This is a genomic window from Mycobacterium lentiflavum, from assembly GCF_022374895.2.
GTDB lineage: Bacteria > Actinomycetota > Actinomycetes > Mycobacteriales > Mycobacteriaceae > Mycobacterium > Mycobacterium lentiflavum.
Genome location: NZ_CP092423.2, coordinates 4,164,243 through 4,221,913 on the forward strand (window position 1 = coordinate 4,164,243; position 57,671 = coordinate 4,221,913).

At 65.7% G+C, this 57,671-nt stretch carries 44 protein-coding genes, 2 tRNA genes and 4 pseudogenes (2 of these 50 cut by a window edge); 24 read left to right on the forward strand and 26 right to left on the reverse strand.

Annotated features, from left to right (window positions below; all coding sequences use genetic code 11):
* Nucleotides 1-193, forward strand: partial view of a mycolate reductase gene (gene cmrA, locus MJO58_RS19345; RefSeq protein WP_090604724.1) — the 3' end only. It extends 614 nt beyond the left edge of the window; only the last 193 of its 807 coding nucleotides appear in the window; the start codon falls outside the window, past its left edge; its stop codon occupies nucleotides 191-193.
* Between the two features lie 14 nt (nucleotides 194-207).
* On the opposite strand, the gene MJO58_RS19350 is transcribed toward cmrA, so the two are convergent.
* Entirely contained in the window at nucleotides 208-1,770 is a 1,563-nt protein-coding gene (locus tag MJO58_RS19350) for a helicase HerA-like domain-containing protein (protein WP_239720586.1), read from the reverse strand.
* A 94-nt stretch (nucleotides 1,771-1,864) separates the two neighbouring features.
* Between MJO58_RS19350 and orn the strand changes: the two genes are divergently transcribed.
* The 3 genes from orn (at nucleotide 1,865) to MJO58_RS19365 (ending at nucleotide 4,760) form a co-directional block, all read left to right on the forward strand.
* Nucleotides 1,865-2,512: an oligoribonuclease gene (gene orn, locus MJO58_RS19355; protein ID WP_090604729.1), complete on the forward strand. Its 648-nt coding sequence runs from the start codon at nucleotides 1,865-1,867 to the stop codon at nucleotides 2,510-2,512.
* A gap of 34 nt (nucleotides 2,513-2,546) precedes the next feature.
* Nucleotides 2,547-2,622, forward strand: a tRNA-His gene (locus MJO58_RS19360).
* 476 nt (nucleotides 2,623-3,098) lie between these two features.
* Entirely contained in the window at nucleotides 3,099-4,760 is a 1,662-nt protein-coding gene (locus MJO58_RS19365; protein ID WP_239720587.1) for a cyclic nucleotide-binding domain-containing protein, read from the forward strand.
* A gap of 5 nt (nucleotides 4,761-4,765) precedes the next feature.
* Here MJO58_RS19365 and MJO58_RS19370 read toward each other — a convergent pair whose 3' ends face one another.
* Entirely contained in the window at nucleotides 4,766-5,962 is a 1,197-nt protein-coding gene (locus tag MJO58_RS19370) for a L,D-transpeptidase (RefSeq protein ID WP_239720588.1), read from the reverse strand.
* Between the two features lie 234 nt (nucleotides 5,963-6,196).
* On the opposite strand from MJO58_RS19370, the gene MJO58_RS19375 reads away from it, so the two are divergent.
* Nucleotides 6,197-6,269, forward strand: a tRNA-Lys gene (locus MJO58_RS19375).
* Nucleotides 6,270-6,484: 215 nt separating this feature from the next.
* Complete coding sequence (locus MJO58_RS19380; RefSeq protein ID WP_239720590.1) at nucleotides 6,485-6,805, forward strand: hypothetical protein; 321 nt, start codon at nucleotides 6,485-6,487, stop codon at nucleotides 6,803-6,805.
* Here the strand turns inward: MJO58_RS19380 and MJO58_RS19385 are convergent.
* Nucleotides 6,802-7,752: a metal-dependent hydrolase gene (locus tag MJO58_RS19385; protein WP_239720591.1), complete on the reverse strand. Its 951-nt coding sequence runs from the start codon at nucleotides 7,750-7,752 to the stop codon at nucleotides 6,802-6,804. The two genes, MJO58_RS19380 and MJO58_RS19385, sit on opposite strands and share 4 nt — an antisense overlap.
* A gap of 180 nt (nucleotides 7,753-7,932) precedes the next feature.
* On the opposite strand from MJO58_RS19385, the gene MJO58_RS19390 reads away from it, so the two are divergent.
* Complete coding sequence (locus MJO58_RS19390) at nucleotides 7,933-9,753, forward strand: N-acyl-D-amino-acid deacylase family protein (RefSeq protein ID WP_239723353.1); 1,821 nt, start codon at nucleotides 7,933-7,935, stop codon at nucleotides 9,751-9,753.
* A 7-nt stretch (nucleotides 9,754-9,760) separates the two neighbouring features.
* Here the strand turns inward: MJO58_RS19390 and MJO58_RS19395 are convergent.
* Nucleotides 9,761-9,924 (reverse strand): annotated as a pseudogene (locus MJO58_RS19395) ((2Fe-2S)-binding protein); the annotation flags it as partial.
* Nucleotides 9,925-9,990: 66 nt separating this feature from the next.
* Between MJO58_RS19395 and MJO58_RS19400 the strand changes: the two are divergent.
* Nucleotides 9,991-10,674, forward strand: a complete 684-nt coding sequence (locus MJO58_RS19400) for a TetR/AcrR family transcriptional regulator (RefSeq protein ID WP_239723354.1) — start codon at nucleotides 9,991-9,993, stop codon at nucleotides 10,672-10,674.
* Nucleotides 10,675-10,679: 5 nt separating this feature from the next.
* On the opposite strand, the gene MJO58_RS19405 is transcribed toward MJO58_RS19400, so the two are convergent.
* A complete protein-coding gene (locus tag MJO58_RS19405; protein WP_239720593.1) occupies nucleotides 10,680-11,828 on the reverse strand; it encodes an epoxide hydrolase family protein in 1,149 nt (382 codons plus the stop codon).
* Nucleotides 11,829-11,917: 89 nt separating this feature from the next.
* Between MJO58_RS19405 and MJO58_RS19410 the strand changes: the two genes are divergently transcribed.
* Nucleotides 11,918-13,900 carry a flavin-containing monooxygenase gene (locus MJO58_RS19410; protein ID WP_239720594.1) on the forward strand — a complete coding sequence of 661 codons (1,983 nt, stop codon included), beginning with the start codon at nucleotides 11,918-11,920 and terminating at the stop codon, nucleotides 13,898-13,900.
* 109 nt (nucleotides 13,901-14,009) lie between these two features.
* Here MJO58_RS19410 and MJO58_RS19415 read toward each other — a convergent pair whose 3' ends face one another.
* Nucleotides 14,010-16,418 (reverse strand): Nal1-like putative serine protease, encoded by a 2,409-nt coding sequence (locus MJO58_RS19415; RefSeq protein WP_239720596.1) that lies wholly within the window; start codon nucleotides 16,416-16,418, stop codon nucleotides 14,010-14,012.
* A 298-nt stretch (nucleotides 16,419-16,716) separates the two neighbouring features.
* On the opposite strand from MJO58_RS19415, the gene MJO58_RS19420 reads away from it, so the two are divergent.
* Entirely contained in the window at nucleotides 16,717-18,456 is a 1,740-nt protein-coding gene (locus MJO58_RS19420; RefSeq protein WP_239720597.1) for a DUF3556 domain-containing protein, read from the forward strand.
* Between the two features lie 157 nt (nucleotides 18,457-18,613).
* On the opposite strand, the gene MJO58_RS19425 is transcribed toward MJO58_RS19420, so the two are convergent.
* Nucleotides 18,614-18,841: a DUF3618 domain-containing protein gene (locus MJO58_RS19425; protein ID WP_090609456.1), complete on the reverse strand. Its 228-nt coding sequence runs from the start codon at nucleotides 18,839-18,841 to the stop codon at nucleotides 18,614-18,616.
* Between the two features lie 104 nt (nucleotides 18,842-18,945).
* On the opposite strand from MJO58_RS19425, the gene bcp reads away from it, so the two are divergent.
* A complete protein-coding gene (bcp, locus tag MJO58_RS19430; RefSeq protein WP_090604745.1) occupies nucleotides 18,946-19,419 on the forward strand; it encodes a thioredoxin-dependent thiol peroxidase in 474 nt (157 codons plus the stop codon).
* Nucleotides 19,420-19,443: 24 nt separating this feature from the next.
* Here bcp and MJO58_RS19435 read toward each other — a convergent pair whose 3' ends face one another.
* Both MJO58_RS19435 and MJO58_RS19440 read right to left on the reverse strand, forming a co-directional pair.
* Nucleotides 19,444-19,770: an MmpS family protein gene (locus MJO58_RS19435; protein ID WP_259608714.1), complete on the reverse strand. Its 327-nt coding sequence runs from the start codon at nucleotides 19,768-19,770 to the stop codon at nucleotides 19,444-19,446.
* 149 nt (nucleotides 19,771-19,919) lie between these two features.
* The gene (locus MJO58_RS19440; protein ID WP_239720601.1) at nucleotides 19,920-21,296 is read right to left on the reverse strand and encodes a cytochrome P450; all 1,377 of its coding nucleotides are present in this window, start codon (nucleotides 21,294-21,296) and stop codon (nucleotides 19,920-19,922) included.
* Between the two features lie 173 nt (nucleotides 21,297-21,469).
* Here MJO58_RS19440 and MJO58_RS19445 point away from each other — a divergent pair, with 173 nt between their 5' ends.
* Nucleotides 21,470-21,763, forward strand: coding sequence for a hypothetical protein (locus MJO58_RS19445; protein ID WP_239720603.1), 294 nt, complete (start codon nucleotides 21,470-21,472; stop codon nucleotides 21,761-21,763).
* A 96-nt stretch (nucleotides 21,764-21,859) separates the two neighbouring features.
* Here MJO58_RS19445 and dmpG read toward each other — a convergent pair whose 3' ends face one another.
* Genes dmpG through MJO58_RS19465 form a run of 4 tightly spaced genes read right to left on the reverse strand, consistent with a single transcriptional unit; the run spans nucleotide 21,860 to nucleotide 25,296 of the window.
* Nucleotides 21,860-22,888: a 4-hydroxy-2-oxovalerate aldolase gene (gene dmpG, locus MJO58_RS19450; RefSeq protein ID WP_239720605.1), complete on the reverse strand. Its 1,029-nt coding sequence runs from the start codon at nucleotides 22,886-22,888 to the stop codon at nucleotides 21,860-21,862.
* Nucleotides 22,889-22,890: 2 nt separating this feature from the next.
* Entirely contained in the window at nucleotides 22,891-23,838 is a 948-nt protein-coding gene (locus MJO58_RS19455; RefSeq protein ID WP_239720607.1) for an acetaldehyde dehydrogenase (acetylating), read from the reverse strand.
* A 16-nt stretch (nucleotides 23,839-23,854) separates the two neighbouring features.
* Nucleotides 23,855-24,643 (reverse strand): 2-keto-4-pentenoate hydratase, encoded by a 789-nt coding sequence (locus tag MJO58_RS19460; RefSeq protein ID WP_239723355.1) that lies wholly within the window; start codon nucleotides 24,641-24,643, stop codon nucleotides 23,855-23,857.
* Nucleotides 24,644-24,648: 5 nt separating this feature from the next.
* A complete protein-coding gene (locus MJO58_RS19465; RefSeq protein ID WP_090604759.1) occupies nucleotides 24,649-25,296 on the reverse strand; it encodes a TetR/AcrR family transcriptional regulator in 648 nt (215 codons plus the stop codon).
* An 84-nt stretch (nucleotides 25,297-25,380) separates the two neighbouring features.
* On the opposite strand from MJO58_RS19465, the gene MJO58_RS19470 reads away from it, so the two are divergent.
* The 3 genes from MJO58_RS19470 to MJO58_RS19480 are packed head-to-tail and all read left to right on the forward strand — an operon-like array spanning nucleotide 25,381 to nucleotide 28,805.
* The gene (locus MJO58_RS19470; protein WP_239720609.1) at nucleotides 25,381-26,928 is read left to right on the forward strand and encodes a bifunctional 3-(3-hydroxy-phenyl)propionate/3-hydroxycinnamic acid hydroxylase; all 1,548 of its coding nucleotides are present in this window, start codon (nucleotides 25,381-25,383) and stop codon (nucleotides 26,926-26,928) included.
* A gap of 9 nt (nucleotides 26,929-26,937) precedes the next feature.
* Nucleotides 26,938-27,783: an alpha/beta fold hydrolase gene (locus MJO58_RS19475; protein WP_090604762.1), complete on the forward strand. Its 846-nt coding sequence runs from the start codon at nucleotides 26,938-26,940 to the stop codon at nucleotides 27,781-27,783.
* An 8-nt stretch (nucleotides 27,784-27,791) separates the two neighbouring features.
* Nucleotides 27,792-28,805 (forward strand): VOC family protein, encoded by a 1,014-nt coding sequence (locus MJO58_RS19480; protein ID WP_239720611.1) that lies wholly within the window; start codon nucleotides 27,792-27,794, stop codon nucleotides 28,803-28,805.
* 21 nt (nucleotides 28,806-28,826) lie between these two features.
* Here MJO58_RS19480 and MJO58_RS19485 read toward each other — a convergent pair whose 3' ends face one another.
* The 4 genes from MJO58_RS19485 to MJO58_RS19500 all read right to left on the reverse strand — a co-directional run bounded on the left by MJO58_RS19485 (nucleotide 28,827) and on the right by MJO58_RS19500 (nucleotide 41,148).
* A complete protein-coding gene (locus tag MJO58_RS19485; protein WP_090604766.1) occupies nucleotides 28,827-30,152 on the reverse strand; it encodes a dipeptidase in 1,326 nt (441 codons plus the stop codon).
* A 36-nt stretch (nucleotides 30,153-30,188) separates the two neighbouring features.
* Complete coding sequence (gene acpS, locus MJO58_RS19490; protein ID WP_090604769.1) at nucleotides 30,189-30,581, reverse strand: holo-ACP synthase AcpS; 393 nt, start codon at nucleotides 30,579-30,581, stop codon at nucleotides 30,189-30,191.
* A 28-nt stretch (nucleotides 30,582-30,609) separates the two neighbouring features.
* Entirely contained in the window at nucleotides 30,610-39,867 is a 9,258-nt protein-coding gene (locus MJO58_RS19495; RefSeq protein ID WP_239720612.1) for a type I polyketide synthase, read from the reverse strand.
* A 561-nt stretch (nucleotides 39,868-40,428) separates the two neighbouring features.
* On the reverse strand, nucleotides 40,429-41,148 hold the full coding sequence (locus tag MJO58_RS19500) for a DUF1906 domain-containing protein (RefSeq protein WP_090604774.1): 720 nt from the start codon (nucleotides 41,146-41,148) through the stop codon (nucleotides 40,429-40,431).
* 195 nt (nucleotides 41,149-41,343) lie between these two features.
* Here MJO58_RS19500 and MJO58_RS19505 point away from each other — a divergent pair, with 195 nt between their 5' ends.
* Nucleotides 41,344-42,495, forward strand: a complete 1,152-nt coding sequence (locus MJO58_RS19505; RefSeq protein WP_239720614.1) for an aromatic ring-hydroxylating oxygenase subunit alpha — start codon at nucleotides 41,344-41,346, stop codon at nucleotides 42,493-42,495.
* Here the strand turns inward: MJO58_RS19505 and MJO58_RS19510 are convergent.
* Complete coding sequence (locus tag MJO58_RS19510; protein ID WP_239720616.1) at nucleotides 42,478-43,827, reverse strand: carotenoid 1,2-hydratase; 1,350 nt, start codon at nucleotides 43,825-43,827, stop codon at nucleotides 42,478-42,480. The genes MJO58_RS19505 and MJO58_RS19510 overlap by 18 nt on opposite strands.
* Before the next feature lie 101 nt (nucleotides 43,828-43,928).
* Here MJO58_RS19510 and MJO58_RS19515 point away from each other — a divergent pair, with 101 nt between their 5' ends.
* Nucleotides 43,929-45,407 carry an aldehyde dehydrogenase gene (locus MJO58_RS19515; RefSeq protein WP_239720619.1) on the forward strand — a complete coding sequence of 493 codons (1,479 nt, stop codon included), beginning with the start codon at nucleotides 43,929-43,931 and terminating at the stop codon, nucleotides 45,405-45,407.
* Nucleotides 45,408-45,571: 164 nt separating this feature from the next.
* Here MJO58_RS19515 and MJO58_RS19520 read toward each other — a convergent pair whose 3' ends face one another.
* The 5 genes from MJO58_RS19520 to MJO58_RS19540 all read right to left on the reverse strand — a co-directional run bounded on the left by MJO58_RS19520 (nucleotide 45,572) and on the right by MJO58_RS19540 (nucleotide 49,754).
* Nucleotides 45,572-46,018: a MaoC family dehydratase gene (locus tag MJO58_RS19520; protein WP_090604784.1), complete on the reverse strand. Its 447-nt coding sequence runs from the start codon at nucleotides 46,016-46,018 to the stop codon at nucleotides 45,572-45,574.
* Nucleotides 46,015-46,488: an FAS1-like dehydratase domain-containing protein gene (locus MJO58_RS19525; RefSeq protein ID WP_239723356.1), complete on the reverse strand. Its 474-nt coding sequence runs from the start codon at nucleotides 46,486-46,488 to the stop codon at nucleotides 46,015-46,017. Before MJO58_RS19525 ends, MJO58_RS19520 begins: the two co-directional genes overlap by 4 nt.
* A 70-nt stretch (nucleotides 46,489-46,558) precedes the next feature.
* Nucleotides 46,559-46,984, reverse strand: a complete 426-nt coding sequence (locus MJO58_RS19530) for a nuclear transport factor 2 family protein (RefSeq protein ID WP_239720622.1) — start codon at nucleotides 46,982-46,984, stop codon at nucleotides 46,559-46,561.
* Between the two features lie 61 nt (nucleotides 46,985-47,045).
* Entirely contained in the window at nucleotides 47,046-48,641 is a 1,596-nt protein-coding gene (locus MJO58_RS19535; RefSeq protein WP_239720624.1) for an AMP-binding protein, read from the reverse strand.
* Nucleotides 48,642-48,644: 3 nt separating this feature from the next.
* Nucleotides 48,645-49,754, reverse strand: coding sequence for a Rieske 2Fe-2S domain-containing protein (locus tag MJO58_RS19540; protein WP_090604793.1), 1,110 nt, complete (start codon nucleotides 49,752-49,754; stop codon nucleotides 48,645-48,647).
* A 154-nt stretch (nucleotides 49,755-49,908) separates the two neighbouring features.
* Between MJO58_RS19540 and MJO58_RS19545 the strand changes: the two are divergent.
* Nucleotides 49,909-50,144: pseudogene (locus tag MJO58_RS19545) on the forward strand (cytochrome P450); the annotation flags it as partial.
* A 10-nt stretch (nucleotides 50,145-50,154) separates the two neighbouring features.
* On the opposite strand, the gene MJO58_RS19550 reads toward MJO58_RS19545, so the two are convergent.
* Together MJO58_RS19550 and MJO58_RS19555 are read right to left on the reverse strand one after the other, a co-directional pair.
* Complete coding sequence (locus tag MJO58_RS19550; RefSeq protein ID WP_239720626.1) at nucleotides 50,155-50,346, reverse strand: ferredoxin; 192 nt, start codon at nucleotides 50,344-50,346, stop codon at nucleotides 50,155-50,157.
* 11 nt (nucleotides 50,347-50,357) lie between these two features.
* The gene (locus tag MJO58_RS19555) at nucleotides 50,358-52,748 is read right to left on the reverse strand and encodes a CaiB/BaiF CoA-transferase family protein (protein WP_239720629.1); all 2,391 of its coding nucleotides are present in this window, start codon (nucleotides 52,746-52,748) and stop codon (nucleotides 50,358-50,360) included.
* A gap of 114 nt (nucleotides 52,749-52,862) precedes the next feature.
* Here MJO58_RS19555 and MJO58_RS19560 point away from each other — a divergent pair, with 114 nt between their 5' ends.
* Nucleotides 52,863-53,696 carry a FadR/GntR family transcriptional regulator gene (locus MJO58_RS19560; protein ID WP_239720631.1) on the forward strand — a complete coding sequence of 278 codons (834 nt, stop codon included), beginning with the start codon at nucleotides 52,863-52,865 and terminating at the stop codon, nucleotides 53,694-53,696.
* Between the two features lie 17 nt (nucleotides 53,697-53,713).
* Nucleotides 53,714-54,433, forward strand: coding sequence for an SDR family oxidoreductase (locus tag MJO58_RS19565; RefSeq protein WP_239720634.1), 720 nt, complete (start codon nucleotides 53,714-53,716; stop codon nucleotides 54,431-54,433).
* Here MJO58_RS19565 and MJO58_RS19570 read toward each other — a convergent pair.
* Nucleotides 54,396-55,280: an LLM class flavin-dependent oxidoreductase gene (locus MJO58_RS19570; RefSeq protein WP_090604809.1), complete on the reverse strand. Its 885-nt coding sequence runs from the start codon at nucleotides 55,278-55,280 to the stop codon at nucleotides 54,396-54,398. The genes MJO58_RS19565 and MJO58_RS19570 overlap by 38 nt on opposite strands.
* 69 nt (nucleotides 55,281-55,349) lie before the next feature.
* Here MJO58_RS19570 and MJO58_RS19575 point away from each other — a divergent pair, with 69 nt between their 5' ends.
* The 4 genes and pseudogenes from MJO58_RS19575 to MJO58_RS19585 all read left to right on the forward strand — a co-directional run.
* On the forward strand, nucleotides 55,350-56,414 hold the full coding sequence (locus MJO58_RS19575; RefSeq protein ID WP_239720636.1) for an acyl-CoA dehydrogenase family protein: 1,065 nt from the start codon (nucleotides 55,350-55,352) through the stop codon (nucleotides 56,412-56,414).
* Nucleotides 56,411-57,043, forward strand: a pseudogene (locus MJO58_RS28970) (acyl-CoA dehydrogenase family protein); the annotation flags it as partial. The gene MJO58_RS19575 and the pseudogene MJO58_RS28970, both read left to right, overlap by 4 nt.
* A gap of 57 nt (nucleotides 57,044-57,100) precedes the next feature.
* A pseudogene (locus MJO58_RS28975) lies at nucleotides 57,101-57,535 on the forward strand (acyl-CoA dehydrogenase family protein); the annotation flags it as partial.
* Between the two features lie 2 nt (nucleotides 57,536-57,537).
* On the forward strand, nucleotides 57,538-57,671 hold the start of the coding sequence (locus tag MJO58_RS19585; RefSeq protein WP_090604818.1) for an acyl-CoA dehydrogenase family protein. 1,015 nt of this gene lie beyond the right edge of the window; 134 of the gene's 1,149 nt are visible here — the first part of the coding sequence; it begins with the start codon at nucleotides 57,538-57,540; its stop codon lies off the right edge, out of view.

Consider the following 57,671-nt stretch of genomic DNA (forward strand, 5'->3'; position numbering starts at 1 on the left):
GCTGGTGCCCGACTTCCTGTGGATCTCCACCGAGCACACCGCTCGGCTCTCGCTGGATGCGTTGGAGCGCAACAAAATGCGCGTCGTTCCCGGCCTGACCTCCAAGGCGATGTCGGTCGGAAGCGGGTATGCCCCCCGCGCGATCGTCGCGCCGATTGCCGGAGCGTTCTACAAGAAGCTCGGCGGCGGCTAACCCTATCTGCGGCCCTATCTGCGGCGCCGGCCCGTCCCGAAGATGCTCTTGACGGCTTCGCGAATCGCGGTGTTGATGCCGCTCTTCACAGTCGGATTCTGCAGCACTTCCTCCCACATGGCCGGACCCTTGGGCTCGGCCGGCGCGGGCATCGGCGGTATCTCGTAAGGGTCTGGATAAGAAGGCAGGTCTCGCGGCGCCGGGGCCTGCGGTGACGGTGGGCGAGGTTGGCGCACTTCAGGTTCCGACGGCTGCTGAATCGTCTGGCCGTATTTTGCTTGCAGCGGGCTGTCTTTCGCGGCCTTGGCGATCTCATCGGCGCCGATGGCGCCCATCAGCGACCGTGGAACCCGCATCCGCGTCCAGGCAACCGGCGTCGGTGCGCCCTTCTCGGACAGCACGGTCACGACCGCCTCACCGATGCCCAGCGAGGTCAACGCCGACTCCAGGTCGTAGACATCGGTTTTGGGATAGGTCCGGACGGTCTTGGACAGTGCCTTCTGGTCATCGGGGGTGAACGCGCGCAGGGCGTGCTGAATTCGCGCACCCAGCTGGGACAGCACGTCGTTGGGTAGATCGGTGGGCAACTGGGTGCAGAAGAAGACCCCGACGCCCTTGGAGCGGATCAGCTTGACGGTCTGCTCAACCTGGTCGAGGAACGCTTTCGACGCATCGGTGAACAACAGATGCGCCTCGTCGAAAAAGAACACCAACTTGGGTTTGTCGATGTCGCCGACCTCGGGCAGTTCGTTGAACAGGTCGGCGAGTAACCACATCAGGAACGTGGAGAAGATCACCGGACGCAATGACTGACCGCTGAACTCGAGCAGCGAGATCGTGCCGTGTTTCTGGTCGTCGACACGCAGCAGGTCACGCGGATCGAGCTTCGGCTCGCCGAAGAACGTGTCGCCGCCCTCGCCTTCCAGGTTCACCAGGGAGCGCAGGATGACGCCGGCCGTCGTGGACGACACGCCGCCCAGGGATTTCAGGTCAGCCTTGCCCTCGTCGCCGGTCAGGTGGCTGATGACGTTGCGAAGTTGGTCCAGGGTGACCAACGGGCGGTTGTTCTCCCTCGCCCAGTGGAAGATCAGACCCAGAGTCGACTCTTGAGTAGCATTGAGCCCCAACACTTTTGACAGCAAGACCGGCCCGAAACTGGCAACGGTCGCGCGGATCGGCACGCCGAGCCCGTCGGTGCCCAACGACAAGAACTCCACCGGAAAGCCGGTCGCCGCCCAATTGTCGCCGGTGTCTTTGGCGCGCGCCGCCGTTTTGTCGTTAGCCTGCCCCGGCCGCGATAGTCCTGATAGGTCGCCCTTCACATCGGCCATCAAAACCGGAACCCCGGCCGCGCTGAGCTGTTCGGCGATCAGCTGCAGCGTCTTGGTCTTGCCGGTACCGGTCGCCCCCGCCACCAGACCGTGCCTGTTGACGGTGGACAGCGGGATGCGAATCTGCGCGCTCGGGTCCGCGTTGCCGTCGATGACGACGGTGCCCAATTCCAACGCCTGGCCTTCGACGGCATAGCCGCTGGCGATGCGCCGGGCGGGTCCGTCGGCCGCTGATTCGGTGGTCATCGCTGCGGGGCCCTCCCAGGAGAAAGTTGCAACGCTCAACAGTACTGCCAGGGGCCGACGGTGGCAGGGCTCACGTGGGCTTACGCTGAGCGCTGTGCGCGATGAATTGGTGTGGATCGACTGCGAGATGACCGGGCTGGATCTGGGCTCGGACAAGTTGATCGAGATCGCGGCCCTGGTCACCGACGCCGATCTCAACATCCTCGGCGACGGCGTCGACGTGGTCATCCACGCCGATGACGCCGCCCTGTCGTCGATGATCGACGTGGTCACCGAAATGCACACCCGCTCGGGGCTGATCAACGAGGTGCGGGCGTCTACCGTCGACCTGGCTACGGCCGAGGCGATGGTGCTCGAATACGTCGGCAAGCACGTCAAGTCGCCCAAGACGGCACCGCTGGCCGGCAATTCGATAGCCACCGATCGTTCGTTCATCGCCCGCGATATGCCGGCCCTGGACTCGTTTCTGCATTACCGGATGATCGACGTCAGCTCGATCAAGGAACTCTGCCGCCGCTGGTACCCCCGTGTGTACTACGGCCAGCCGGCCAAGGGGCTGTCCCACCGGGCGCTCGCCGACATCCGCGAGTCGATCCGCGAGCTGCAGTTCTACCGCCGCACCGCCTTCGTGCCCCTTCCCGGGCCTTCTACCAGCGAGATCGCGGCGGTGGCCGCCGAACTACAGGGCCACGACGGCGCTGCGCAGACAATTGATTCGGCCGCCGAGCCCCCGAACCGCTAGTATCGACAGTCGCCGCTTCTAGCAGGCGGCCGTGGTGGGTGTAGTTCAGCTGGTAGAGCGTCAGGTTGTGATCCTGAATGTCGCGGGTTCGAGTCCCGTCACTCACCCCACAGGTCAGAGGGCATTTTGCCCTCTGACCTTTTTTGCTTCTCCGGGGCAATCGCAAGCACAGCGGCCAGCGAACCGCCGCTGATCGGCCGCCGATCTAGCTGTCGGCTCGCGACCTATTGCACTGTGGCGCAATGACCTTGCGACGCCGACCAGAATTGTTGGCTGCGCACGCCAAATCCCGACATCAACCCGGTACCGATATTTGCCAGCGCCCGCCCTTCCCCACGATCCATGGCGTACTATCACCCCATTGCATAAGTTCGGAGTGGTTATGTCTGTTCTGAAGTACAAGGTCGTCCTCGTCCTGGTTCTCGCGTTCACCGCCCCGGCAGCATCGGGGTGCACGGCCACCCTCGTATGCGACCCGTTCTTCACCTGCGCATAGCATTTTCGTTGTAATCCATTGCGCTGCAACTAATTCAAGCTGCAGAGCGAATCTCGAGCGGACATGTCAGCCGAAAGATATGCTGACCCGATGGCCGAGGCGCCGGCACGAGCGAGTCGGTGGGCTGCATTTCGCAATGCCCTTTCCAATGCCAATATCGCCAGAGCGGAATCATCGATCGCCGCCGGCGTCGTGGCCCATGTGGCCTGGGTCTCGACGATGTTGGTCGTCACCTTCGATCTGTTGGGCCCGGTAGGCCCCGGCTGGTTCCTGATCGTTCGCCAGATCACCGGGGCGATCAGCGCCCCCGTGTATGCCGCCCTGGCGGGCCGGTTCCGGCGCGAGCGCGTGCTGGCCGGCTCCATCGTCGCTCGCGGAATCGCGGTGGCGCTTGTGATTCCGCTGTTGGGACACCACACGGCGACCACGCTGCTGTTTGCGGTGATCGCACTGGAAGGATTCACCCAGTCCGCCCCGAAGGCACTGAACGACGCGCTCATGCCGTGGCTGGCCGACTCTCCGGCCCAGCTGGTCGCCGCGAACGCCGTTTCCGCCCTGCTCGAGACCTCCGGGGTGTTGGTGGGCGCGGGGGTGGCCGCCGCGGCATTGGGGTCCGCCGGACCCACCGCCGCTTTGGTGACCATCGTGGTGTTCTGCGCGCTGGGGGCATCGCCGCTTTTCACCATTCGCGGGATCGACACCCGGGTGCGCAACGAGGGCTCGCGAGTTGTCAACGAACTCGCCGGCGGCATCGGCGTACTGCGGCGGTCGACGAATGCCCGGGTAGTGGTCGCCGCCATGGCCATCACCGCGTCGCTGACCGGTACCGCGCAAAGCATCGTCGCCAGCATTGCGACCGAGCTGCTGCATATGGGCGAGTCGGGGACCCCGGTGCTGATCGGAGCGGTCGGAATCGGCGGACTGGTCGGCGGCATCGCGAGCCTCTCGCTGGGCCGTCATTCGATGTCGCTGCCGATGGTCGCCGGATTTCTGGCCTGCGCCCTGGTCTTGCTCGTCCTCGCGGTGACCTCGGCGCAGGCTTTGGCCATCCCGCTGCTGAGCGCGTTCGGCATCGGGATCGCCTACCAAATCGTGTGCGGGCGCACCCTGTTGCAACGCAGCGCGTCCGGACGGTCGCTGGACCTGCTCGCCGGAATCAACGCGGTAATCGCCGTCTCGGTCGTCGGCGTGGCCGGGTTCTGCGCCGCCGAGATCAACGCCGCGATCGGAGTGCGCGGAACGCTGCGCGTGGCAGCCGGTTTGGCGCTGCTCGGCGCGATCTACGGCCTGTGGCGCGTCCTGCGGGTGGAACGGCGCTCGCCGGTGCAGCGCGCGGAATTGGACGCCATCAGAAGCGTGGCGGCGTTTCGGCCGTTGTCTGTCGCGGCCGCCGACCAGCTTGCCTCGGCCTTGATCGCCGTCGCGGCCGCCGAAGGCGATGTCGTTGTCCGGCAAGGCGACTCCGCCGACGACATGTTCCTGATCGGCTCCGGCGTCTTCGAAACCGTCGTCGACGGCCGGCCGGTGCGAACGCTGCACAACGGTGACCACTTCGGCGAGATCGCCCTGCTGTTCGACGTGCCGCGCACCGCCACCGTGCGATGCCTGCAGGCGGGCGCCCTGTGGCGGCTGCGCCGGGAAGATTTCCTGAGCGCCGTCACCGGAAATTCGACCACTCAGGACGCGATGCAGGCGATCGTCGACCAGCGACTCGAGCACGCCGGCAGCCTCGGCCGCAAACCCGTGGACTAGCCGCGTCAGGTGTTGGCGTTGCCGGCTTTCCACTGCGGCCAGGGGATGTTCCAGTCGCCCAGGCCCTCGGTGCCGGGAAGCGTCGACCCGACCGTATTGACGACCTCGACGATGTCCCCGCTCTTGCTGTGGTCGTAGAACCACTCGGCATTGCTCGGGCTGACGTTCAGGCAGCCGTGGCTGGTGTTGGTGTGGCCCTGGGCACCGACCGACCACGGCGCGGAGTGGACGAAGACACCGCTGTAGGACATCTGGGTGGCCCAGTCGACTTCGGTGCGATATCCGTTGGGTGAGTTGACCGGAACCCCGTAAGTCGACGAGTCCATGATGATGTGCTTGTACCGGCCGCCGATGATGTAGAAGCCGTTGGCCGTCGGGGTGCTGTCCTTACCCATCGACGTCGGCATCGTCTTGACGACCTCACCGTTGACCCGGACGGTCACCATCTTGGTGGTGTCGTCGGCGGTCGAGATGACCTCGTCGCCAATCGTGAAGTGGGTCTTGACGTTGTCCTCGCCGAACATCCCGTCGCCCAAATCGACGCCGTAAGTGTTGACCGCGACGTCGACCGCGGTCCCCGACTTCCAGAAATGCTCTGGGCGCCAACGCACTTCGCGATTATTCAGCCAATAGAACGCGCCCTCGACCGGTGGGTTGGTGGTGATTTTGATCGCCCTCTGGGCGGCGGCGCGGTCGGCGATGTTCTCGTCGAACCGAATCGCCACCGGCTCGCCGATGCCGACGACCTCACCATCGCCCGGGGCGACATAGGGCATCGTCAGGTGTGCGGGTGAACTGGTCGCGAAGCTCATCTGGCGGCTCGCCGCGCCACCGAGCCCGGTCGCCTTGACGTTCAGCGTGTAGTGCCGGTTGTAGCCGAGCTGCTCGGTGGTCGACCAGCGCAGCCCATCCGGGCTGAGTTGACCGTTGATCGCCCGGCCGTTGTCGTTGACCATCGTGACCGACGCCAGCACACCGTCGGCAACGTTCACCGTGACCGGCGCATCGACCGTGACGCCGACGGCGCCGTCCGACACCGAGGAGGTCAGCTTGGGGACCAGCAGGTCGGCAAACGGTGTGCCCTTGTCGAAGATGATCTTCGGCGGCGCGGCAGCGTGGTTGCCGCTACAGGAGACGCCGACCACGGCAAACATCACTAACCCAGCAGCCAGCCACGATCGACGTCTACGCAAAGGCGCCATCAAGTGACCTTCCACAATATTGATGCTTATGTACGGTCACCGCTGACCGGAGAATACTTGCAAATATTCTAATGGGTTACGCCGTGTGCTCATGGCAACTCAGCCCGATGACCTTAAGGCAGCAGCGCAAGGCCCGCAAAACACACGCCGCGCAGGCTCTACACTGAAAGATCCAGCGATTTCGCGCTGCGACAGGATGCCTGTTAAAGTCGCAACGCAATCTCGGCTGACCAAGCGCCGTTAGCTCAGTTGGTAGAGCAGCTGACTCTTAATCAGCGGGTCCGGGGTTCGAAACCCTGACGGCGCACAACCGCAGTTCCGCTGCACCCGCCGCTTCGCGGGCGCAATCGCACCAACCCCGCCAGCCGAGCATGTCTCCGCGGGCCATTTCGGCGGCACGGCAGAGCCTGGGTGGCGCGCCCGACCTTCGTCGAAGAGTCGCACCGTCCTAAATCGTCAGCCGAAAGAGCAGACGCGGTCGACGCCGTATCTGCTCTAGACAAACCACATTGCCCTATGTGTATGGTCGACGGTCAGGACGCCCTCGCCAACCAGGCGCCGATCGACCGGAAGATACCTGCGGGCGTTGATCGCGGCCATTTCGCATTGGGTCTGGTGGGTGTGTATCTCGCCGTATCGGCGGTGTGCTGGGCTGCGACGCTGCCCGACTACTTCAGTGCGACAGACGGTTTCACCGCGACCGGCGCACGAACGGGATCGTTGCCGTTCGCCTTGACGATGGCCGGGATATCCGTTGCCCTGACCGTCGGTGCCTACTTACGAACAAGTCGTCCCGACCAGTTGGCGAAACCCACGCCCGGAGCGACGGCCGCACGACCCTAGTCGCGGTCAGGAGGCGCAGCGGCCTTGGCCGGCGCATCGAAGAATGTCGTCATGTCGACGCCACGCTCGTATTCCGCCATCCACACCGCGGCCCACTGCGGCAACGGCTGGTCTGCCGGATTGTGGTACGGAGCCTGCGACATGATGAGCCGCAATATCATTGCTACCAGTTCGCGCGATGGGACATCGTGAAACATGCTGGGGGGCAATACTTTGCGCGATGGTCCTACGAATCGGAGCCGCAGCCGGCGCTTCAGTTCGGTGACTACCACGCCGGACGTCATGGTCCGGTGGGCGGACAGCCCTCCTCGATCGGTGGCGGGCACGTGGCGATCGAAACCGTGCGCGATCGCCTCGACCACCGACATCACATGTTTGGCCGTCGCAAAGGTGTACCTCGACCGGCTCCATCGATGACGCGTCAGGTGATCGCAGATGATGAGGCCGGAACTGCGGTGCTCAATCTCCTCGACGAAGTGCCACAAGATCAACGATGCGATTCGCGGATCGCCGCCGCCGAAGATCGAATCACGGTGGTCCAGGAAGACCTTGAACAGCGGCGTGAAGGTGGCTTCGATGTTCGCCACGTAGGAGACGTGGAACTCAGTGGATCGGCTCGCGAGTAACGAATCGAAGAGATCCGTGACCTCCCGTTGAGTTTCCTTTAGTCCTGGATACTGCTTGATCAGGGTGTTCATGTGCTTACGGTGTGCCCATGAGTGCTGGCCCTCCTGCCGCACGAAGGCCTCCATCTCCTCGGCGACCTTAGGGTCAGTGACTCGATCCTTGGCGTCCCTCAGCGCGTTGATGATGTACTGCTCGAAGGGGACGGCGAAAAAAGTGAACAGGTTGCCGAATATCCCAAACATCGGGTTCGCCGGCTGCCACTGAAACGGGACTGTGTCATCGAAGGTCCACGGCAACTTGCGAATCACCAGATCAGTCATCTGCGCATCCCCAGGCTCGTCGAGGGTCTGCGCACGATCATACACTTTAGACTTTTGTATGGTGTGATTTTCGGCCTGCTGCGGAGTTCATCACCATCCACGTACGTCAGCAGCGTATGGTCAAGCGAGCAGGTGAGCAGCGCCAGGCGCGACTGCCGATCTAGATGGCGAGGGACGGGTATGTCATACGACACGATCATCCGAAACGGACGGTGGTTTGACGGGACTGGAGCGCCCTCGGCCATCCGCAATATCGGAATTTCGGGCGGGCACGTGACCGCAGTCTCGACCGACAACCTCGACGAAGCCGGTTGCCCCAACGTCATTGACGCATCCGGAAAGTGGGTTGTCCCCGGGTTCCTCGACATTCACACGCACTACGACATCGAGGTCCTCGAAGGCCCCGGGTTGGCAGAGTCGGTCAGGCACGGCGTGACAACCGTGGCAACGGGATCGTGCTCGATATCAACCATTCACGTCGATGCCGAAGAAGCCGGCGACCTCTTCGGCCGAGTCGAGGCGATCCCTCGCGAATATGTGATCAAGTCGATCGGCGCGCACAAGACGTGGCGCAACGGCGAGGAGTACATCGCGGCGATCGAGGGACTGCCGCTGGGCCCGAATCTGTGCTCCTTCATTGGACATTCGGATATCCGCACCGTCACCATGGGGCTCGACCGCTCCACCAACGACGACGTCAAGCCGACCCGCGCCGAAGTGGCGCGCATGGAGCGGATGCTGACCGAGGCGCTCGATGCCGGCTTCATCGGTTTGTCGACTAATCAGCTCCGGTTCGACAAACTCGACGGGCAGACGTGCCGGTCGCGCACACTGCCGTCCACCTACGCTAAATGGCAAGAGAACCGCCGACTGCAGACGCTGGTGCGCACCCGGGGCCGCGTCCTGCAATCGGCTCCCGACATCGGCATGCCGCTGCGGATGGTGGTCCAGGCAGTGCAGTCGATCGGGTTGTTTCGCACGCCGCTGAAGACCAGCCTGCTGGCTGCGGCGGACGCCAAGTCAAATCCTGTCGCGTTCTACTTCCTCAAGGGACTGGCCACCGCGGTCAATGGGCTCGGCGCTGACTTCCGCTTTCAGCATCTGCCGGTACCGTTCACCGTCTACGCCGACGGCATCGACTTCGTCATCTTTGAGGAGTTCGGATCGGGGCAGGAAGCGATGCACCTGGCAGACTGTCTGGAACGCGACGAGTTGATGCGCGACGAGGCCTACCGCCGGCGGTTCCGCAAAGACTACGACCAGAAGTTCGGAATTCGGGTGTGGCACCGCGACTTTTTCGACGCGATGATCACGGATTGCCCGGATCGGTCAGTCGTCGGAAAGTCGTTCGGCGAGGTCGGCATTGATCGCGGCGGCCTGCACCCCGTCGACGCATTCCTCGACCTGGTACTCGAACACGGCACCAAACTTCGCTGGTTCACCACTATCTCCAACCACCGCCCCGAAGTACTCAAGAAGTTCGCCACCGAGCCCTACACCCAGTTGGGATTCTCGGATGCCGGTGCGCACCTTCGGAATATGGCTTTCTACAACATGGGCCTGCGGCTGCTCAAGCACGTGCAGGACGCGGCAAAGGCCGGAAGACCTTTCATGACAGTCGAACACGCCGTACATCGCCTCAGTGGCGAAATCGCCGACTGGTATGGGATCGACGCCGGCCACCTGCGCATCGGCGATCGGGCGGACCTGTCGATCATCGATCCCGAGCGTCTCGATGACTCCCTGGAGGAGTACGCCGAAGAACGCGTAGAACAGTACGGCGGGTTGTCCCGCATGGTGAATCGCAACGACGCCACCGTCGTCGCGGTGTTCGTCGGCGGCCGGCAGGTGGTGGCAAACGGCGTACCCACCGACATCCTCGGGAAGGTGCGTACCGGCAGCTTCCTGCGCGCCGGCCGGCGATCACCTGCCGTGGCGCCGGCGTCCACCGCGCGCAGCGGCGCCGCCGACGAGAACGCGAACGGATTTGCGCGTCGGTGAGGTGCAGTCAGCCCAGCGCTCTACCCAATTCCTGGGCGAAAACGCGGACCATGTGCTGAACGCCAATCTCGTTGCGGCCGATGATCATATGATCATGCTGGCCATGGCGGACGCCCTGTCCGCTTTGCGGTAGCTCGCGAAGTCTTCATCGCCCGCCGCCGCGTGCACTGCCCCTTCGTTGGGGTCGTGGGCGATCACGGCAACGCGCTGCAGTGGACGTATGGAATCCTGTTGCTGATGCGAACACATGGGTGGTCGGGCGCCACGCCGGCCGACGATGAGGAGGCAATCGCCCGTATCCTCGACGCCGCACGGCGCCGGATCGATCTATCCGGCACGGACTTCGGCATTTCCGACGTGGCGAAGGACGTCGGCGTCACCCGTCAGACTGTCTATCGCTACTTCCCCAGCACCGAAGCACTGTTGTTCGCGACGTCGATCGCGGAAGTCGGCCCGTTCCTGGACAGCTTGGCCGCCCACGTGCACAAGATCCACGACCCGGCCGAAGCGGTAGTCGAGGGAATCGCCCACACGCTGGAAAGGCTTCCCCACGAGCGGTACCTGAGCCTGCTGTTGACCCCGGGCAAGGCCAGCACATTTTCGGCCGGCGTCACCTCTGACGTCGCGATGGCGTTCGGACGCTCAATAGTCGAGAGGTTCAACGTTGACTGGGACAGTGCAGGGCTCGTCGGCGATGAACTCGATCGGCTGGTCGAGTTCATGCTGCGGATCTTCCAATCGTTGGTCATCGATCCTGGGCGCCCGCCACATCGAGGCCAGGAATTGCGAGCGTTCCTGCGCAGGTGGGTTGCGCCGGCGATCTCCCTCAACGCTCCGCTCAGTCCGGCCGCCCGACCGAACAAAAAGACGACTAAGGGTGCCCCGCAGACGAAGTCACGCACCAAGGCCAAAATCCGTTAGGTGAGTCAGAAGATCCCTTGTTCTCGCAGCGTCTGCCCAAATGCGTTGACGTCGGCCGCAAAGAGATGCGGCTGCTCGAAAGCCGCGAAGTGACCGCCTCGCTCCTGGACGGTGTAATGCAGCAGGTTGTAGCGCTTCTCGGCCCATACTCTCGGGACCCGCATCAGTTCATACGGATACACGGCGTAGCCGGTCGGAACGTCGACCCGGCCCGTCCACTCGCTCAGGGCGCCGGTGCCCGCTCGCGCCGCTTCGGCGTACAACCTGGCCGCAGACGTTGCGGTACCGGTGAGCCAGTACAACATCAGGTTGTCGATCAGCCGGTCAGTTCGGATTGGCATCCCGTCGCGGATGTCGCTCCACGCATGAAACTTCTCCAGGATCCAGCCGGCGAGGCCGAGCGGTGAATCATTTAGTCCGAAACCCAGCGAGTGCGGTCGGGTCCCTTGCAGTTCCATGTAGGCCGTGCCGCCGGCCATCCGCTCCGCAGACGTGATCATCGCAGCCAGTTCAGTCTCGGTCACGCCGGTCATCGCGTCGGAGCCGTCACCGTCGAATGGCGAGAACAGCATGTTGGTGTGGATGGCGGCCACCCGGTGCGAGAAGTGCTCGCCTAGGTAGCGGACGACGAGCGCGCCCCAGTCGCCGCCTTGCGCCACGTATCGCGAATATCCGAGTTGACCCATCACGTCGTCCACTGCGGCCGCGACCTTCGCCGTGTCCACACCCCGTTCGGTAGTCGGCCCGGAGAATCCATAACCCGGCATGGAGAACACGACGACATGGAACTGCTCACGGAGCAGCGGAAGAACATCGAAGAATTCGACGATCGAACCGGGCCATCCGTGGATCAGCACCAACGGAATCGCGCTGTTATCAGCCGATGGAACGTGCAGCAGGTGCACCCGCTGTCCAGCGGCAGTCGCAATAAAAGATCCCCACCCGTTGAGTTCGGCTTCGGTGGCCCGCCAGTCATAGCCGTCACGCCAACGGTCGATGAGCGACCGGAGCGCCGCCTGCTCGGTTCCGTAATCCCATCCGGCTCCGTCGAGTTCGTCGGGCCACCGGGCGGATTCGAGGCGCCGCCGCAGATCGTCCAAATCACCGTCGGCGACCGAGACCTTGAAGGGCGTGGGCTCATGGACCGCTGCCATTCGACCTCCTTCAGCTGTATCCGACATGATGCTAACGTACGGCTAGACATAAATGATGATCTGTCTAGTCATGCGGAGGCATTGTGCAGGTGACTGCTTCGTCATCGGAATCGACAGACCTCGGCCGATTGCTCGGTCTCCCGTTCGATGACGCCGATGACGTCATCCGGGACGCCGTCGACCAGGCGAGTGTTCCGGCGTTGTTGATGTCGATGGTGCACATGACCGGCGATATGGGCTTACTGGAGGAACTTCCGCGACCATTCATGCTGATCGCGATGGATCTGCAGGGCGCGATGAGCGAGCCCGACAAAGAGTTGGTGCGTAACCGCGCCTTCGAGGTGATCCGCGACTACCGCGACCGCGGCTGTCCCCCGCCGTTCATTCCGAATGCCGAACAGATGCGGGTGATGTTCGAGGCGATATCGGCCGGGCAGGTCACCGAGGAGTATCTGGACTACGTCGCCGCGGACCTGCGGTTCAGCGATGCCGATCAATGCGGGCCGGTACTCGAGTCCACGCCCGAGCAGCGGGAAGCGTTCCCCGTGGTCGTCATCGGGTGTGGCGAGGCCGGCCTGCTGGCCGGCATCAAGCTCCAGGCGGCCGGCCTGCCGTTCACGATCATCGAAAAGCAGTCGGCGGTGGGTGGAACCTGGTTGGCCAACCGCTATCCGGGCTGTCGAGTGGACATCGCCAACCAGTATTACGCGTACTCGTTTGAGCCACTTGACCATTGGACGCATTACTTCTCCGAGCAGCCCGAGATCCTGCGGTACCTGGACGGCGTTGCCACGCGCTACAACATCGCACCCGACGTGCGATTCAACACCGAGGTGACCGGTGCGGACTGGGACGAGGAATCGGCAACCTGGCGGGTGGCGATCCGAGCGGCGGACGGTACCGAGGAGACACTGAGCGCGCGCGCCCTGATCTGCGCGGTCGGCCAGTTCAGCAACTCGGTGATTCCGGATATCAAGGGGGCCAGCGATTTTCGCGGGCCATCCTTCCACACAGCCGACTGGCGCGACGACATCGACCTGACAGGTAAGCGGGTAGCGGTCATCGGAGCAGGCGCCAGCGGATTCCAGCTCGTGCCCGCGATCGCCGACTCGACTCAGCACGTCGACGTCTACCAGCGCACCCCGCAGTGGATGGCGCCCAACCCGATCTACCACGAGGCCATCCCCGAGGGCGCCAGGTGGGCGATCCGCCATCTGCCCTACTACGGAAGGTGGTCACGGTTCGTGTCGTGGTGGCCGATCGCCGACGCACTCGACGAGCAGGTGAGGATCGACCCGCACTGGGACGACGGCGGACTCTCTTGCAGTGAGTCGAACCACGCGATTCGCGAGATGTTCATCGCCTGGATGCGGGTCTTCTGCACCGATGAGGGACTCCTCGCGAAGGTGACCCCGAACTATCCCCCGATGGGCAAGCGAACATTGCAGGACAACGGAACCTGGCTCACCACACTTCAACGCGACGACGTCGAGCTGATCACCGACGGCATCGCGGAGATTACGGCTGACGGCGTACGCACCGCGGATGGCATACATCGACCCGCCGATGTGCTGGTGTGGGCGACCGGTTTCGACGTCAATCACCAACTCGGGCCCATCAATGTCCGGGGACTCGACGGACTAGAGCTGAACGAAGCCTGGGGCGATTCCGCGTACGCCTACCTGGGTGTCACCGTGCCCGGGTTCCCCAACTTCTTCTGCATGTTCGGCCCCGGCACCAACGCTGTGAACGGGGCCAGCATTATTTACAACTCGGAATGCCAGATGCGCTACATCATGGGCTGCATCGACATGGTGCTGGCGGGCGGTTTCGGCTCCGCAACGGTACGCGCGGACGTGTGCGACGACTACAACCGCCGCAGCCAGCAACGGCTCAAGGAGATGGTGTACACCCACCCGGCGGTCTCCAGCAGCTACTACAAGAACGCCGCGGGCCACGTGCCGACGTTGTATGGGTTCCGGATCTTCGACTATTGGAGATGGACCAACCGCCCAAACCCCGGCGACTACGAATTGCGCCGCACCGGAGTTGCTCTCGGTCCGGAAGCATGATGACGTATGTGCCGACTCGCATACTCCAACGGGGCACTGAGTCGCGAGGCCGGGTAGTGGGTTTGTCTCCCATGGCTGATGACCAGGGCTGGCCGCTGACCCTTCGCTCTTATCGCTTGGGCGCCGGTCGCTTCGCCGTGGCCTTGACTCCCCGGGCTTTCGTCGCCGCCCGCTTCTGAGCAGTCTTGTTCTTGGGAGAACTGCGGGCTGGGGCGTCGCCGTGGGGAGCCGGAGGCGGATGCTGCGGAGCGTCGGATCCTGGAAGGTCGTCCTGTCCCAAATAGGCAAGGTGTAGCGACCGCAGAAAATCCTTGTCCTCGTAGATCGGCATCAAGTCAGTGGCGCCGTCGAAAACCGTGGTCAGCCATGCCGAGCTTTTTGACGCGCCGGAGAGCTTCCAGGCGGCCGCCCACATCGCGCCAAGCGTCACGGCTCCCGCCGCAATGACTTCGATGGTCTGCTCGCCGCAGTTCTCCCAGAGCGCGTCCAGAACCGCGGCGGCCTTGGTGGCGCTCTTGCCTCCGCCTGGGCGGGCGTCGTCGTAGATCTGGCAGATCGTCTCGGGAGGCAGCGTCTGCTGGGCGAAAATCATCAAATCCATTGCCGCCTTCGCGGCGTCGCGCGGACTGTGAATCGCGCGGGGCGTGAAGCTCAGGTTCTTGATGGCATCGCCGATCCGGGCCGCGATGTCGTCGGCATGCGCGTCCACCATGTGGTCCTCATACGTGGCATGCACGCCGGTGCTGGCCCCATTCAACCCATCGGAGTGTTGGGAGGAATGCAACGGCTGGCAGGCGTCGCCCACATAATGCGCCAGGCAGCCGGCCGCGGCGAGAAAACTTGCGCCGTCTCCGTTCTTCGCGAATTCCACAATCTGGGCGAAGACCTGCCAGACGCGAAATGGTAGCGCCCCTTGGTTATTGGACCTTGCTGTCGACGCACTGGGAAGCGGCGCATCTTGATAGAAGCTCAGCCAGGTGCTGTGATTCAGCGAGTCCTCGTCGGCTTCATAGCGCGCAATCAGCGTTTGGCCGTCGCCGCCGGGAAGATCGATATCGGCGTAGTGGTTCCAGTTCTCCATCGCCCGCGCGACTTCCGGCTTGACCCGGTTGATATTCGTCTTCCACACCACGTCCGGCACGTCGCTGAGCGGGACGAAATCCTTGGCCTGCAGATGTGTCGCCAGTGCGAGTTGCTCGTCGCTGCTGAAACTGAGGTTGTTGATGTTGGCAATGAAGAATTTCTGCAACGCCTGGTTTCCCACCAGGAAGCAAGCCTGCTGACCGATTTTAAAGTGCCCCACCGGTCCCCAATACTGAAAGCGTTCGGCCGCGGGTCCGGCGAGCAGATCGAGATTGAGTTCCCGCAGGATCACTGCCATCGACGTCGCCAGCGAGAACTGCAGGAATTGGCCGGCACCCGGACCGTTGCTGATTCGCTGGCCGCCCCACTCCAGCCCGAACGGCGAACGCTTGTCCGGCTCCACGACTCCGTCCAGGCACCACAGCGACCCGGAATCGCCCGGCTGCGTGACCAGCGGGCCCGTGTCATCCGATCGCGTGCCGATGACGAAATTGGCGACATAGTCCCGCCCACCGACCGACTTGTATCGATAGAAAAGGGCTTTGACCTCTCCGCGCATTTCTCCGCTGGCGGCGCCACGCCCGGCCACCGGCTTCCCGATCCAGGACAGCGAGGCGGTGCCGGCGCTGAAATCCGCCACGTCGCCGATCGATTGAGTGAGCGCGTCCGCCTGCCAAATGTTGGCATCTTCCAGCCGGACGATGGCGGCATCAATGTTCACTACGGCGTCTCTGCCGGGCAGGCTGGGGTACACATCCGAAAATGTGCGCTCCGTCAGGTTGGGCGTTCCAAGAGTGCTCCCGACCACCATGGGAACACCGCGTATTAAAGCTCGTACGGGCCGCCCCACCTCGCCGGCGAGGTGGGTGTTGGTCAGGACATAGAAGTCACTGCCATCCGAAACCATGCAGGCAATCGTGCCCATCCGGCGCATGCCCTGGGCGTCGACATAAACAGGCGAACCGACGCCGAGCGAACTGGCCGCGAGCAGGCTCGGGTCGAGCGCGCGGGCCGGGAGATCGGCGGACTCCGCGAGGACCACGCAAACCGGAACAATGCGCCCGTCCGCCATATACACAAACGGTGGAACCACATCCTCGGGCCGTTTGATCAGGTCCTCGAGGGTTTGCCATTGCTTGACAAACACCAGAATGCACGGCCACGACCATCTCGTTACTGTGGAATTCAGCAGGGTGCGCGGTGGTGCCTTGGGGTGGCGTTCGTGGGCCTTACCAGTGCCCGCTTCGTGCACGTCACGGTCGGTGTCACGGATGAGGTAGCGCCCAATCGCGGTGGAGAATACGTTCGTTTTGTGTGCGAGGTGCACGTGAAACTGGTCGCGGGCATCCAGCAGATCACGGACGCCGAGCGAGTGAAAGTCGCTGGCGCACAGTTGTTTGTGATCTTGTGACAGGTTGTGTGTGGTGTGACGCATGGACTTGCCTCCGCGAAGCTTTCGGCTGTCAACTTGCGAGTCTCTGTGCGCCGGTCCAACTCGACCGTCGCAGCGAATTCGGGGACGCCACCAGTCGTTAACCGGGCCGCGTTCTCTCGATCAGCGGGTCCGGGCTTCGAAACCCTGACGGCGCTCCACTAGAACCCCGAACGCATTGGGTCGTCATTGTCTGCCTGGCAAATCCTATCGCGCGATGGTTGGCGGGAGTAGTTTTTTTCCTCGGTGCCTGGCTGATGACTGGCACCCCTGGTGAACTAGCCGCGCCGAAGGAGCCGCAATGGGGTTCATTAAACCCAACCTGCCCGTCGTCGACCTGGCCGAGTGGAGCAAGTTGCCTCGCGCCCAGCGGATCATCCCGATGCAACGCCATGTCGCCGAGAACGGTTTCGGCACTCCCCTGATCATGCATTTGATGTACGGCGTGAAGATCGCGCTCTACATCCTTGGCGGCTGGTTCTTCGGATGGTGCACCACGGGCATCGGCGGCTTCGGCGACGTCCGCACGTGGTGGTCGGAACCGATTGTGTTCCAGAAGGCCGTGCTGTTCACCATGCTGTTCGAAGTCGTCGGTCTGGGTTGTTGTTTCGGGCCGCTGGCCGGGCGCTACTTCCCGCCGATGGGATCGATCCTGTATTGGCTGCGGCCCGGCACCATCCGGCTGCCCCCCTGGCCGAAGCGAGTGCCGCTGACCAAGGGCATCGACCGGACCCCGTTCGACGCGTTGCTGTACGGCGCGCTGCTGGTATTGCTGACGATGGCACTGGTATCTGACGGGTCCGGCCCAATTCCGGCTCTGGGCACGGTAATTGGCGTGCTGCCGCGGTGGCAGACCATCGCGATCCTCGCGGTGTTGGCCGCAATCAGCCTGCGCGACAAGGTGATCTTCCTGGCCGCCCGCTCCGAGGTGTACGGGCCGCTGGCGCTGGCGTTCCTGTTCGTCGGGACCGACATCGTCATCGGAGCCAAGCTCGTCTTCATGGTGATCTGGCTGGGCGCGGCCACATCGAAGATCACCAGACACTTCCCGTTTGTGATCTCGACAATGTTGGCCAACAATCCGTTCCTGCCCTCGGGCGTGCTCAAGCGATCGCTGTTCAAGCGTTATCCGGACGACCTGAGGCCCAGCGCGTTGTCGGGTTTCATCGCGCACTTCTCCACTGCGATCGAAGGTTTAGTGCCACTAGCGCTGCTCTTCTCCCACGGCGGCTGGCCGACCGCGATCGCCGCGTTCGTGATGATCGTGTTTCACCTGAACATCCTGCTGGCATTTCCGATGGGGGTACCGCTGGAGTGGAACGTGTTCATGATCTTCGGTGTGCTGTGGCTGTTCGTGGCGCACGCACAAATCGGTTTGTCGGACCTGACCAGCCCCTGGCCCATCGTGCTGTTCGCGGTCATCACGACGGTCGTCGTGGTGGGAAACCTGTTCCCGCGCAAGGTTTCATTCCTGCCCGGCATGCGTTACTACGCCGGCAACTGGGACACCACGGTGTGGTGCGTCAAGCCCGCGGTGGACGACAAGTTCCGCACCGGGTCCCGTGCGCTGGGCCCGATGCAGCACCTGCAACTCGAGCGGCTGTACGGCAGCAAGGAGGAGACGCTGATTCCCCTGCACCTCGCGCTGGCGTTCCGCGGCATGAACACCCACGGGCGGGCGCTGCTGACACTGGTGCACCGGGCGCTGGCCGGCTACGACGAGGACGACTACAACCTGTGCGAGGGCGAGGTGCTGTGCTCGATGGTGCTGGGTTGGAACTTCGGCGACGGCCATATGCACAACGAGTGCCTCATCGAGGCGCTCCAGCAGCGCTGCGGCTTCCAGCCCGGCGACGTGCGGGTGGTGATCCTCGACGCGCAGCCCATCCAGCGGCAGCGGCAGGAATATCGGCTGGTGGATGCGGCGACGGGTGAATTCGAGCGAGGCTACATCGACGTCGACGACATGGTCACCACCCAACCGTGGGCCGACGATCTCCCGGTGCACGTGCAGCGCAGCGCCGCAGCCGACGCCGCCTGACTCAGCGGTCGCCACGCGCCGACGACAATAGCCGGCGCCGGCATGGCCCGAATCGAGTGTGCGGCTACGGCGACGATTCGGTGATTTTCGCGCCCGGGCCGCACAGCCAAAGCCACGGAGTCACAGTCGACGGCCGCGCTTGAGGGGCTGGGCCGCGTCAGCGGTTCCTGACCCGGCGCACCACGATCACGACGACGATCGCACCGACACCGGCCAGAGTGACGACGACGGCGGGCTTGGTGACAAACCCGATCACCCGGATTTTGAGATCGTCGGCAAGACGGCGAGGGTTAGCACGCTCGGCGAGTGAGTCGACGGTTGCCGCGAGCTGGTCGCGGGCGAGGTCGATCTCCTGCTTGATGGCTTCGGGGTCCCGGTCGGCCACGGTCCTGTCCTCCAAGTACTCCATAGTCGGCGTTGTGCACCTGAGGCACTACCCTAGATCAGCTGGCCTTGATGCCAGCGCGCCGGGAACAGAAAGGACCCACGTTGACCGAGACCACGCGGCTGGCGCCGGGCGACAAAGCGCCCGCCTTCAGCCTTCCCGACGCCGACGGAAACAAGGTGTCGCTGGCCGACTACAAGGGACGCCGTGTCGTCGTGTACTTCTACCCGGCGGCCTCGACGCCGGGGTGCACCAAGCAGGCCTGCGACTTCCGCGACAGCCTCGCCGAGCTCAACGAGGCCGGCATCGACGTCGTCGGGATCTCCCCCGACAAGCCGGAGAAGCTCGCCAAGTTCCGCGATGCGGAGGGGCTGACGTTTCCGCTGCTGTCCGATCCCGAGCGCAAGGTGCTGACGGCCTACGGTGCCTACGGCGAAAAGCAGATGTACGGCAAGACGGTCACCGGCGTCATCCGGTCTACCTTCGTCGTCGACGAAAAAGGCAAGATCGCCGTCGCGCAGTACAACGTGAAGGCCACCGGGCACGTCGCCAAGCTAAGACGCGATCTGTCGGTGTAACCGACTGGGACACAAGCGTTCTGACTACGGGTTACCGATCGTCGAGCACTGGACCATGTTGTCCTCGCCCGCCCCGGTGCCGGACTTGGTGTCCTTGACCGTTCCGTTGACGCTAACCGTGCATGCCGTCTTCTGGCCGGTGGGATTCGCGGTCACGACGAACATCGACGTGGGGCTGGCGTCCTTGTTCATAAACGAGAAAGACCACGGGACCGGCTGATTGGTCAGCCTCTGCATGACGCCCGCTGCGTCGTAGTACGTAACCACCGCCAGCGGGGCATCCGAGGTCACGGTATACCCAACCGCGTCGCCCACCGCGGCCACCGCGCCCGGCGCGGTCGAGAGTGACACTCCCACTACTAACGCGGCGGCTGCAGCAAACCTTGTCCTACGCATCGGCGCTCCTCTATTTGCCCCCGCTGATGGCTACTCTGCACCGGTTTTGCCGTTTCGACAAGTCCGACGACAGCGGCCCGGAAGTGGGCAGGCAAAGAAACGCATCAGTCGCCGATGACGGCCGCCGCCGTGTGCTCGGTGATGGGCCGCGCGCAGCCCTGTTCGTCGCAGACCCGCTGCAGCTTGTCCAGCGTCTCGTCGAGCCCCGACCCGAGCCGCTTGCCGGGGGTGAAGGTGGCCGGCAGGTGCTGCATGCCCTGGATCACGCCGATGGTCGGATAGTGCACGGTGCCCTCGGGGTCGCAGCGGTAGTCGGGCATCCGGTCGAGCACCGCCGTAAGCATCGACTTGAACACCACGCGCGCGACATTGGAGCCGATGCAGCGGTGGATGCCGAGCCCGAAGCTGAAGTGCCGATTGTTCTTACGGCCGAGGTCCAAACGATTCGGATCGGGAAACACCGAGGGGTCGCGGTTGGCCATCGCCCAGGACAGCCACAGGCGATCGCCTTCCTTGAAGCGTGTGCCCGCTATTTCGAGATCGGCGGCGATCGTGCGACCGTCGCCCGGAGCAGGCGTGAAGTACCGCAGGAACTCTTCGGTCGCCGAGTCGAGCAGCGTGTCCGATTCGCGCCGGAGCAGCTCGCGCTGCTCGGGATTTTCGCCGAGCCATTCGAGTGCGTGCGCGGTCAGCGCGGTCGTCGTGTCGAAGCCTCCGCCAATGATCAAGCCGAGCATTCCGAGCAGCTCGCTGTCGGGGGCGGGTTCGCCGTCGATCTGAAGTCTTGCCAACGCATCCACCAGGCCGGGGCGCGGGTTCTCCCGGATCTCGAGGAGGTGATTGAACAGGTCCGCCCCCATTGCCATGGTTTGCTCCAAAACCCTTGGTGCGTCCGGGGAATCGGCGGGGGTGTAAACGTTGGCGTGGGCCGGTTCGCAATAGAGCTGCCACTTCTTCAGCGGAACGCCCATCATCGCCAGGGTCAAGACGGCGGGCACGACGTTCGCGAGATCGTCGACGAAGTCGATCCGCCCTCCTTCGATTTTCTCGTCGATGCTCGCCCGCACGATCTCGTCGACAAACGGCTTCCAGCGCTTGACGGCTGCCGGGGACAGGTAGGGGTTGAGGATGCTGCGGTAGGCGGAGTGCTCGGGTTCGTCCATCTCGAGCATGCCGCCGCGGACGCCGGTTCCCTGCGGCAGCGTGGGAATCGTGATGCCCTTATAGCCGGTGCCTTCGCCGGTCACGTCGTGATCGTTGGACACGTGCGGGCATCGAGCGAGCTCGAAGACTTCCCGGTTGCCCGCGGCCACCCAATGTCCGTCATAGGTGTCGGTCCACGCCAGCGGGCAGGTGGCATGCATCTCCTCGGTGATCGCGGTGAACCGTTCGCGGTACTCCGGAGTGTGCCGATCAAAGTGGTAACGGTTGGTCTTGCCGGCCTTATCTGCCGTGTCGGTCAGTGTGTCTTCCGTAGTCACCGTGGCCTCTCCTGCGGACGAGCGGCTGCCTATAGAAGCAGTATGCGGCGAGACGGTCCGTCTACAAAGTAATTCTGGACCCCAATTGGGATCGGTAGCCGGCCGCGATCGTCAGAATTTTCGGTAATGGATTGCCGTGATGTATGGCGCAATTGGCAGCGAAAGGACTACTGATGAATACACCTCGCACCTTAGGTCGGATGGTCGCGGGCGCGCTGACATCCGCTGGCGTAGCCGTGGCCGGCCTGGGCCTGGCCGCACCCGCCCAGGCCGGGCCGTCCTATTGGCATTACTGCCCCGGCCAGAAATGGGGATACACCGTTCCGATACCGCCGGGATTCGATCTGAGTGTGTGCCACTGGTTCGCCGTCACCGTGACCAACGGCCCGTCCGGCCCGGTGTACCACTTCGAGGAGGCCAATCCGGCAGACGTACCCGCACCGGCACCCGGCTTCCCCTGGCCGTGAAATGTCGTGATCTAGACGCGGCACCACCGTTTTTCAGCGCCCACGCCCCCGTTGATGCACGGACGGTAAAGGTGCCGAAAGCCCTTGCGGCGAACGTCAATGCGCGGTCGCGCCCGACAGGTCCAGGGCGATGTCGACGAGCATGTCCTCCTGCCCGCCAACCATCCCACGACGCCCGGCCTCGACGAGAAGCGTTCGTGCGTCCACACCGAAGCGTTCGGCCGCCACCTCCGCGTGCCGTAGGAAGCTGGAGTACACACCGGCATAACCGAGGGTGAGCGTCTCGCGATCGACGCGCACCGGACGTTGCTGAAGCGGGCGAATCAGGTCTTCGGCGGCATCCTCGAGGGCGTTGAGATCGCAGGCGTGCTGCCAATTCATGCGGTTAGCGGCCGCGATGAACACCTCCAGAGGGGCGTTGCCCGCACCCGCACCCATACCGGCCAGTGACGCATCCACGCGGCGACACCCATGCTCGACAGCCACCATCGAGTTCGCCACCCCCAGCGACAGGTTGTGGTGGGCGTGGATGCCGACTTCTGTTTCCGGACATAGCTTTTGGCGCACCGCGTCGACACGCTCGGCGACATCGCGCATGGTCATGGCGCCGCCGGAGTCGACGACGTACACACAGCCGGCGCCAAAGCCCTCCATCAACGCGGCCTGCTCAGCCAGCGCCTGCGGAGTTGTCATGTGACTCATCATCAAGAAGCCGACGGTGTCCATGCCCATGTCGCGGGCGGCCGCGATGTGGTGCGCGGAGATATCGGCCTCGGTGCAGTGGGTGGCGACGCGCACCACGCTGGCACCCGCCCGGTGTGCGGCGGCGAGATTTCGGATGGTACCGATTCCCGGCAGGATAAGGGTCGCGATCTTGGCGCGTCGCACCACAGCGGCGACCGCCTCGATCCACTCCAAATCCGTGTGTGCACCAAACCCGTAGACGCAGCTGGACCCGCCGAGCCCGTCGCCGTGAGCGACCTCGATCGAGTCCACACCCGCGGCGTCCAGCGCCGCCGCGATGTCGGTGACCTGCCGCAGACTGTATTGGTGGCGCACCGCGTGCATCCCGTCACGCAAGGTAACGTCACTGATGTAGAGCCGCCCAGTCTCAGTGCTACCCATGGTCAGACACCCACCTTCTTCATCGCATGTGCCGCAATGCTTTTGGCGGTCGCCAGGGCCGCCGATGTCATGATGTCGAGGTTTCCGGCATGGGCGGGCAAGTAATCGGCGGCGCCCGTCACCTGCAGCAGGCTGGTGATCCTGGTGCCGATGAACTTCCCGGTCTCGGGAATGTAGAGCGCGTTGTCCGGACCGAAAGCCTCGAACTGCACCGGCTGTTTGAGCCGGTATCCGGGTACGTAACGCTGGACCCGCTCGACCATCGCCGCAATGGCCGCCTCGATGGCGACGTGGTCGCAGTCGCCCTCGACCAGGCAGTACACCGTGTTGCGCATCAGGATCGGCGGTTCGGCCGGGTTGAGGACGATCACCGCTTTGCCTCGTTGGGCTCCGCCGACGACGCGCAAAGCGGTGGCGGTGGTCTCGGTGAACTCGTCGATGTTCGCACGGGTCCCGGGCCCGGCCGACTTCGACGAGATCGATGACACGATCTCGGCGTAGGACACCGGCGCAACTTGGTTGACCGCGGCCACGATCGGCACCGTTGCCTGCCCGCCACACGTCACCATGTTGAGGTTCGGCGCGTCTATGTGGTCTTCGAGATTGACCACCGGAACGCAGAATGGGCCGATGGCAGCCGGGGTGAGGTCGAGCAGTCGTACACCGCTGTGACGCAACGCCTCCCAGTGCCTCGGGTGGGCCTCGGCAGAGCTGGCGTCGAATACCAACCGAATCTCATTGAAGCCGGGGAGGGCGAGCAACCCGTCGACCCCCTCCGAGGATGTCAGCACACCAGCGTGTTTCGCCCGTGCCAGCCCGTCAGAAGCCGGGTCGACACCGATCATCGCTGCCATGGTCAGCGGTCCCCCGCTGCGCAGGATCTTGAGCATGAGGTCGGTGCCGATGTTGCCCGACCCGATGATCGCCACCCGAAAAGCTGGACCGGTCATGGGGTTTCCTTTCGATCTACGCGAAACTGAGGCCGACCGTGCCGAGGCCGGTGATCGTGGCGGATGCTCGGTCGCCGGCCTCGACAAACGCCGCTGTCGTGTAGGAGCCGGACATCACGAATTGTCCGGCCTCGATTGCGGTTCCGTACTCGGACAACGCGTTGGCCAGCCACGCGACGGCTGCGGCCGGATCACCCATCACGGCGGTGCCCTGCCCGGTTTCGACGAGCGCATCGTTGCGGTACAGCGCCGCGGTGGTGGCGCGCAGCGCAGGCGCGTCGGACATCGGCACCCATTTGCCCAGCACCACCGCACCGGAGCTGGCGTTGTCGGCGACGGTGTCCGCCAAAGTGATCCGCCAATCGGCGATGCGGCTGTCCACGACTTCCAGCGCTGCGGCCACTGCTTCGGTGGCCGCCAGCACCTCGTCGACCGTCACCCCCGGGCCGCGCAGCGGCGCCCGCAGCAGAAACGCCACCTCGGGCTCCACCCGCGGCGCGCAGAAACCACCCCTGGGCACCGTCGTCCCGTCGGCCAGCATCATCGTGTCCAGGACGTAGCCGAAGTCAGGCTCATTGACGCCCAACAGGGTTTGCATTGGCGCCGAGGTCAGCCCGATCTTATGGCCGCGCAACTGGGCGCCCGCGCCGACATGACGGGCCAGATTGCGCCGCTGCACCCAATATGCCCGAGCCACATCGAGATTGGGGTACGACACGGTCAGCGGTGGGATTGGGCTGGCGCTCAACTGCGCGGCGTACAACCGCTGAGCCGCCGCGTCCAGCTGGGATTCCTCAGCGATCACATTGGTCATGTGAGGTCCCCGGACCCTAAGAGCTGAGTCGCCGAGTCGAAGACCAGGCGGGCGTGCAGTTCGAACAGCTTGATCAGGTCAACCGAGTCGCCGCCGACCTCCTTGGCGATGAACAGCCCGTCGGCACCGGCGATCGCGTACGTCGTCAGCAGCCGCACACTGTCCTCGTCGAGGTCGGGTGCGACATCGCGCACGATCGTCTCGAATCGGTGAAAGGCCCGGTCGCGCACCTCCAGGAACATCTCCCGGGCCCGCGGCTCGACGGGTCGACGCTCCAGCGCGAGCATCAGCCCCAGGCGGATGAAGTCGGGCGCATCAAGTAGCGCCTTGGCCACCTGCGTGCCGAGGTCGACCACCCGCTCGCGGACCATCGGCTCGCCCGGCAGCTCCAGCGCGGCCAGCCACCGGCCGAAACTTCGCTCGATGACCGCGGCTATCAGGTCGTCCTTGTCGGTGAAGTGCCAATAGATCGACGTCGGGGGCAGGCCGCTTTTCTTGCTGACCAGCGAGATCGTCGTGCCTTCGTAACCGCGTTCGGTGGCGACCTCGGTCGCCGCATCGAGGATGCGCTCGCGCGACTGTTCCCCGTTGGCGCGGGTGCGTCTGCGGGCGCGAGGTTCGCCTGCGTCGGTGCCTGTCGTCACGATGCCTCCTTCGGGGTGTTGACGGTCACGCTATAAGAGCTTACTGTATGGATCACTACATTAACAAGCGGCGAAGGGGCCGACATGAAAGACCAAAAAACCTATGACGTGGCGATCGTCGGCTATGGCCCGGTCGGCTGCACCGCAGCGAACCTGCTAGGCCAACTGGGCCTCAATGTCGTAGTGGTGGAGCGCGACCCCAACATCTATGCCCGTGCGCGCGCCATCTCCACCGACGAGGAAGTCGTTCGCATCTGGCAGCAGGTCGGGCTGGCCGATCGCCTCAACGCCGATATGCAGCCCGGCTCCGGGGCGGCGTTCGTCGACGCCAACGGCGTGCCGTTCGTCAGGCTGACGCCCGTGTCGCGGGGCAACGGTCACCCGCCGCAACAGTTCATCTATCAACCCGCGCTGGAGAAGGTGCTGCGCGAAGGGGTCGACCGCTTCCCCAACGTGTCCGTTCTGCTCAACCACGAATGTCTGCGGCTCATCCCCCAAGACGACGGGATCGAATTGATGCTGGCCGACCTCACCACCGACGAGTTCCGCCGGATCCGTGCCTCCTACGTGATCGCCGCCGACGGCGGCTCAAGTGCCATTCGTGCCCAGCTGGGTGTCGGGTTCACCGGCCGCACCTACGCCGAGCGCTGGATCGTCATCGACACCAAAGTGCTCCAGGAGTGGCCCGGCCACGACCGGCTTCGGTTCCATTGCAACCCCGACCGGCCGACCGTGGACTGTCCCACCCCGCTGGGACACCACCGCTGGGAGTTCCCGGTGCGTGACGAGGAAGACGAGAACGACTTCCTGAACGAGGAGGCGATCTGGAAGGTGTTGAGCCGCCAGGGAATATCGCCCGACAACGTGCGTATCCTCGGCTTCGCCTGCTACAGCCACCATGTCCGCTTCGCCGACCGGTGGCGGGCGGGCCGGATATTTTTGGCCGGAGACGCCGCACACGCGATGCCTCCGTGGATCGGCCAGGGTATGTGTGCGGGTGTGCGCGATGTGGCGAACCTGTGCTGGAAGCTCGGCGCCGTGCTGAACGGGTCGCTGCCGGAATCCGTGCTCGACACCTACCAGGCCGAGCGCTTACCCCATGTCAAAGAGGTAACCAACCGCGCGGTCAAGACCGGCAACCTCATCATTGAGCGAAATCGGTTGCGGGCAAAGGCGCGCAATCATTTCTTCCGCACAGCCAGCAAGGTGCCGTACTTTCCCAGCTGGTTGCGCAATCACCGGTGGCTGCCCGACGCGCGCTACCGCGACGGCCTACTGGCGCACAACGGAAACGGGGCCGTCGGCTGGCTCATCCCGCAACCGTGCGTCCTCGACGAAAAAGGCGACAACGTCCGTCTCGATGACGTAATCGGCGGCCGCTGGACGGTGCTGCACACCGGGCGCGCAGCCCAATGTCCGGACTGGCGGGCAGCCGGCGTGCCCGTCCTGCAGGTCACCTCGCCCGGGAGCGTTCCGCGTGCGGACTGCGTCGTCGACAACGACGGGTCGCTCATCGCCTGGCTCGGCAAGAAGGGCGCCTCGGTGGTGGCCGTTCGGCCCGATGGCTTCGTCTACGCCGGCGCCGGTGATCGCCAGCCCTTGCCCCCACCGCCGCCCGGCTTCAAGTCGTAAGGAGAAACAATGAGTATCGGCACCATCACCGAACGCACCATACGTGTCCACGGAAAAGAGATCTTCGTTGCCGAGAGCGGCACCGGCCCTGCCGTCGTCTTGCTGCACGGCGGCGGCCCGGGCGCGTCGGGCATGTCGAATTACGTCCGCAACGTCGACGCGCTGGCCGCAAACTTCCGCGTCCTCGTTCCAGACATGCCGGGCTATGGACGCTCCACCAAGGGTGTCGACCGCCGAGATCCGTTCGGATACCTCGCCGATCACATCCGGGGCATGCTCGACGAGCTCGGCATCGGCAGTGCGCATCTGGTCGGAAATTCCTACGGCGGCTCGTGCGCGCTGCGACTGGCCCTAGACACTCCGGACCGAGTCGACAAGCTTGTGCTGATGGGTCCCGGCGGCGTCGGAACCAGCCGCGGATTGCCCAGCGAGGGGTTGCGCAAGCTGCTGGCGTACTACGGCGGCGACGGACCGAGCCGGCAGAAGCTGCGCGCGTTCATCCGCTCCTACCTGGTGCATGACGCGGACGCGGTGCCCGACGCGCTGATCGAGTCGCGTTACCAGGCGTCGATCGATCCCGAGGTCGTTGCCAACCCTCCCCTGCAACGCCCGTCCGGGTTACGCACCCTGTGGCGCATGGACTTCACCCGCGACCGCAGACTCGGCAGCCTCGCCACGCCAACGCTGATCATCTGGGGGCGTGACGACAAGGTCAATAAACCCGGCGGCGCGGCGATGCTGGCAGACCGGATGCCCAACGCCGACGTCCTGCTCGCCGCGCGCACCGGGCACTGGGTGCAGTGGGAGCGCGCCGAACTATTCAACGCAGTCACCACTGCATTTCTGAAAAGCTGAGGATCAAAATGTCTACCGCTCAACCATCTTCGGTGTTCGGCAACGTTCAGCTGGGTTATGTCGTGATCGAAACCAACAAGATCGGCGACTGGATACGGTTCGGCCGCGACGCGGTCGGCATGCACCTCGACGAGCTGACGCCCGACACTGTCCGATTCCGCCTTGACGACAACGAATGTCGAGTGCTGCTCCGGCGGGGGCCAGCCGAGGATGTCGTCGCGCTGGGTTGGCAGCTCGACGGGCATGCGACCTTCGACGAGATCGGTCGCCGCGTCGCCGACCACGCAGTGCCCAGCGTCGAGGGAACCGAAGAAGAAGAGAAGCTGCGTGGTGTCGAGCGCTTCCTGCGGTTTCCCGGCCCGCATGGGCTCGCCCAAGAGGTTTACACCACCGCCCGCACCGCGCCGTTGTCCCTGGACATACCGGGAAGCGGATTCGTCACGGGCGCAGGTGGAATGGGCCACGTCGCCCTCGCGACCAAGAAGCCACACCAAGTGCGTGGCTACTACAACCACGTGTTCGATGCGAGGCTTTCGGACTACATCGACGAAACGATCAGCGGAATGAAGTTCAAGATCCGATTCCTCCGGGTCAACGAACGACACCATTCCGTGGCGATCGCGTCGGTGAATGCCTTGCCAATCAACCCGATTCGCACCCGCGTCCAACACGTCAACGTCCAGGTGGCCACACTCGACGACATGGTCGGTTCCTATCAGCGAAGCAAGGAACTGGGATTCGGCATCGCGCTGTCGGTGGGCCAGCACACCAACGACAAGGAACTGTCTTACTACGCCATGACGCCGTCGGGATTCGAGTGGGAGGTCGGGTGGAACCCGATCGTGGTCGACGAATCCACGTGGAGCCCCACCACGCACCAGGGAATCAGCATCTGGGGGCACCAGCCGGAAGGGCAGACCGTCATCGACAAGCTCAACCAGTTTGCGGTGGCCGCGCGCTCGGTGCTGCAGCGGGAAGACACGGTCGCCCCGCTGAGCGCACCCGGGATCGCCGACGACTAGGAGCGGCGTCGAGCTGGGCGGCTAGGCCAGCTTGGCTAACAGCAGGGCCTCGGCTATGGCCGCGCGTTCCAGCACGCCCAAGTGCAGACTCTCGTTGATGCTGTGTGCCTGGGTTGCGGGATCTTCGACTCCGGTCACCAGGATTTTCGCCTGCGGGAACGCCTCGGCGAACTCCGCGATGAACGGGATCGACCCACCCATGCCCATGTCGATCGCGTCGGTGCCCCACGCCTGCCGGAACGCCTGGCGCGCGGCGTCGTAGACGCTGCCGCTGGCATCGATGGCGTAGGGCTCACCGATGTCGCCGCGGGTGACGCTGATCTGCGCGCCCCACGGGGTGTGCTGTTGCAGGTGCGCGGTCAACGCGTCCAGGTGTGCGGCCGCGTCGCCGCCGGGCGCCACCCGCATGCTGATCTTGGCGGCCGCGCGCGGGATCAGCGTGTTCGACGCCTTGTCGATCGGCGTGGTGTCGATGCCGATCACGGTGATCGCGGGTTTGGCCCAAAGCCGCTGCGGCGCCGAACCCGAACCGATCTCGGACACCCCGTCCAGCAGGCCGGAGTCGGCTCGCACCCGCTCGGGCGGGTAATCCACTGCGGCGGCGGTGCTTTCGTGTAAGCCGGTGACGGCCACGTTGCCGTCGTCGTCGTGCAGGCTGGCCAGCAGTCGCACCAGCACGCTCAGCGCGTCGGGCACCACGCCGCCCCAAATGCCCGAGTGCAGGCCGTGGTCGAGGGTGGCCACTTCGACCACGCAGTCGACCAGGCCACGCAGCGTCACGGTGAGCGCCGGGGTTTCGGTGCTCCAGTTGTCCGAGTCGGCAATGACGATCACGTCGGCGGCCAGCGCATCGCGGTGGGCGGCCAGCAGCCGGCCCAGCGACGGCGACCCGGATTCCTCTTCGCCTTCGACGAAGACCGTCACGCCCACCGGCGGTTGGCCGCCGTGCGCCCGGAATGCGGCCAAATGCGTTGCGATACCGGCCTTGTCGTCGGCGCTGCCGCGCCCGTACAGCCGTCCGTCGCGCTCGGTCGGCTCGAACGGCGGCGATGACCACTGCTCGCGGTCGCCTTCGGGCTGCACGTCGTGGTGAGCATAAAGCAGCACGGTGGGCGCGCCGGCCGGTGCCGGATGATGCGCGATGACAGCCGGAGCGCCGCCCTCGCTGACGATATGGACATCGCTAAAACCGGCCTGGGACAACAGATCCGCCACTGCATGCGCGCTGCGATGCACCTCGTCACGGCGGCCCGGATCGGCCCACACCGATTCGATCCGCACCAGGTCCTCGAGATCGCGGCGCACCGACGGCAAGATTTCGCGGACGCGTTCGACAAGATCGCTCATGATCTCGAGGCTAGCTCGTCGGCGCGGCCAGGCCGCTCAGGACGTTTCGAGGATGGCGACCGCAGCCGCGGTATCCCCTTCGTGGGTCAGCGACACATGGATCGTGACGTCGGCCAGATGCTTGGCGATGTCTCCGGTCAACCGCACCCGCGGCCGTCCCCACATGTCGGTGACGACCTCGATGTCGCGGTGAATGTCCTCGCGCAGGATCGGCCGCTGGGAGAACCGTGACCCGGACCAGGCCTTGATCACGGCTTCCTTGGCGGCCCATCGGGCGGCCAAGTGACGCGCCGCCGACGAACTCTTGTCGGAGGCGTCACGACGCTCACCCGGCGTAAATGTTTCGGAGAACACCGTTCCCGGTTGGTCAACCTGGTCGGCGAAATCCGGAATGGAGACGAGATCGATCCCCACACCGACAATGCCCATGGCTGGCCAGGTTAACCGATCGCCAAAGTCATCCGGCAGGCACCTCGTAGGCGTCGTCGTCGCCCAGTCGCGCGACCGGGTTCAGCAGCATCGAAGCCTCCTGGCGCTTCTCCGGCGAGCTGTGATCGAAACGACGGTCCGGGGGCCGCTGGTACATCGGCTCGCCGCCGGCGATGGCCGACACCAACCGGCGCTGACCGGCCAGCACGCGTGCCTCCGCGCGCCGCTGGTAGTCCTCGCGCTCGCCCGGGTCCAACGTGGCGATGAACGCCTGCGGGTGCACCAGCGCGACCAGCCCGGACACGTGACCGAACCCGAGGCTGGTCAGCATCCCGGCCTTGAGCGGGAACTTCCCGCCGAGGCGCAAGGTGTCGCGCACCCAGACGAAGTGGGCCGAACCGGACAGCTCGTCGTCGACGCAGTCCAGGCTGCGGTTCGGCGGGATCACGCCGTCGCGCAGCATCTGGCACAGCCCCATCATCTGGAAGACCGCCGCTCCACCCTTGGCGTGCCCGGTGAGGCTCTTCTGCGACACGATGAACAGCGGAGCACCCTCGGAGCGCCCCAGCGAGTCGGCCAGCCGCTCGTGCAGCTCGGTCTCGTTGGGATCGTTGGCCAGCGTCGACGTGTCGTGCTTGGAGATCACCGCGATGTCGTCGGGGCCGACACCCAGCTTGGCCAATTCGCGTGCCAGTGGCGACTCCTTGCCGCCGCGGCCTGCGCCGAGTGCACCCAGGCCGGGGGCCGGGATCGAGGTGTGCACACCGTCTCCAAAGGACTGCGCGAAGCCCACCACCGCGAGCACCGGCAGACCCATCTTCAGCGCCAGGTCACCGCGCGCCAGCAGGATGGTGCCGCCACCCTGGGCTTCGACGAAGCCGAGCCGCCGACGGTCGTTGGGCCGCGAGAACTTCGAGTCCGCGATGCCGCGGTCGCGCATCATCTCGGTGCTGGCGGTGGCCGCCATGTCACCGAAGCCGATGATGCCTTCCAGCGTCAAGTCGTCGATACCGCCGGCCACGACCATCTCGGCCTTACCCAACCGGATCTTGTCGACGCCCTCCTCGACCGACACCGCTGCCGTCGCGCACGCGGCGACGGGGTGAATCATCGAGCCGTAGCTGCCGATGTAGGACTGAACCACGTGCGCGGCAACGATGTTCGGCAGAACTTCCTGGAAGATGTCGTTCGGCTTGTTACGGCCCAACAGGTTTCCGTGGTACATCGTCTGCATAGAGCTGCCACCACCCATACCGGTGCCCATGGTGTTGGCCACCAGGCTCGGGTGCACGTAGCGCATCACTTCGGCGGGACTGAACCCGGCGGACAGGAACGCGTCGACGGTCGCGACGATGTTCCACACCGCAAGGCGGTCGATGGAACTGGCCATGTCCGCGCTGATGCCCCACACGGTCGGGTCGAACCCGGTCGGGACCTGGCCGCCGACCACACGCGACAGCTTGTTCTTCCGCGGCACCCGAATCTCGGTGCCCGCCTTGCGGATAACCTGCCAGTCGCTCGAGTCGGGCACCGGCCGGATCACCGTGTGCTCGGGGTCGAACTCGGCGAACGCGCGGGCGTCGGCCTCGGACGAGACGACGAACGCGAAGTCCTTGTCCAGGAACACCGACACCAGCAGCGGCGACGCGTGGTCCGGGTCGATCGAGCCGTCGTCGACGAACTCCCGGATGCCGCAGCGCTCGACGACGATGTCGTGGTAGCGCTCGACCAGGTCGGCCTCGTCGATCAGGTCACCGGAAGCCGTGTCATACCAACCCGGTTGAGGGTCGTCCTCCCAGCGGATCAACCCGGTGGTCCAGGCCAGCTCGAGGACACCCGCGGCCGACAGCTCGTTGTCGACCTCCATCTCGAAGCGGGTGCGCGAGGATCCGTACGGGCCGAGTTCGGCGCCGCCGACGATCACCACGAGGTCGGCCGGGTCGAGATCGAGGTCGGCCCATTCCGGCGGCGGCGCCGGGGTGAATCCGCGCGGCGGGGACGGCAGCGCGGCAACGGTCTCCGGGTTACCCCGGCCGCTCTCGTCGTCTTCGACTGCCTCCGAAGACATCTCCTCGCGCGCCTTGGCGGCCAACTCGGCCATGTCGAGTTCGACGTCACCGAGGCCGCCGGTCAGATCCGCCTCGATCGGCTTGCCCGCCGCGGCCACCTTCGACTCCACGTCGCAGAGGGCCAGCAGCATCCCGGCCATCTCGTCGGTGGAGTAGGTGGTGACACCGGCCTCCTCGACGGCGGTGACGATGGCGTCGTTGTGACCCATCAGTCCGGTGCCGCGGGTCCAGCCAATCAGCGCGTGCGCCAAGCTGACTCGCGCGGCCCACGAGGATTCGGCGTGCCAGCGGCTCACCAGCGCGTCCAGCGCGGCCTTGGCCTCTCCGTAAGCGCCGTCACCGCCGAACATTCCGCGGTTGGGCGAGCCCGGCAGCACCACGTGCAGGCGTGACGCGATGTCGCGCTCGGCGCCGATCTTAGACAGGCCGCCGATCAGCCGCTGCACGGCCCACAGCAGAACCTTCATCTCCATCTCGGAGCGTGAACCGGCCTCCGACAGATCGCCGGCCACCCGCGGTGCCGCGAACGGGAACAGCAGTGTCGGGGTCTGAGCATCCTTGATGTGAATCGACTGCGGCCCAAGGCTTTCGCTCTGCTCGGTACCGACCCATTCGACCAGGGCGTCGATGTCGGCGTAGGAGGCCATGTTGGCCGCGACCACCCACAGCGTCGCACCGAACCGGGCGTGGTCGCGGTACAGGTTGCGGTAGAACGCCAGCCGCTCATCGTCAAGCTTGGACGTCGTGGCGATGACGGTGGCACCGCCGTCGAGCAGACGCGCCACGACCGACGCGGCGATCGAACCCTTCGACGCCCCGGTGACGACCGCGACTTCGCTGCTGTAGCGGCCGGGGTCCGGGTTCTCGGCGCCCGCGGCGATGCGGCCAAACAGCGAGGCGTGGATCTGCTGGCCCGCGGCCAGCGCCTTGCCTTGCCACCAAGTCGCCTGGGTGGCGACGACGTGGCCGGCACCCTCGAAGCGCTCCGACAGGCGCACCCAATCGGCGTCGATGTCGCCCTCGTCGGTCAGCCACAGCTTGACCAGGTCCTCGCGGGCGCTGGCCCAGCGGTCGTCGAACACGACCGCCTTCTTGGCCTCGAACGCCGGCGCCACCAAACGTGGCCATTCCGAACCTAATTCGGCGGTAATCAGGTCGATCAGCTCGGCGTCGGTGGCCACCGGCGATGCGCTGACCGTGTCGTCGAGACCCAGCTGACCCAGCACCAGGCGGGCCGCCGAAGCCAGCACGCCGTCACGGCCGGTGATCTGATCGGTGAACTCCGACAGTGCGGCGGCGTCGATCGTCGCCCCGCCACCACCACCCGCCGCAGGCAGCGACACCGAAACACCATGGCGCGCAGCGACCGAGGCGACCGCGGCGTCGATGGCCTTGTCGACCGACGCGGCGTCGCCCAGCGCGCCCTCGTGCAGGTGCCCGAGGGCACCGCCGCGGACGCTGGTGCCCTCGCGGGTTCCCAGCGCGACCTCGACGACGACGTGCTTGGCCCACCCCTCGCCGAGCTCCCAGGTCTTGGTGACCCGCTCGGTGATCGCGGCCGGCCGCTTGCCGGACGGCCCGAGGACCGTGCGCAGCTGGTCGTTGATCGCATCGGAAAGCACTGGCCCGTAAGGCTTGTAGGTGCGCGCCAGCTTGGTCACCTGCGACCGCAGCCCGGCCAGGTCGGCCTCTGCGGCACCGTCGATGGCGCCCAGGTTGAGCTCCGAACCCAGGTCGACCAGCAGCTGGTTACGCCGCGACGACGCACCGTCGGTGATGGACTCGATGGAGTCCAGCTGCTCGATCTGGTCGATGCGCATCTTGGCCGACAACGCGATCAGCGCCAAAGTGGCGTCGGCCGCGTCGAATCCGATGTCGTCGGGCCGCGGAGCACCCGACGGAGCTCCGGCGGCAGCCGGAGCGACGGCGGGTGCGACATTGGGGTTGAGCGCGCCGTCCGACGCGGCAGCGTCGGAATCACTCTGCTCGTCCTCGGCCTCCGGCTCGGGGTCGGTGTCGTTGGCGAACAGCACTGCCGCGTCGCGCTCGGCGTTGAGCACTTCGACCGTGCTGTGCGCGTATTCGGGCAGCTTGAGGGTGTTGGTGGCCAGCCCTGCGACGGTCGGTGCGGACTTCACGCCGATCTCGACGAACCGCTCCACGCCCAGACCACCGGCGGCCTCCTCGATGAAGAGCAGGTCCTGGGTTTCGATCCAGCGCACCGGACTGGCGAACTGCCACGCCAACAGCTCGATGAAGACCGTGCGGGCCATCTCACGCGGCCGCTCGGCGAGCCAGGTGTCGTAATCGGCCAGGATCGGGTCCAGTGGTTCGGCCGGGACCAGGTCGCGGATCTCCTGGATGAAGTCGCGGTCCAGCGTGAACGGCCGCGGCACCAGGTTGGGGATGTAGCGCCCGATGACCAGCTCGGGATCCTGGTCGCGCGGCATGACCCGTTCCAGCGAGCGGCGGAAGTCGGCAACCCCGACCCGCAGCACCCGCGAGTGGAAGGGCACGTCGATGCCCGGCACCAGGATGAAAGAGCGCTTGCCGCCACTGATCTCGCGGCGCTTCTCCACTTCTTCCTCGAGGGCCTCGAGACCGCGTACCGTGCCGGCGATCGCGTACTGCGAGCCACGCAGGTTGAAGTTGACGATCTCCAGGAATTCCCCGGTGCGCTCGGCGATTTCGGCGACGAAGTCGGTCACCTCGTCGTCGGGCAGGTCGATCTGCGAGGGGCGGATCGCGGCCAACCGGTAGTTGGAGCGGCCCATCTCATCGCGCGGCACGATGTCGTGCATGTTCGACCCGCGGTGGAACACGGTCTCCAGCAAGGCTTCCAGCTCGTAGACGCCCAGCACGCAGGCCAGCGCGGTGTATTCGCCGACCGAGTGACCGCACGCGATGGCACCCTCGACGAACGCACCCTGCTCGCGCATCTCTGCGACCTGCGCGGCCGCCACGGTCGCCATCGCGACCTGAGTGAACTGCGTCAGGTACAGCACACCATCGGGGTGGTGGTAGTGCACACCGCTGGCGATCAGGCTGGTCGGGTTGTCGCGCACCACGTGCAGCACCGAGAAGCCCAGGGTCTCGCGGGTGAACTTGTCCGCATCGTCCCAGATCTTGCGGGCGGCCTTGGAGCGGGCGCGAACCTCCATGCCCATGCCCTTGTGCTGAATGCCCTGACCGGGGAACGCGTAGACCGTCTTGGGTGCGGCCAGTCGCGCGGTCGCCGACATCACCAGGTCCGTTCCAACCTTGGCGGTGACCTCCAAAACCTCCGCACCCTGGTCGATTCCGACGCGATCGACCCGGAAGTCGACCTCGTCGCCCGGGCGCACCATACCCAGGAAGCGCGCGGTCCAGCCGATCAGGCGGGCCGGCGGGCGAGCCTGGCCGTCAGTCGCGGTCACGGTGTGCTGCGCGGCGGCCGACAGCCACATGCCGTGCACGATGGGCGATTCCAGGCCGGCCAGCAGCGCGGCGGCCCGATCGGTGTGGATCGGGTTGTGGTCACCGGACACCACGGCGAACGGACGCATGTCGACCGGCGCGGTCATCTTCACGTCCCGACGGCGGCGGCGCGGGGTGTCGGTGGTGTTCTCCGACACCGCGCCCCCGGCCCGGGGCGGGTCGGTGAGTTCGGCGGCACCGGTACGCCCAAGGATCGCGAATCGCTCCTCGAGGGTCGCGATGGTCTTGCCGTCGGGCCCGGCCACCGTCACCGAGACCGGGACAACCCGGCCCATGTCGGTGTCGATCGCCGCCGAAGCCGTTGCGGTAACGGTCAATTGGGCCGGTTGCGCGGGCAGCTTGCCGACCACATGAGCGGCGTGGTCGAGGTGGACCAGGCTCAGCAGGCCCTCGATGACCGGCACGCCGGCCTCGGTGACCGCGGCGCCGATCGTTGAGAAGACCGCGGGCCAGCACAGGCCGACCAGCGCGTCGGGCACGGTGGTGAGGCTGGGTGCCAGCCGCTCGCCGAAGGTGGCGGTGACGCCGGTGTGGTCGGCGACCCGCTCGGGGTCCCAGTCGACGGTCACTGTCGCGGTCCCGTCGGTGACCGTCGGCAGGGATTCCGGCCCTTGACCATCCCCGACACCGGCGGCGATCGCCAGCACCGCGCGCATCGCGGCGATGGCGTCGTCGGTGGAGACCACCGGCGCACCGCCGTCAACGGTATTGGGGTGCAACGTGAACGGGATGTCGATCCAGACCCCGGACACCGGGACGCTCAGAACGACGCGATCCTCGGACTGGACCTGCAGGCGAGCACCAGTGGACGAGTGCGTGGCGCGCTGACCTTCGTGGACCAGCCAGTCGGCCGGATCGGCGATGCGGTGAACCGGGTTGGTGGCGGTGCGCCCGGCCCACAGCACATCGGGGGCATCCAGCACGACGGCCAGGGGCCCGGTCACATCCGGGCGGCCCAGCCGGCGCGAGCGGACGGCTTTCGCCTCGCCGCCGGCGGCCAGCACGTCGTCGATCGCGGCCTGCTCGAAGCGGTCGAGCAGTTCACCGACGGGCTCGTCGACCCGGGTGATGCCGGCGACCGCGGCGGTGCCGGGGATGATGCATACCTGGTCGGCGTCGTAGCGGGCGTCGTGCGCCTGCCACAGCGAGTCGCTGCGCCACCAGCGGCGCACGTCCTTGTCGATGACCGGCACGAAGTTGACCGGCTTGCCCAGCGTCTTGCACAGCGTCACGAAGAACGGCACGTCGGCCGGGTGCAGCACGACGGTTTCGGCGTCGGGGTAGCTCGCGAGCAGCCGTTCGATCGCCTCCTGCGGGTGCTCCAGCAGCGCATCGTCGTTGAACAGCGTCTCGATCGGGCCGTGGTCCCGCTGGTGCAACCGGGCCTCAGCGCGCTGCAGCATTTGCTGGAAGCGGTCGCGCCAGGTGTCGGCCAGCCATGGGCTACCGGGCCTGGCGGTGTCCGCGGTCGAGTTGCCCGCACCGATCGTGAGCTCGACGTAGCGCTGCAGCCACTGCAGGTAGGTCATTTCCCGGACATCGCCGAAGTAGGGCTTGGCGGTGCCGGCCATCGCGGCGATGATCTCGTCACGACGCTCGGCGACGGCGTCCGCGTCACCGGCTACCTCGTCGAGCAGTCGGCCGCAACGCGAGGCGGTGTTGTCGATCTCGTGGATGTCGGCGCCGAGCTGGCTGCGGCTGGAAGCCATGCCGCCCTGGGCTTTTCCGGCGCCGATCCACTGGTCGGTGCCGGTGGTCTCGACCAGCATCTGCTTGACCGACGGCGACGTGGTCGCCTCCAGCGTGGCCATCGCCGCGGTGCCGACCAGGATGCCGTCGATCGGCATCGACGGAAAGCCGTACGACTGCGACCACCGGCCGGACAGGTACTCGGCGGCGCGCTCGGGCGTGCCGATGCCGCCGCCGACGCACACGGTGATGTTTGAGCGCGAGCGCAGCTCCGAGTAGGTCGCCAGCAGCAGGTCGTCGAGGTCTTCCCACGAATGGTGGCCGCCGGCACGTCCGCCCTCGATGTGCACGATCACCGATTTGGTCGGCGCCTCGGTCGCGATGCGGATGACCGAGCGGATCTGCTCGATGGTGCCGGGTTTGAACACGACGTGGCTGATGCCCACGTCGTTGAGCTCGTCGATCAGTGCGACGGCTTCCTCGAGGTCCGGGATGCCGGCGCTGATCACCAGGCCGTCGATCGCGGCGCCGGCCTGACGGGCCTTCTGCACCAGGCGCTTACCGCCAACCTGAAGCTTCCACAGGTAGGGGTCGAGGAACAGGGTGTTGAACTGATAGGTGCGGCCCGGCTCGAGCAACCCGGCCAGCTCCTCGATGCGGGCGCCGAAGATCTCTTCGGTGACCTGACCGCCACCGGCCAGCTCGGCCCAGTGTCCGGCGTTGGCCGCGGCGGCGACGATCTTGGCGTCGACCGTGGTCGGGGTCATGCCCGCCAGCAGGATCGGCGAGCGCCCGGTGAGCCGGGTGAACTTCGTCGAGAGCTTGACGCGGCCGTCGGGCAGGGTCACGACGGTCGGCGCATAGCTCGACCAGGGCCGTGCCACCTCGGGGGTAGCGCCGACGGTGAACAGGTTGCGCTGACCGCCGCGGGTGGCGGCGGGCACGATGCCGACACCGAGGCCGCGGATCACCGGCGCGGTGAGTCGAGTCAGGATGTCGCCGGGACCCAGGTCGAGAATCCAGCGCGCGCCGGCGTTATGTACCGCGGTGATCTCTTCCACCCAGTCGACGCCGCTCACCAGGATGGCGTCGGTCAGGCGCCGGGCCAGCTCGACATCGAGGCCGACCTTTTCGGCCCAGCCGCCGACGATGTCGATGCCGTCGGCCAGCCGCGGGGTGTGGAAGCCCACCTCGACCTGCACCGGGTCGAAGACGGGCGCGAAGACGTCGCCGCCACGCAGCTTGTTCTTGCGGTCGGCTTCTTCTTTCTCGGAGATCTGCTGGCAGTACAGCTCGAAGCGGGAGAGTTGCTCTGGCGTGCCGGTGATGACGACCGAACGACGGCCGTTGCGAATGGACAGCACCGGGGGCAGCACGGTCCGAACATCCTGGGCGAACTCCTCGAGCAGCCGCTGAATACGGTCGGGATCGGCGTTGGTGACCGAGACCATCGGCGGGCGATCGCCGAGCACGGAGATGCCGCGGCGGCGGGCCACCAGCGTGCCGGCCGCGCCAATCAGCTGGGCCAGGGCCAGCAGCTCGACGTCGCGAGCGGCGGCCCCGTCCTTTAGGGCCTTGAACGCCTCGACGGCGAGCACGCCCTGGGAGTGGCCGGCGACGGCAACCGGCGGGGTCGCGGTCCAGTCCATGCCCTGTCGCGCCAGGGCACGGACGGCCGCGATCTGGGTGAGCAGCACGCCCGGCATCGACACCGCGGCCGACGTCAGGTGCTTGCCCGCGGGCGTCGGGTCCTCGGCCGCGAGCGCGCGCACCCATCGCAACGGCTCGAAGCCGATCGGTCGCACCACCACCAGCTCTTTGGCCACCGGCTCGAGCAGCAGCTCCGCCTCGCCGACCAGCGTGGCGATGTCGGTCTCGATGCCGGCCGAGGACACCAGCTCTTCAAGGGTCTCCAGCCAATCGCTGCCCTGACCACCGAACGCGACAGCGTACGGCTCGCCGGCCGTGAGACGGTCGACCAGAGCATGGGTGCTGTGCGGGCCTTGGCCGTCGCGGTCAGCGGACACCCGGTCGTGCTCGTGGATCGTCACCTTGTATATCTCCCTGTATGCGTCTTCACGTATCGGTTCGTGCGGCCTGCGGAGAGCCCCGGCGGGCGGGCCCTAGCTGGCTCTAGGTCGATTCCGCTTTGAATCGCAGCCCGAATATCGGCTGACCGGTGTGTTGTCGGCGGCCACTCAGCTCGACCAAGCGGCGCGGCGGACTGCATCGGCTGTACTAAGAGTGTCATAAGGATTCGGGTCGTTTTTCAGCGCAGATCGGTTACTGGTGAGTTCTACGCACGGGTAACCGTGTCGTGGGTAACACCGGGATTAACCGGCCTTCCGGGTATCCAGAACAAACGTCCTGCATGCAGGTGGTTACGGTCGAGTAGCTATAACTGCGCTGTTCAAGGCGGCATTGTTATCAAATCGTTATGTTAAGAAATTGTGGTGCGCGCCGCCGCTGGCGCCGCGGGGCTGCCGCCGTCTCGCACTCGCCGCCGCCGACACGGCGCGACAAACGGCGAACGAGTGTTTGCTGGAGTCGGCTTGCGCCAGCGCGCCCGGATGAGCTACACGGTCAGGAATATTGGCGACGCCGTGAGAGTGCTAGGCCCACTGCCCGAATTGGGGCTTGAGGATCTCGTTGATGTCCACCCCAACGCCGCCCACGCTGCGCTTATCGATCTCGACCTGGTGCAAATTTGCCGCCGGATGGGCATAGCCCTTGGGCGAACCCCAGTTGTGCTGCCAGAAGCAGGAGCCCAGGCCGTCATGCAGCGCCCAGTCGATCGTTTTGGAGTTGGCGTAAACGCCCGTCCGCTGGTGCCCGATCACCGATTCCCAGGACCGCAGGTATGGAGCGATCTGGCTTTTGTACTGCTCGTAGGACGGGTCGTCGTCGATCGAGGCGTAAATCGGCGCGTCGGGGGGACCACCGGCCGCCTCGTGTAGCTCCATGCCCCGCTTGGCGTGCTGCAGCCCGGCGTTGGCGCCGCCCAGCCAGTCGGCGGAGTTGCCCTTGCCGTACTGATAGCAGGAGACGATCTTGAGCCCGCTGCTGTGCAGGTCACGCGCCTCGGCGAGCTGGATCGGCTTGCCCAGCATCCAGTTACCCCCCGGCCGCCGGTCGGAGACATAGCGGATCGACCCCACGGCGCCGGCGGCCCGGATCTGACTGGCCGGGATGACGCCCGCAGCGTAGTCCAGCAGCGTGCCCAGCGAGGCGGAGGCGGTCGGCGCGCACAGCGACGCCGCCGCGGCGCCCAGGCCAACCAGAGCCGGGGTCGCGGCGGCGAATTTGAGCACGTCACGACGCGAAAGCGACACATCGGCAAGGGTACGACAAAAACATCAGTAGACACATCAATCACACTGGTCACAGGTTTGTGTCTTCTGGGCATCGTGCGTTTGGTTCGCAGCAGTCCCGTTACCCGTTGAGTGTCCCCAATTTTTATTGTCACTATTAAGTTTATAAAGTTAGCGTCAGGGGACGAGACGCGCTCAACCGCAGGGGGCTTCGGAATGGACCATGACCAGCTCATCGACCTGACCCGACGGGCCTTGAAGCTGGCCCGCGACAAGACCACCGATCTGGCTCCGCAGCCGTACACCGTCGACGCCGGCGATTACACATCGCGGGAGCGACACCTCAGTGACCGGGCGTTGCTGCTGGCCAGCCCGCAACTGGTCGGCTACGTCAGCGAGCTGCCCGCACCCGGCGCCTACTGCACCAAGACCGTGATGGGGCGATCGATCCTGCTGACGCGAACGTCCGACGGGTCGGTCCACGCCTTCGACAATGTCTGCCTGCACCGCCAATCCCCCGTCGTGACGGGGTGCGGCTCCGCGAAGCGGTTCAGCTGTCCGTACCACGCCTGGACCTACGACAACAGCGGCAAGCTGGTCGGCCTGCCGGGCCGCGAGGGCTTTCCGGATACGACGGTCAAGTCCGACTCCTTGACCGAACTCCCCGCCGCCGAGTTCGCCGGGTTCCTCTGGGTGGCACTGGACAAAGACGCCACCCTGGACGTCGCCGCGCACTTGGGACCGCTGGCCGACGAGCTCGACTCGTGGGGCATCGGCCGGTGGTCTCCGTTGGGTGAAAAGGTCCTCGACACCTCGATCAACTGGAAGCTGGCTGTCGACACCTTCGCCGAGAACTACCACTTCGCCACCGTGCACCGGGACACCTTCGCCACGATCGCCCGCAGCAACTGCACGGTGTTCGACGCGTATGGGCCGCACCATCGGTTGATCTTCCCGCTCAACGCGATTCTGGAGCTCGAGAATGTTCCCGAGGAGCAGTGGGACCCGTTCCACAACATGGTGGTGATCTACGCGTTGTTCCCCAACATCGTGATCTCGGTGACGATCGCCAACGGCGAGCTGTTCCGGATCTACCCCGGCGACGAGCCCGGCAGGTCGATCACTGTGCACCAAAACTCCACGCCGCTGGACCTTTCCGAGGAATCCGTAGCGGCCGGCGCCCAGGCCGTGTTCGAGTACGCGCACGCCACGGTGCGCGACGAGGACTACAAGCTGGTTGAGGCGCTGCAGGCCAATCTCAGCTCGGGCGCACGCGATCATCTGGTGTTCGGCCGCAACGAGCCGGGGCTGCAGCATCGCCACATCGCGTGGGCCGAGGCGCTGGCCGCCTCAGCTGCCGTCGGCTGAGTCCTGCGACAGCACCGCGATCAGATCACCGAGAAGCGTTGCAAGCGCAGTGTTTTGCACAGGAAGTGCCCCGGCCAGCAGTTCGGCCGCCGCACCGCGACGACCCGCCGCAACCAACGGCACCAGCGCGTCAACCACCGACTGCAAACCGGGTTCGACGTCGGCGACGGTAGTGGCCAGCACCTCGGCCAGCTCCCAGTCCCGGTACAGCGCGAACGAACGCTCGTTGAACGCGAAGCCGCTCACCGGTTTTCCCCATAGCGTGCCCTGGTAGCGGTACGGGCCCTCCATATACTCGATCGGCAGACCGTGCGCGGGGGCCGGCACCAGCGGCTCACCGATGACGTCGAGTTGCAGTGTGGCGCAAGTAATTCGGTGCCGGTCTGGCATGTACCGGGCCGGGGCCAGCGGACGTACCAGCGGCCGCATGGTTTCCGGCCATCGCACGTAGCTGCTGACGGTGACCTCTACGTCCTCGGCACACTCCGGCGCTATGGCAGGGTCGGGATGACTCGTCGTCACGCCGGTAAACGGTTGCAGCGCATTGCCGTTCGTGCGGTCGAACTGCCTCCAGATACTCAGGTCGACGCCGTTGTCGAAATTGATCGTGCGCCATTCGTGCGAGCGGGCTCGCGGGTCTCCCCCTGATCCGCCGCCGCCCGCGTATTGCGGGAACCACTGCCGGTCGACATGTCCGGCGCTGCCGGAGACCTCCTCGATCGTCTCGCCCCAGCGCAGCGTTCCGGTCATCGACATGCCGGTCTGGAAATACGAGTACGTGTCGTCTTGACCGAAGCAGACGATCTTGCCGTTGTAGGTCGACGCCCCCACCGGCGTCGGCCCGCGTGTCGGGGTAACGACCAAATCCAGCCGCATGGACCGGCCCTGGTGATCCTGGCCCACCAGGCTGACTCGATACGTGTAGGGCAGCAATTCGCCATCGGCGTCGCGGCATGTCGTCCACGACGCGGTGCCGGCACTGCTCTGATAGCTGATGTCGAGATAGCCTGCGGCCATGGACAATTTGCGCTGCGCGCCCGGTTCCATGTTCTTCGGCGGCATGTCGTAGTCGGTGTAAGTGCCGTAGTCACCGGTATCCAGGTCGAACATCGCCATCGTGTAGAAGTCGGCGACCACCGTGCCCCCGGGCTGGTTCTTGTTGAAGATGGTCAGGAACGCAAACGACCGGTCGCTCTCGACGGCCTGCAGTTGTCCGGCGATGAACCAGGTGTCGGACTCCTGGTCGGGATGTTCGCCCTCGGCCTCGGGGAAATTCAGCTGGCTATCCCCGGGCACCAACTGATACGGGTAACTGCGCCAATCGGTGTTCATTTCGGCTTCCTTGCCACGGCGCTATCCTTATTCTTTGCTATGTTAGCGTCAATAGCGAAGTTACGGCCACGCCCTCATCCCCGGCCCAAGGAAGTGCCCCGATGACAGAACAATCCGACCATCGGACCTACTCCGAACTGTTCATCGGAGGGCAGTGGCGCAAGCCCGCCAATCCGCAACAACTGGCCGTGATCTCGCCGCATACCGAAGAGCCGATCGGCCACGTCCAAGTCGCCGGGCCCGAGGACGTCGATGCCGCGGTTGCCGCCGCGCGCCACGCCTTCGACCACGGGCCGTGGCCACGATTGACCCACGCCGAACGGATGGCCAAGGTCGAAGAGCTTGCCGCGATCTATGCCGGCCACGTCGATGAGATGGCCGATCTGATCACCGACGAGATGGGGTCGCCGCGCACCTTCAGCCGGATGGGCCAGGGTGCAGCGGCCGCGGCGTTGATCCACCTCACGCTGGCCGCCGCCCGCGATTTCCCCTGGACGGAACGCCGCCAAGGTGTGCTCGGCGAAGTGCACCTGCGCCGGGCGCCGGTCGGTGTGGTCGGGGCGATCGTGCCGTGGAACGTGCCGCAATTCCTGATCATGCCCAAGCTCATTCCGGCCCTGATCGCCGGCTGCCCGGTCATCATCAAGCCGGCACCCGAAACACCTTTGGACGCTTTGTGGTTGGCCGAAATGATCGAGCAGCTCGACCTGCCTGACGGCGTGGTATCGGTGCTGCCGGGCGGTACCGACGTCGGTGAGGCGCTGGTGCGTCATCCCGGCGTGGACAAGATCTCTTTCACCGGGTCCAGCGCGGTCGGACGCCGCATCGCCACGCTCTGCGGCGAGCAGCTCAAGCGGGTGAGCCTGGAACTGGGCGGCAAGTCGGCGGCGATCATTCTGGACGACGCCGATATCCCGAAGACGGTGGCCGGGCTGAAGTCGGCCAGCCTGATGAACAACGGACAAGCCTGCGTCGCGCAGACCCGGCTCTTGGTCAGCGATCGACGGCACGACGAATTCGTCGACGCGCTGGCCGAGATGATGTCGGAACTCAATGTCGGGGATCCGACCGACGAGGCAACCGACATCGGACCGCTTTTCGCTCAACGACATCAACGTCAGGTACAGGAGTACATCCAGTCTGGACAAACCGAAGGTGCCCGCATCGTGCTCGGTGGCCTCAATAGCGCACAAGACAGTCCGGCCGAGCGCGGCTGGTACGTGCGGCCAACGCTTTTCGTCGACGCGACCAACGACATGCGCATCGCCCGCGAGGAAATTTTCGGCCCGGTTTTGACCGTACTGCGGTATCGCGACGAAGCCGACGCGGTCCGGATCGCCAACGAGAGCAACTACGGCCTGGCCGGCTCGGTCTGGACGTCGGACATCGCCCACGGCCTGGACGTCGCCGCCAGTGTGCGGGCGGGCACCTACGGCATCAACATGTACACCCTCGACATCGGAAGTCCGTTCGGCGGGTTCAAGCACTCGGGCATCGGCCGGGAGTTCGGACCGGAAGGTCTCGACGAATACGTCGAGCTGCAGACCGTGATCGCCAAGGGGCAGATGCCGCCGCTATGAGCTAGTGCGCTCCGACCGCCATGCGGGGTCATCACCAAGGCGCGCAAGAAGTTTCGCCTGCGCATGACTGTCGCCGCCACCGCGATCGGAGCCATTTGCCGTCGGCCGCGGCGACCGCCTCGCCGAACCGTCGACACACGGCCAGATGCAGTTCGGCTGCGTCATCAACCACGTTGCGGCATCTGCAACGTGAGCTCGACCGGGCAGCACAGGACGCCGTGTTGGTTGGTCACTTCGATCGTGAGGTCGAGCAGCCGGCGCGGTGGGTCCACCGAAGTGTCTAGCCGCTTGGCCACCGCCCGGCCCCGGCCGATCATCGTGTCACCCGCGTAGATCGAACCGGCCAGCCGCAGCGAACGCCGCACCACCCGGCTGCTCGGCCCGGCCCAATCGGTCGCGACGCGATCGGCGAACCCGGCGAGATGCATGGTGTTGAGGTAAATCGTTGGGTTACCCTGACTTTCGGCGTAGACGGGATCGAAGTGGCCCGGGAAGTAGTCCCAGGTCGCACCGGCGTTCTCGACCACCCGCTGGTAGCTGATTTCGTCGATCACCTCCGGCAACTCGACGGGAACGGTGATCTCGTTCCAATCCAATTCGGCAAGGTTCATGCCGACGCTGCCGGGGTGAAGCGGAACAACGTGTTTCGCGATCGGGCGACGACCGTTGCGTCCTGACGGCGATAGGTCTCCAGCGTCTCGATGAAATGGCCGACACCCAGCCGGGTCCGCTTCTCCGGTGACACCGAGACCAGTTCCTCGACGCTGGTGAGCACGTCACCCTCGATGATGGGTTCGGTGAACTCGACGTCGTTGGCGGCATTGATGAATGTGGTGCCCGGCAACGGCACTCGCAAGATCAGCGACGCGGCCGGCCGCCGGCCGCCGGGCTCCCATGGCGGGGGTATCAGCCATCCCATCAGCAGACCCGGCGGGGCGAGCAGGCCGCCCCACCGCTGCCGGGCGAATTCCGGGTCCCAGTACGACCGATTGCCGTCGTGAATCATCGAGGCATACAACTGAATACGCGCGCCGCCGACCGGGTTCACCGCGGTCCGCGGTTCGCTGGCCGCGCCGACCATCCGCAGCGCGTCTTCGTATGTGCCGAAGGCTAATTGGTAGCTGAGATCCGAATCCACGTATCGGTGCCGCTTACATGACAAGAGGATGCCGGCTCGGCACCACATCCCAGGAGAGATTGCGCGACGTGTAGTACCAGCCGCCGCGCTCGTAGATCAGCTCATCGCGGTATGTCCCGGTGGCGCGCAGCGTGGTGTCGCCGAAGGCGGCCGAGAACAGCACCGCGACACAACGCTGCATCGCGTGGACACCGTCGACCGCGATCTCGTGATCGATGGTCACCCACCGTTGCCCCTCGCCCCCGTCGAAGGCCAGACGCAGGTCGGCAAACAGTTCGCCGTCACGGACGAAGCTGGCACCGGAATGACGAAACGTCGCGATCCAGCTATCGCGGTCGCCGTCAGAGTATGCGCGATTGTGCCGGGCGTTCAGATTCAAGATCGCATCGCGGCCGGTCGCAGCGTGCAGGAACTGTTCCTGCTGGTAGGACAACGTCATTTCTACTCGCCAGCCTCTCCCCGAAGGAAAAAAGAAACGTACTACGTAACATCGACTTTACTTACCGCTTAACAATATATCCGTATTCTTCTCGATCCCAGACCCCCGAACTTAAACCTTTGGCTCGCAATAAATCTTTACGTACCCGTCCGATGACGTTCTTCGGGAGTTCGTTGACCTGGTCGACGTACCGCGGCACGCAGAAGTAGGGCATCCGGTCGGCGCAGAAGTCGAGCAACGCGGCGCAATCCAGCGCCGCGTCCGCATGCGGCGCGACCACGAGCAGGATGTCGTCCTCGCCCAATTCGCTGGGCACCCCGATCGCTGCGGCCTCAGCCACCGCGGGATGACCCAGCACGACCCGTTCCACTTCGACCGAGGAGATGTTCTCGCCGCGCCTGCGCAGCGAATCCTTGATCCGGTCCACATACGTCAGGTTCTGATCGGCGTCGAGTCGGCCGAGATCACCGGTGCGAAACCATTCCGGGTGCGGGTCCACCCGGGCGTCCTGGCCGACATAGCCCTCGCTCATCACGTGCGGGTGCCGCGGCCGGCAAGCGATCTCGCCCACGGCGCCGGCGGGCAGCGGGTTGCCGTCGTCGTCGACGACGCGCACGTCGAAGTTGGGATTGGGCCGGCCCGATGTCCCGGGCACCCCCTCGTCGGCCACGCCCTTGACCGCGATCGGGAAAGCCTCGGTCATCCCGTACATCGTGACAATGCGGCAGCCGTAACGCTTTTCGATGTCGTGGTAGCAGCCGGCGTCGATCGGCGCGGCGGAGATGAACCGCAGCGGCAGCTCCGCATCGCTCGGATCGGGGGGCTGGTTGTACAGCATCGACACCATCGCGCCCGCCCCGGCAAAGCCGACCGCGTCGTGGGTGCGGATGTCATTCCACACCTGACCGGGATGGAACGACTGTGCCAACACAGTCGTCGCGCCCACCAGCATCGGAGCCAGAACGCTGGGCGCGGCACTCAAGTGGAACAACGGCATCGCCGTCCACAACGCCTCCCCCGCCTGCAACTCCCAGGCCGACGCAACGGTCGCGGCCACCGAGAACAAGTAATTCCAGCTCGTGGCAACGGCTTTCGACGGACCGGTGGTGCCCGACGTATAGAACAACGCCCCCACCTGCCCCTCTTGCTCCCCCTCCTGCGCCGGGTTGTCCGCACAGCGGGCAGCCCCGGCGTTCAGGGCCGCACGAAGTGAATCGTCTTGCACCACAGTGCCGGTCACCGTGTCCAGCCGGTCCACAACTTCGTCGACGCGCGCAAGCCGCTCGGCGTCGGTGAGAATCACCTTGGGCCGCGCCAACTGCAAGGTATGCAGCAGGAAGTCTCCCTTGTTCGCGGCGTTGACCGCCGCGCTCACCGCGCCGATGCGGGCCGCGCCCAGCCAGAAGTACACCCATTCCGGGCAGGTTCCGGTGAACAACGCCACCCCGTCGCCGCGGCCCACCCCTAATTCGCCGAGCATGTTCGCCGCCGCGCAGGAGCGCTGCCGCATTTGCTCGAACGTCACCTCGGTCCCGGCGATCGACATCATCACCCGATCGGGGTACTGATCGGCCCGGCGATCCAACACGTCCGGAACGCTGAAACGATCCACGCCGAAATCGGAGGGGCCCGGGGGCTTACTCCGAACCGAATGCATCGCTTAGGCTTTCGCGGCCGCCGGGTCGGGCTCGCCGCCGGCGGTGTACCCGAAGTCGTTCGGCGACGGCTCGGCGTCCGGATAGAAGCGGTGCGCCCAGCGCCGCAGCGCCGCATAGTCGCGTGCCTCCTCGGGAGCCAGGTTCGGCTTCTCCAAGTACTTCATGTTCTCCCAGGTGAAGAAGTCCTGTTTGATGACTTCTTGTTGCAGCGCGAGGAATTTCGCCGCCCGGCCGGTGGGCTTGTCGCCGGTGTCGCCGGGCTCGCGGACGGAAGCCTGGGTATAGAAGTAGTCGGTGTAGTCCTCGTCGACCGGCGTCTGACCGGTGACCTCGATGGTGGCCACCAGGTCACTCGGGAAGCGGACCAGCCCCAGCCCCAACGAGTAGTTGTCGTAGATGATCTTGGCGTCGACCGGCCCGTTGGGGGTCAGCCACGTCTTGGCCCGGCCCCCACCAAAGTGCGCGTTGACAGTGGCGTGCAGGTGATAGCCCGCCACCTCGAACGAGGCCGTGTTGGCGGGGTTGGCGGCCTTGTGCACGTACTGCACGTGATACGGGTCGGCCGCATTCTCGATGATCATCTGCGCGTGCACCTTGACCCGGTTGAGCATCCGGCTGTGCGGGTGCAGCGGGTAGTACTCGCCGGTCTCCAATTCGGGCAGCGCCGGCGGCTGCCAGTAGGGCGCCCGGCCGTGGCGTTCGTGCCAGACCAGGATGAAGCCATACCACTCCATGGTCGGGTAGGTCCGGATGCGGACGTTGTTCTTGCAGCCGATCTTGCTGTAAGGGATCAGCGCGTTGCTGCCGTCGCCGCGCCATTGCCAGCCGTGCCACGGGCAGACGATGTTCTCGTTGTCGACGGTGCCGCCGACGCCCATGTTGGCGCCGAGGTGCTGGCAGTAGGCGTCCAGCACATTGACCTTGCCGGAGGCGGTGCGGAACAACACCAGCTCCTCACCGAAGTAGTGCAGGCGCTTGACGTCGCCGGGCTTGACGTCGCTGGCGAAGGCGACGATGAACCACCCGGTCGGGAATCGATAGGTGGACAACGCAATGCCGGACTGCCCGAACTCGCGTTCCGACGGGTCTTGCTCTGAAATCGTTTGCGTCACGAGAACTCCGTTTCCCACGCGGCCAGGCGCATTTGGGGCCGCTGTTACCTCACCGCGTTTCGACGATTCAAGTCTATTTTTACTATTTTAAGCATTGAACGTCAACGCGGCTCCAGCCGGTCGCCGCTAGGCAGCAGAGCGAGCGGGGTTGCGCATGACTGCCGGCGCAGTGGACCTATCCGATTTCGCCTTGTGGCGTAACGGTTTTCCCGACGCGTTGTTCGCCGATTCGCGGCACACCAGACCCTTTTCCGGCACGACCTGACACCGGGTGTCGCCGACACGGTCAAGCGCCGATTCTGGGTCGCGACCAAGCACCGGCAAGCGGTCCGCCGGCACCGCGACACCGAATCGTTCACCGCGGCCGACGGCCCGCTCAACCAGCCGGTCCTCCGGCGATTCAGTCCTGCAAGCGCAGTGCGGCCTTGGGGCACTGCTCTACGGCGGCGCGCACATCGATCTCGCGATCGGGCGGCACCGGTGCGTCCGCAATCTGCACCACGTCCTCGTCGCCCAGTTCGAAGATATCCTGGGCGAGCGATTCACAAAAGCCGTTGGCCTCGCACAAGGTCTCGTCGACGGTCACGCGCATCAGTTGCCTCCTTATAGGCCCTTCGGGCGGGTTCCGATCACCCCGCCGGCAGCGAGGTTCGCCAGATCTTCGTCGGTCAGCCCGCACCGATCGCGCAGTACTTCTCCATTGTGCTCGCCTAGTAGCGGCGGTGGGCGAAGCAGCCACCGATCCTGTCCGGTAAGCGAGGCGAACGGCGGGCATGGATACAGGGCTGACCCGATGCTCGAATGCCGCAGCTCTTCGAAAAACCCCCGGTCGTGCAGTTGGGGATTCTCGGTCACCAGCGACGGCGAGACCACCGGCGCCGCAGGCACACCCGCGCTCGCCAGCCGCTCCACCGTCGACTCCAGAGGCTGCCCGGCGAACCACTGCCGCAGCCGGTCGTCGATGTCGTCGGCGTGCTCGCGTCGCCCGGCGGTGGTGCCCAGACCCTCGTCACACCAGGCCGGGCGCCCCATCACATCGACGAGCGCGGCCCACTGCAGGTCGTCGCGCACGGTGACCGCTATCCATTCGTCGTCTCCCGTGCACCGGTAGAGGTTCTGAATCGACCCCCCGAAACCACGATTTCCATTGCGGCTCAGCGTTTTTCCATAAACTTCGTATTCGATCGCCTGTATCGCGGCGGCGTTGAGCACCGTCTCGAGCATCGGCAGCTCCAGCTGCTGACCCGTTCCGGTGCGTTCGGTGAAGCTCAGCGCGGCCAGCACGGCGAAGGCGGCGTGCACCCCGGCCAGCGGGTCGCAGGCGCCGCGCGGGGCCACCGGCGGGCCATCGGGCAGGCCGGTCACCCAGGCCAGCCCGGCGAGCTGTTCCATCGTGGGGGCAAATCCGACCCGGTCGCGCCACGGGCCGTCCAGCCCGAACGCGGGCATCCGGGCGACGACGAGTTTGGGATTGACCTCGAGCAGCACGTCGGCGGTCAGGCCGAATTGGTCCATCACGCGCGGTGAGAAGTTCTCGATCACGACGTCGGCGCCGGCCGCCAGTTTCTTGAACAGCCGCCGCCCCTCTTCGGAGCCCAAATCCAATGTGACCGAACGCTTGTTGGTGTTCATCGCGTGGAACACCCAGCCGTACTCCCACCAGTCGTCCACGTCCTTGCGCATTCCGCCGGAGTACCGAATGCCGTCGGGACGCTGGATCGACTCGAGCTTGATCACCTCCGCGCCGAACGCAGCCAGCAGGTGGGTTGCCGCCGGCCCGGCCCAGAACGCGGTCAGGTCGACGATGCGCACACCTTCCAGCGGACGGGTCCGCGATGCCGCCCCGACTTCGGGTCTCCTTGTGTGCCAGGGCGATTCGTCGTTGTCGGCACCCGCAGCGGCGGTCTCGCCCACCGGGGCCGCCGCGCACGCCGACATCAGCCACGGCGGGCGGGGCTGATGAAAGCCCGCGGGGTTGCGCCGGAATACCCCGCGTTCGGTGGCGTATTCCGTTTCCCGGATCGTGGCACCGTTACCCAGTGCCGCGATCGGCAGTCGGAACAGTTGGCCGAGCTCGACGATCTCCGCGACGGTGCGTTCGGCCAGCCACGGGCCGATCTGCTCGCGGATCAGGTCGCGATAAGCCCACCGGCCGATCTGAAAACGCAGCTGCTCAATCTCTTCAAGCGCCGGGCACTCGACCATCGCCAGGAAGTCGAGCCATTGCTGACCGGTCACCATGGTGATCCCGACGTAGCCATCCTTGGCCGGCTCGATCGACGGGACTTCGGTGGTACGGCTGATCGGCGGCACCCGCAACAACTGTGAATGCAGCCATTCGCTGCTCTGCATCAACGTCATCGCCTCGAGCATCGAGAGGTCGAGGTGCTCACCGGGACCGCCGTGCTCGACGCGACGACGCACGGCCAGCGCGCCAAACGCGGCGAACACGCCGCCCATGTACTCGCCCAGGTCGCCGCCGATCGAGATCGGGGGCCCGGCCGGATCGCCGCGGAAACCCGGCGAGCCGGCCCAGGCCTGCAGGGTGAACTCGCTGGCGGCACGGTCGGCATATGGTCCGGTCCAGCCGAAGTCGGAGATCGTGACGACGACCGCCTGCGGCGCGTCTGTGAGCAGCCGGCGCGGATCGATACCCAGCGCTGCGGCGCGGGACCGGCCGGCGGTGAGGATGATCACGTCGGCGCCCGCCAATTCGGCCCGCAGACGCTGCGAGCCGGGCGCAAAGGTCATGCTCTGCTTGCCGGCGTTGAGGTAGCTGTAGAACGGCGACGCCTGGCCGTCGGGCACCGACGAACCTGACGCCGAATAACCCCGCAGCCAATCGCCTTGCGGCGGTTCGATTTTGCGCACCCGCGCCCCGGCGTCGACCAGCAACTTGCCGCAGTAGCTGCCAGCTATCCGGTCGCTGATCTCGACCACCCGCAGCTCGTGCAGCGGTGTCGGACGGTCGTCAGACCCCTGGCTCAATTGCATCCGTCCTTCCGATCGACACGCGATCAGAGATGCTATTTATATCATTACTGCTAAAATAGCTAAGCCAGCTGAGTGCGCGCTCGCCGCTCTTCCCGCTGCTCCTGCGAGGATTGGATGACCACCCTGGGAATCGGGCCCGATGCACGTCGCCGGTTGTCGGCGCCGAGGATCGCCGAAATCGTAGCCGACGAACTGCGCCGGCAGATCATCGACGGCGAGCTTGCCGACGGCGATCTCCTGCCGCGCCAGGAAGTACTGGTCGAACAGTTCAACGTCAGCCTGGTCTCGCTGCGCGAAGCATTGCGCATTCTAGAAACCGAGGGTTTGGTGTCGGTGCGCCGCGGTAACCGTGGCGGCGCCGTCGTGCACGCACCGGCCAAGACCAGCGCGGCCTACATGCTCGGGCTGTTGCTGCAGAGCGAGGCCGTTCAGGTCGAAGACCTGGGCATGGCGTTGCAGGAACTCGAGCCCGCGTGCGCCGCGCTCGCGGCTCAGCGGCCGGACCGGGCGGACACCCTGGTGCCAGAACTCAAGCAGGTCAACGATTCGATGGCCGAACATCTCGACGACGGGCGACTGTTCACCGAAATCGGCCGCCAGTTCCACGATCTCATCGTGCAGGGCTGCGGAAACCACACCATCATCGCGGTCGTCGGCAGCCTGGAGACGCTGTGGAGCAGCCACGAGCGTCAATGGGCCGACGAGAGCGCGGCGCGCGGCACCTATCCCTCGCTGACCCAGCGGCGTGCGGTCCTCAACACCCACGTCAAGCTCGCCGAGACCATTGCCGAGGGCGACGTCGACCGGGCACGGCGCATCGCGGGACGTCACCTCGCCGACACGCAGACCTATGTGCTGGCCGGCCGGCCCAGCCAACGGATCTATGCCCTTTCGCCGCAGGCTCATTCTCGTTCAGGGGCACGCCCGCGCGATCTCCGGCAGTCCTGAGGAAGCCACCCATCGGTATGCGAACCGCGTTGGTCACCGGCGGCAGCGGCGGGATCGGAAAGGGCTGCGGGCGCAAGCTCGCCGAACTCGGTTACGACGTGGTCCTGGTGGCTCGCCGCGAGGATCCGTTACGCGCGGCCGCCGAGGAGATCGGGGCCCGTCACATCGTGGCCGACGCATCCGATCCGGACGGATTCGCCGCTGCGATGAGCACTTTGGAAACGATCGACCTTGTCGTTCACGCCGCCGGCGCGCTCGGCGGAACATATGCGCGCAAGCAGACTTTCGAGCAGTGGCAGACCATCATCTCGGCCAACCTGGATTCGTGCTTCGTGGTGACCGCCGCGGTGCTGCCGCGGATGCGCGCCGGATCCCGATTCGTATTCATCTCGTCGTCGGCCGCACACGAGCCGATGATGGCCCGCACCGCCTACTCCGCGTCGAAAGCCGGCATGAACGCGTTCGCCCGTGCCCTGGCGCTCGAAGTCGACCGCGACGGCATCGCCGTGCACATCGTCACGCCGGGCCCGGTGGAAACCGAGATGCTGGCCGACGTTCCCTTCGAGATGTTCGCGATTCAGATCTCCGATGTCGCCGAAGCGGTCGCCTGGCTGGACACCGTGGACCCGTCCGTCGATCTGCCGGAGATCCGGCTGTCCGCGGTGCAGCGAGGTCCGTACGCTCGCCCGCCGGTCGTTCCTAACGAAGCGCGCCGCCGGCGTCAGGGAACGGCTTGATCACTGTTTCGCCGAACTCGTGCAGCGACTCCGGCTTCGCGAAATCAGCGAACCACACATAGAAGCGCTCGACTCCCTGGGCGGCCAGGCCCGCGAAATGCTGGGTCAGCTCGCCCGCGTCACCGCACACCAGACCCGCCCCGAGCGCGCCGAAGCGCCGGGTGCTGACCTCGCGCACGGTCTCGGGGTCGGCGCCAGAGTGGGCGAACCCGATCATCTGCTGCACCGAGATGCGGGCGCTGCCCGCCGACGGGGCCAGCTTGGACAACCGGTCGATGTGGTCGGCCTGCAGGTTCCACCAATCCGCGTGATTGCGAACAAGTTCCATCATCCGACGCCCGCTGCCACCCAGAACCAGCGGTATCGGATGGTTGCGCCTGGGCAATTGAACCGCTGCGTCGTCGCCGGCCGCCCCCTTGGTTTCATCGCCCCAGTACTGTCTGATCAGCGCCAGATGACGGCCAAGCTGCGCAACGCGGGCAACCGGATCCTGCTGACCGACATCGAATCTGGTGAACTCGGCGGGCCAGGACCCCGAACCCAGGCCCAGATCGAACCTGCCGCCCGATGCGTCCGACAGCGTGACGGCTTGTTTGGCGAGCACGGCGGGATGCCGAAAAGCGTCGCACAGCACCAGATGTCCGATCCGCAGCCGCTCCGTCTTGGCCGCCACCCAGGTAGCGACGGCCATTGCCTCCCAAATGCTTTCGCCGGGCAACCCGGGCGCCTCGAGGTGATCGATGAACGCCATTCCGTCGAAGCCACTGGCTTCGGCAGCCCGCGCTCGTTCCGTGATGTCGCCCACCGACAACCGCACCTGCGGCAGGAACAGATACCACTCGACCATGCGCCACCTATGCTCGTGCCGATTGCAACAGCGCGGCTAGTTTACTATCTTTATTATGTTAGGGGTCTTATGGATGTCGGACTGACTTCGGATCAGCTGTCGCTGCGCGACACCGTGCGCGACATTTTGCGTACCGAATGTCCTCCCGGTGTCACGCGGCAGGCCCTGACGGACCCGGAGCGCTGGCGCGCTCTGTGGAAGACCGTAGTCGACTTGGGTTGGACCGAACTCGCCGCACCGGCAGGCGGTGACTTCGGGCCCGTCGAGCAGGCAGTTGTTCTCGAGGAGTGCGGTGCCGCGTTGGCCCCAATTCCGTTGCTCAGCAGCGTAGGTTTGGCCGCGGGTGTCTTGCGGGCCGGTGGTCTGGACAAGATGCTCGCCGATATCGCCGGCGGCGTCGTTGCCACCCTTGCGGTGCACGCCAAGGGATCTCGGCTGCCCGGGCCGCTGACCTTGCGCGACGGACGGGTGCGCGGCCGGGCGGTCGCGGTCCCCGACGCGGGTCGGGCAGAGCTGATCGTCACGCTGGCCAAATCGCTCGACGGTTATGTCGCCGTGGTGGTGCGCACCGGCGACGGCGTGACGATCACCGCGGGCGAATCCACCGACCCCGCGCACCCGGTCGCCGACGTCGAAATCGAGGCCGAACCCGTCGCCTTCGCGCCCGTCGACCTCGAGTCGGCGCTGACCGCACCGATGGTGGCCGTCGCCGCCGATCTGGTCGGCACCGCCGGCGCCGCCTTGCACCTGTCCGTCGAGCACGCGAAGTCGCGCCGTCAGTTCGGAGCCCCGATCGGGTCGTTTCAGGGAATCAAGCACGCGCTGGCCGACAACTATGTCGCCGTCGAGCGCGCCCGCAGCCTCACCTACGCGGCCGCAGCCGGCCTCGCCGATGCGAACACCGCACCCGCGGACGCCTGGACTGCCGCGGCATTGGCCAAGGCGGCGGCCGGCGACGCCGCGGCCACCTGTGCCCGCACCGCCGTCCAGGTGCACGGCGCGCTGGGGCAGACCTGGGAGCACGACGCCCACCTCTATGTCCGGCATGCCTGGCAGGGTGCGGCGCAGTTGGGCGACAGTCGCGCGCTCTACCACGAGGTGGGCTGCCGCTTCGTCGCCGGCGGTGCGGCATGACGACTCCATCCGAAGTGGTCGCCGAGTACGTCGACTGGTTGGCCGCATTCCTGCCCGCCGACTACTACGAGAACTACCGACGGTATCGCTGGGACATCCCGCTGCGCCGCGACCATCAGCGGGCCGCGTTCGAGGCCGGGTGGATCCAGCCGACCTGGCCGCGCGAGCATGGCGGCCGATCGTTGGGCCTGCGCGACGCGATGGAGATACGCATCGAGGGCGCCTTGCGGTCGGCGCCCAAGCTGCCCAACGTTCAAGGGCCGGGCGTCGCCGCACCCGGCATCCGCCAGTTCGGCACGCCCGCCCAGATCGAGCGCCTGCTGGTGCCGCTGCTGCGCGGCGACGAGTGGTGGGCGCTCGGCATGTCCGAACCGGAAGCCGGATCGGATTTCGCCGGACTGCGCACCCGCGCCGAGCAGGACACAGACGTCTTCCGGGTCAACGGTCACAAGATTTGGACCACACAGGCCCACGAATCACGGTGGTGCACGCTCTATGCCCGCACGGACCCGAACGCGCCCAAACACCGTGGCATCTCGTGCCTGATCCTCGACCTGCACTCCCCCGGCGTGCGCATCGAACCCATCCGAATGTCGTCGATCTCCGATGAGACGTTCTGCGAAGTCTTCCTCGACGACGTCGAGATCCCATTGGAGAATCTGCTGGGCCCGCTCAACGGGGGCTGGAACGTCGCGCTGTCGTCGCTGCACCACGAACGCCAGATGATCTGGATCATGAACTGGGTCGAAATCAAGCGCGGACTCAACGCGGTGCGCGGGGCACGTCACGGCGGTGCCGGCGAGGAACGCCAGGATCTGTGCGCCGAACTCGGGTCGCTGCTTGCCGACGCCGAAGCACTGCGGGCCACCGGATACCGAGCGCTGGGCAACGAACTGGCCGGCCGGAACAGCCCCGAAGCCGACATTATGAAGCTGCTCGGATCGGTTACCTTGCAACGGGTTTGGGAGCTCGCAGCCGCCGGCGAAGGACCGAGCTCGGCCAGCGATCCGGATCTGTTGTTCGAGCGCCAGGACGCGCTCGCCGCCACCATCTACGGCGGAACGTCGGAGGTGCAGCGCAACATCATCGCCGAGCGACTGCTCGGGCTGCCGAAGGGATAATGATGGATTACGACCTCGGCGACGACGCCGTCGAACTGCGACACCGCCTGCGGGAGTTGATCGCTCACCACGTGCCACCCGACTTCCTCGGGGCCTGTACGGAGGATCCGGCGGACCTCGCCACTACCGAGACGTT

Coding starts and splice junctions, on each gene's coding strand:
- MJO58_RS19455 (WP_239720607.1), bottom strand. CDS start 23,838: ATGACCGGTCCAGCTTTTCGGGTGGCGATCATCGGGTCGGGCAACATC.
- MJO58_RS19390 (WP_239723353.1), top strand. CDS start 7,933: ATGTCATACGACACGATCATCCGAAACGGACGGTGGTTTGACGGGACT.
- MJO58_RS19420 (WP_239720597.1), top strand. CDS start 16,717: ATGGGGTTCATTAAACCCAACCTGCCCGTCGTCGACCTGGCCGAGTGG.
- MJO58_RS19350 (WP_239720586.1), bottom strand. CDS start 1,770: ATGACCACCGAATCAGCGGCCGACGGACCCGCCCGGCGCATCGCCAGC.
- MJO58_RS19445 (WP_239720603.1), top strand. CDS start 21,470: ATGAATACACCTCGCACCTTAGGTCGGATGGTCGCGGGCGCGCTGACA.
- MJO58_RS19550 (WP_239720626.1), bottom strand. CDS start 50,346: ATGCGCGTGACCGTCGACGAGACCTTGTGCGAGGCCAACGGCTTTTGT.
- MJO58_RS19365 (WP_239720587.1), top strand. CDS start 3,099: ATGGCCGAGGCGCCGGCACGAGCGAGTCGGTGGGCTGCATTTCGCAAT.
- MJO58_RS19385 (WP_239720591.1), bottom strand. CDS start 7,752: ATGACTGATCTGGTGATTCGCAAGTTGCCGTGGACCTTCGATGACACA.
- MJO58_RS19415 (WP_239720596.1), bottom strand. CDS start 16,418: ATGCGTCACACCACACACAACCTGTCACAAGATCACAAACAACTGTGC.
- MJO58_RS19380 (WP_239720590.1), top strand. CDS start 6,485: ATGGTCGACGGTCAGGACGCCCTCGCCAACCAGGCGCCGATCGACCGG.
- MJO58_RS19480 (WP_239720611.1), top strand. CDS start 27,792: ATGTCTACCGCTCAACCATCTTCGGTGTTCGGCAACGTTCAGCTGGGT.
- MJO58_RS19405 (WP_239720593.1), bottom strand. CDS start 11,828: ATGGCAGCGGTCCATGAGCCCACGCCCTTCAAGGTCTCGGTCGCCGAC.
- MJO58_RS19575 (WP_239720636.1), top strand. CDS start 55,350: ATGGATGTCGGACTGACTTCGGATCAGCTGTCGCTGCGCGACACCGTG.
- MJO58_RS19570 (WP_090604809.1), bottom strand. CDS start 55,280: ATGGTCGAGTGGTATCTGTTCCTGCCGCAGGTGCGGTTGTCGGTGGGC.
- MJO58_RS19505 (WP_239720614.1), top strand. CDS start 41,344: ATGGACCATGACCAGCTCATCGACCTGACCCGACGGGCCTTGAAGCTG.
- dmpG (WP_239720605.1), bottom strand. CDS start 22,888: ATGGGTAGCACTGAGACTGGGCGGCTCTACATCAGTGACGTTACCTTG.
- MJO58_RS19475 (WP_090604762.1), top strand. CDS start 26,938: ATGAGTATCGGCACCATCACCGAACGCACCATACGTGTCCACGGAAAA.
- MJO58_RS19520 (WP_090604784.1), bottom strand. CDS start 46,018: ATGAACCTTGCCGAATTGGATTGGAACGAGATCACCGTTCCCGTCGAG.
- MJO58_RS19485 (WP_090604766.1), bottom strand. CDS start 30,152: ATGAGCGATCTTGTCGAACGCGTCCGCGAAATCTTGCCGTCGGTGCGC.
- MJO58_RS19470 (WP_239720609.1), top strand. CDS start 25,381: ATGAAAGACCAAAAAACCTATGACGTGGCGATCGTCGGCTATGGCCCG.
- MJO58_RS19525 (WP_239723356.1), bottom strand. CDS start 46,488: ATGGTCGGCGCGGCCAGCGAACCGCGGACCGCGGTGAACCCGGTCGGC.
- MJO58_RS19530 (WP_239720622.1), bottom strand. CDS start 46,984: ATGACGTTGTCCTACCAGCAGGAACAGTTCCTGCACGCTGCGACCGGC.
- MJO58_RS19560 (WP_239720631.1), top strand. CDS start 52,863: ATGACCACCCTGGGAATCGGGCCCGATGCACGTCGCCGGTTGTCGGCG.
- MJO58_RS19370 (WP_239720588.1), bottom strand. CDS start 5,962: ATGGCGCCTTTGCGTAGACGTCGATCGTGGCTGGCTGCTGGGTTAGTG.
- MJO58_RS19400 (WP_239723354.1), top strand. CDS start 9,991: ATGCGAACACATGGGTGGTCGGGCGCCACGCCGGCCGACGATGAGGAG.
- MJO58_RS19565 (WP_239720634.1), top strand. CDS start 53,714: ATGCGAACCGCGTTGGTCACCGGCGGCAGCGGCGGGATCGGAAAGGGC.
- acpS (WP_090604769.1), bottom strand. CDS start 30,581: ATGGGCATTGTCGGTGTGGGGATCGATCTCGTCTCCATTCCGGATTTC.
- MJO58_RS19515 (WP_239720619.1), top strand. CDS start 43,929: ATGACAGAACAATCCGACCATCGGACCTACTCCGAACTGTTCATCGGA.
- MJO58_RS19510 (WP_239720616.1), bottom strand. CDS start 43,827: ATGAACACCGATTGGCGCAGTTACCCGTATCAGTTGGTGCCCGGGGAT.
- MJO58_RS19555 (WP_239720629.1), bottom strand. CDS start 52,748: ATGCAATTGAGCCAGGGGTCTGACGACCGTCCGACACCGCTGCACGAG.
- MJO58_RS19535 (WP_239720624.1), bottom strand. CDS start 48,641: ATGCATTCGGTTCGGAGTAAGCCCCCGGGCCCCTCCGATTTCGGCGTG.